Source organism: Burkholderia sp. 9775_39 (assembly GCF_015712225.1).
In the GTDB taxonomy this organism is placed as follows: domain Bacteria; phylum Pseudomonadota; class Gammaproteobacteria; order Burkholderiales; family Burkholderiaceae; genus Burkholderia; species Burkholderia cenocepacia.
This window is the reverse complement of the sequence record NZ_JACCQC010000004.1, coordinates 281,760-328,981: the sequence shown is the minus strand read 5'-3', so window position 1 is coordinate 328,981 and position 47,222 is coordinate 281,760. Positions and strand designations below refer to the sequence as shown.

The following is a 47,222-nucleotide window of genomic DNA, read 5'->3' as shown; positions in this document are numbered from 1 at the left end:
TCATCCCCGGCACGGCGTTCGGCAGCCCCGCCTTGATCAGCGACTGCCGCGCCGGGTTCTGCCCGGAGCCGGCCGTCAGCACCTGGCCCATGATCACTTCGCTGACCTGCTCGGGCTTCACGCCCGCACGCTCCAGCACTGCGCGGATCACCGTCGCGCCCAGTTCGGGCGCCGCAATCTTCGCCAGCGAGCCGCCGAATTTGCCGACCGCGGTCCGCGCGGCCGATACGATCACTACATCCGTCATTTCCCTTTCCTCCAGGCCCGCACGACACGGCGCGTCGTTACCGGCCCTGTTAAAAAAACTGCGGTGCACCGGACAGCGTGCGCCGCTGTCCGGTTTTCGTCAATCGCGCTGCAACACGTAGCGCCCGGGCGCCGGCTCGATCACCGGGAATTGCGCGGAACCCGGCTGGGCCGGCGGCGCGACCTTGCGACCGCCGTACGCGTCGAGCCACTCGACCCACGTCGTCCACCAGCTTCCCGGCTGCTCGGTCGCCGCGGCAAACCAGTCGTCCGCGGATTCGGGCAGGTCGCCCTCGTTGACCCAGTAGCTGCGTTTCTTCTTCGCCGGCGGATTGATCACGCCCGCGATGTGTCCCGACGCGCCGAGCACGAACTTCAGCGGGCCCGACAGGATCGACGTCGATGCGTAGGCCGTCTGCCACGGCACGATGTGATCCTCGCGCGAACCGTAGATGAAGGTCGGCACGTCGATCAGCGACAGGTCGACCGATTCGCCGCACACGGTCAGCGCACCCGGCTCGCGCAGCTTGTTTTCCAGATAGGTATGGCGCAGATACCACGCGTACATCGGGCCCGGCAGGCTCGTCGAATCGCTGTTCCAGTACAGCAGGTCGAACGGCGCGGGCGTGCGGCCCTTCAGGTAGTTGTCGACGACGTAGTTCCACACGAGATCGTTCGGCCGCAGGAACGAGAACGTGTTCGCGAACTCGACGCCGCGCATCAGCCCCGGCTGCGCACCGTTCTTGCCGCCGATGGTCTGCTCGCGCATCTGCACGTGCGCCTCGTCGACGAACACGTCGAGGATGCCCGTATCGGTGAAGTCGAGCATCGCGGTGAGCAGCGTCATCGACGCGGCCGGATGTTCGCCACGCGCGGCGAGCACCGCGAGCGCGGTCGCGAGCATCGTGCCGCCGACGCAGAAGCCGAGCGTGTTGATCTGCTCGCGGCCGCTGATCTGCTGCACCGCGTCGATCGCCGCGAGCAGCCCTTCGTTCATGTAGTCGTCCCACGTCTTGTGCGCGACCGATGCGTCCGCGTTGCGCCACGACACGAGGAATACCTGATGACCGTTCGACAGCGCGTGCGCGACGAGCGAATTCTCCGGCTGCAGGTCGAGGATGTAGAACTTGTTGATGCACGGCGGGACGATCAGCAACGGCCGCTCGAACACCTTGTCCGTCTTCGGCGTGTACTGGATCAGCTGGATCAGGTCGTTCTCGTACACGACCGAGCCTTCGGTACATCCGAGGTTCTTGCCGACCACGAACTGCGATTCGTCGGTCTGCGAAATCTTGCCGCGCTGCAGGTCGCCGAGCAGGTTCATCATCCCCTGCCGCAGGCTTTCGCCCTGCGTCTCGAGGATCGATTTCTGTGCGTCGGGATTGAGTGCGAGGAAGTTGCTCGGCGCGGCGGCGGCCGTCCATTGCTGGACCGTGAAACGGATGCGCTCACGCGTCTTCGGATCGGTCTGAAGCGCGTCGGCCAGCTCCTGCAGATAGCGCGCGTTGAGCAGATACCAGGCGGCCGCGAACGCATGCGCGGGGGACGCCTTCCACGCGTCGCCGCTGAAGCGGCGGTCCTTCAGCTCCGGCGACTCGAGCTTCGCGGCGGCCGCCTGCTGCATCAGCGTCATGCAATCGCGTGCGTAGTCGGCCTGCAATGCCTGGAGCCGTTCGGGCGGAATCGCGGCAACCGGCAGCTTCAGCCCCGCGAACGGCGACGCCATCGCGCCGAAGTCGGGCATCGACGGCATCTGGAACGGAAACGACGTCGGGAACTGGAATGTCGCGAACGGATTGACGGAGGCCGATGCCGTCGCGGCGCGCGCCGGATCTGCAAAACCGCGCCACGCGTTCAACCACGACTCGAACATCTGCTGCATCGGCTGGGCGGCCGGATCGAAACCGGTGCTGCCCGCGGAAGTGCCCGCATGCGCGGACGTCGACGAATTTTTCGATGCTGTCATTACCTGCCTTACCGGTGATTCGTGAGCGTCAATCGTGAAATCCTGCTCGCGCGCGGCGTGCCGGCTGCGAGCCGGGCCGTCATGCTCTGGAGAGGCGTCTCCAGATTCTGCCGCAGTGCGGTATTTTTATCATTATCGTTTTCCCCATGTGAAGCGCCCCGTCAAACCACTGAACATTTCGGCACGGAGATAATCCGCGCACAACAGACGGGACAAGGGTTCCGGCGAAACATAAAACATTTTGTTTAGCTTGACGTCGGGATTTTTCATTCAGTCGCGCATGCAACGCCGTATTGCCGCCTCAATATCGAGATAACTCGATTTCGCGGCGCAACAAAGCCGGCGCGCATGCGCATGCAATCAATCGGCCAGCCAGATTGCCGCGGCCATGCGCCCCGTCACGCGGTCGCGCCGGTACGAATAGAAGCGCGCACGCTCGGCGACCGTGCACGCCGTCCCGCCGCTCACGTGCGCCACACCCGCACGCGCGAGTCGCAGGCGCGCGAGCGCGTAGAGGTCGGCCAGGAACTTGCCGGGCGCGCCGTCGATCGCGACGAACGCATGACGGGTTTCATCATGCTCCGACTGCGGAGCCGTGTCGAGAAACGCGTCGCGCACATCGGCGCCGACCTCGAACGCCTGCGGCCCGATCGCCGGACCGAGATACGCATGCAGCGCGTCCGTCGCGCCGCCCGCAAGCGCCGCGACGCGCGCCGCCGTCTGCTCGACGATGCCGGCCGCGAGCCCGCGCCAGCCCGCATGCGCGGCGCCGACCGCGCGGCCCTGCGCGTCGCACAGCAGCACGGGCAGGCAATCGGCCACCATCACCACGCAGACGGCGCCTGCCTGATCGGTCACGCTTGCGTCGGCCTGCACCGGCGCCGTGGCACCAGGCGCGGCGGCGATCACCGCGTCCGCCTGCACGATCTGCGCGCCGTGAACCTGCTCGAGCCATGCGGCGCCCGACTGGCCAGCGAGGGCCAGCACGCGCGCGCGGTTGGCGGCGACATGGTCGGGATCGTCACCGGTATGCAGGCCGAGATTCATCCCGCCCGGCAGCGCAGCGCCGTCCTGCCAGCGCCCGTACGGGCCTTCGCTCACACCGCCGTCGCGGGTCGTGATCAGCGCGCGCACGCGCGGCGACACCTGCCAGTCGGGCCGCACGCAGTCCTGCCACGTCAACGGCGCCAGGTTCGTCATCGGCACTCACTCCTCCTCATCGTCGTCCAGATACGGCTCGTCGTCGTGATACTCGCCGCCGAAATCGTCATCGTCGTAGACACCGTCGTCGTCGTCGAATTCCTCGTCGCCCTGCCCGAAGCCGAGCGCGGCGACCAGTGCGTTCATGTCGTCCGGCAGCGGGCAGCGCCACTGCATCGCCTTGCCCGTGACCGGATGCACGAGGCCGAGCCGCCACGCATGCAGCGCCTGTCGCGCGAACCCGTCCGGCAGCGGCGTGACCGAGCGCTTGCCGCGCGCGCGCCCGTAGACCGGATCGCCGAGCAGCGGATGTCCGGCGTGCGCGCAATGCACGCGGATCTGGTGCGTACGGCCGGTTTCGAGATCGCACTGAATCGCCGAAACCGGCTGACGTTGCCACAGGCATGTGTCAACCGTGCGGAAATGCGTGCGCGCGGGCTTGCCCGACGCGCCGGTGACGACGGCCATGCGCGTGCGCTCGCGCGGATCGCGGCCGATCGGCGCGTCGATCGTGCCCGCCTCGGGCATCGTGCCCCACACCAGCGCGAAATAGCGGCGCTTCACCGTGCGGGCCTGCAGCTGGCGCACGAGGTCCGTCTGCGCGGCCAGCGTGCGGGCGACCACCATCAGGCCGGAGGTTTCCTTGTCGAGCCGGTGGACGATCCCCGCGCGCGGCAGGCCGGCCGCCGCGTCGCCGTAGCGATGCAGGAGGCCGTTGAGGATCGTGCCGCTCCAGTTGCCGGCGGCCGGATGCACGACGAGGCCGGCCGGCTTGTTGATGACGACGAGCGCGTCGTCCTCGTAAATCACGTCGAGCGGCACGGGCTCCGGCGTGAACGCGAGCTGCTCGGGCAGCAGATCGGGCACGAGCGCGATCTTCGCGCCGAGCGGCACCGGCTGGCGGATCTTCGCCGGCGCGCCGTCGACGAGCACCCGCTGCGCCTCGATCCAGCTCTGCAGGCGGCTGCGCGAGAATTCGGGGAACAGTTGGGCAAGCGCCTTGTCGAGCCGTTCGCCGGCGAGCGACAGCGGCACTTCGACGATACGCGGCGCGTCATCGCCCGCCACGGACGGCACGACGGGCGGCTGCATCGCGTCGCCGGCCAGATCGTCATCGAGGGAATCCCCCGAGGCAGCGTCGGCGGGCCGATCGCTTGGGCTATAATCTTCGCGATTTGGTGTGCCCGGCTGGGCATTCTGCGAACTTGAACGGGTCATTTAGACTGGGTCACCGAGACTTGAAGCTAGGACATGCGAGCATGATGAATTCGACCAAACGCACGGCCAGAACCGTCGCCGCCCGGGCTGCGGCGGTAGCGGCCGCGGCCCTCATCGCCGGCTGCCACGGCTTGCCGCAGAAGCAGGACGAGACGGCTACCTGGTCGAACAACAAATTATACTCAGAGGCCCAGGACGCACTGTCCGGCGGCGACTGGGGCAAGTGCGCGAAATATTTCGAATCGCTGCAAGGCCGCGATCCGTTCGGCCATTTCGCACAGCAGGCGCAGATCAACGTCGCGTACTGCAACTGGAAGGACAACGAACCGGCAGCCGCCGACCAGGCCGTCGACCGCTTCATCCAGCTCCACCCGGATCATCCGGATATCCCGTACGCGTACTACCTGAAGGGGATGATCCACTTCAACGACGATCTCGGCCTGTTCGGGCGCTTCTCCGGCCAGGACATGAGCGAACGCGATCCGCAGGCGCTGCGCGAATCGTACGATGCGTTCAAGGTCGTCGTCGATCGCTTCCCGAAGAGCAAGTACGCGCCCGACGCGGCCGCACGGATGCGCTACATCGTCAACGCGCTCGCGTCGCACGAAGTGCACGCGGCCGACTACTACTACCGTCGTGGCGCGTATGTCGCGGCCATCAACCGCGCCCAGCTCGCGATCAAGGACTACAAGGGCGCGCCGGCGATCGAGGATGCGCTGCACATCATGATCCTGTCGTACGGCAAGCTGAACCAGCCGGAACTCGCCGAGGACACCAAGCGCGTGCTCGCGGGCACGTTCCCCGACAGCCCGTATGTGACGGGCCATTCGCGCCCCGGTGCGAAGAAGTCGTGGTGGCAGTTCTGAAGCACGGCGCGATGTAACATCCGTTGTGCACACAAAAAACCCGGCCATCGAGCCGGGTTTTTTATTGGCGCCGCATGCAAGCGGCACCGGGACAATCAAGCGACAAGCGCCGCGCGCGCGATCAAGCGCGCTTGTCCGAGCGGTGCTCGTCGAAGAAATCCTGCACGACCGCAATCTCTCGCGTGCGCTTGAACGGCGGCAGGCTTTGCCAGATCCGGCGCCCGTACGGCTTGTCGACGAGTCGCGTGTCGCAGATCATCAGCACACCGCGATCCGTCTCCGCACGAATCAGCCGGCCCGCGCCCTGCTTCAGCGTGATCACGGCCTGCGGCAACTGATGCACCGCGAACGGGCTCAGCCCCTTCTTCGTCAACGCATCGAGCCGCGCGGCCAGCACCGGATCGTCCGGCGGCGCGAACGGCAGCTTGTCGATCACGACCAGCGACAACGCATCGCCGCGCACGTCGACGCCCTCCCAGAAACTCTGGCTACCGACCAGGATCGCATTGCCGTACGCGCGGAAGCGGTCGAGCAGCTCGGTACGGCTTGCGTCGCCCTGCACGAGCAGCGGCGTGTTCCAGCCGCGCGCCTCGATCACGTCGCGCAGCTTCGAGGCGATCCGGTCGACCGCGCGCAGCGTCGTGCACAGCATGAACACGCCACCGCCGGACGCCTCGATCGCCGGCAACGCGGCATCGAAGACGGCATCGGTAAACGCCGGCGAAGAGGGCTGCGGCAGGTTGCGCGGCACGTACAGCAACCCCTGCGACTGGTAATCGAACGGGCTGGCGAGCGTCATCGAACGACGCGAGCTGAGGCCCATCTGCGCCGCGTAGTGCGTGAAATCGCCGCGCACCGACAACGTGGCCGACGTGAACACCCACGCACGCGGCACACCCGCACGCTGCTTCGCGAAAATCGGCGCGACCGACAGCGGCGTTTCGTGCAGTTGCACGGTATGCGCGAACACCTCGACCCAGCGCACCTTCTCGTTCGGATCGCCGTCAGTGGCCGCGTTGTCGCCAGCCACGGCCGCATCGGCCCGCGCGGCCGCTTCCGCCGCGCCGGGCGCGACCCAGCCGGCCAGCAGGTCCTGCAGCTCGCGGGCGCGCCGCAGACACGCGCCGAGCGATTCCGCACGCTCGGCCTGGCTCGCGAGTGCCGACGCGAGCGCATCGAGCGCAGCGTCGAGCGCATCGAGCGCACCGAACATCGGGTGATCGTCGCCGAGCTGCGCGAGCGACATGCGCACGATCTGGTCGTTCGCGAACGCGAGACGCAAGTCGCGCGCCGCGCGCTCGAGATCGCCGCCGAGCTTCACCCACTCGACCGCGTCGCGTGCATGGCTCAGGCCTTCGGCCACCGTGTCGCGCGCGAGCTCGAGGATCTGCGTCGTCGACAGCGTCTCGCCGAAGAACAGCGTCGCCGTCTCCGGCAGCTGATGCGCTTCGTCGAAGATGATCGTGTTCGCGTTCGGCAGCAGCTCGGCCATCCCCGTGTCGCGCAGCATGATGTCCGCGAAGAACAGGTGATGGTTGACGACGACGATGTCGGCCTGCTGGGCCTCGCGCCGCGCCTGCATCACGAAGCATTCCTTGTAGTGCGGGCATTCCTGGCCGAGGCAGTTGTCGCGCGTCGACGTGACCATCGACCACACGGGCGCGTTTTCCGGCACGCTTGCGAGTTCGGCCTTGTCGCCGCTCTTCGTGATCTTCGCGAAGCGGACGATTTCCTGCAGATAGGCCGTGTCCTGCCGCGACGGCAGCCGGCCGTTGTCAGCCGTGCGTTGCAGGTAGTAGTGGCACAGATAGTTGGCGCGGCCCTTGAGCATCGCGACCGACACCGGCACCGCGAGCGCGTTGCGCACGGTCGGGATGTCACGCTGGAACAGCTGGTCCTGCAGGTGCTTCGTGCCGGTCGACACGATCACCTTGCCGCCCCACAGCATCGCGGGCACCAGATACGCGTAGGTCTTGCCGGTACCCGTGCCGGCCTCGACGATCAGCGTGTTGTCGCCCGCGTCGTTGTCCGATTCGGCTGCCGCGGCATCGTCCGCCGCCGGCCCGGCCGTCTTGTCGGCATCGCCCAAGCGACGCGCCGGCCGCTTGCGGGTTTCGAAGATCTCGGGTTCGGGCATCCGGCGCGCGGACGCTTCCATCGCGGACGCGACCGCGCGCGCCATCTCGATCTGCGACGTACGCGGCCGATAGCCGTCGAGCGCGCGCGCCAGCAACCCGCCTTCGCCGAAGATCGTGTCGAGCTCGTCGACACGCTTGCGGCTCAGCTCGAAAGTGCCTTCGGGCGCACGAACGCGCCCGGCGGACGTCGTGTCACGCCGGGCATCGGGGGTGGCTTCAAGCGGTGAATTCAAGGCAAGCGTTCCTGTGTCCAGCGCCCGGGCGGCGCCGGCGCTTGCCAGGCCGCGCTCAGGCGCGCTTATCCGGTTCGAGCTGCGATTGCAGCAAAATGATTTTGTCCTTGGCCGCCAGCTTTTCCTTCTTCAGCCGGTGCAGCGTGATGTCGTCGATGTCGGAGTGTCCTTCCTTCAGCTCGATCTCCCGAGCGAGCTGCTGGTGCTGCTCCTGCAATGCAGCCAAACGGTTGTGCAATTCCTGCTGCTGTTCCGTGTGACGGTTTTGCATAGTTGCCTCCTCATCGAAGCAGCGCGACGGCCGGCGTGCCGACGCGCCCGAGACTGATCCCGATCAATTCAACACGTTACTGCCCCTGCTGCTGTTGCTGCTTGGCCTTCTCGGCCGCTTCCTGCTGACGCCGCTCGACATCGGCCTTGTGCTGCGCGGCTTCCTTCTGCTTCTGCTCGTAGCGCGTGGCGTTGTCCGCCCGTTCCTGCGCCTTCTGCGCCGCCTGCTGGTGCGCCTGGTCGAGCTTGCGCTGGAAATCCGCCTGCTTCTGGTCGTATGCCTGCTTGCTCGCAGCGCGTTGCGGTCCTTCCGCGCCGCGCTGCGCCTGTTTCAGTGCATTCTGCTCCTGCTTGTCGCGGAATGCAGCCGCGTTCGCCGCTTCGTTCGCCGCCCGCTGCGGCGCTTCCGCCGCGTTCCGGGCCTGCTTCAGCGCCTGCTGCTGGTCGCGCTGCTGCGCGCGCACCGCACGCTGCTCGTCGTTGAGCGCGAGCTGCTCCTGGCGAATGCTCGCCCGTTCCTCGCGCATCTGGTCGCGCGCCTTGCCGAGACAGTGATTGACGAAGAACTTGCTGTAACAATCGTGCTCCGCCACCGCATAACGATAATCGTTTTCCGCGGAGCGTTGATTGAGCACTTTTTGACGGGCGTCGAAATCCGGGACGGCGGAGGCGGCAACGGGCGCGGACGCGACGGCGTCCGGCGCGCTGGCGTCAGCGGCCTGCGCGAATGCGCCGGAAGGCCCGGCAGACAAAGCCGCGGCGAGCGCTGCGCCGAGCGCGACGAGAGAAATGCGGGAAGTTGGCAACGTCGTAGGAAAGCTGCGGGACATGTGTCAAATTCTATCACCCCCGGCTGGACGCTCCGCCATTTATGGCAAAATGCCCCGCTTCATTCATCCGCGGCCTCTGGCCCGTCGGGCCCGCCGGGCAGCCCGCCGCTCCGGGCCTGCCGGCCCGCGCCGCGATTTCAGCAGGCAGACAGACCATCCACGACATGACGGAAACCGTAGCACTCAAGATCGTACAGCGCATCGCCACCGAACTGTCCGTCCAGCCGCGCCAGGTCGCGGCGGCCGTGCAACTCCTCGACGAAGGCTCGACCGTTCCGTTCATTGCCCGGTACCGCAAGGAAGTGACCGGCAACCTGGACGACACGCAGTTGCGCCAGCTCGAGGAACGCCTCCTGTACCTGCGCGAGCTCGAGGATCGCCGCGCCGCGATCCTGTCGAGCATCGACGAACAAGGCAAGCTGACCGACGAGCTGCGTGCCGCGATCGACGCGGCCGACAGCAAGCAGGTGCTCGAAGACCTTTATCTGCCGTACAAGCCGAAGCGCCGCACGCGTGCGCAGATCGCCCGCGAGGCCGGCCTCGAACCGCTCGCGCAGGCGCTGCTCGCGAACCCGCTGCTCGACCCGCAGGCCGAGGCGGCCGCGTACGTCGACGCCGACAAGGGCGTCGCCGACGTGAAGGCCGCGCTCGACGGCGCACGCGACATCCTGTCCGAACAGTTCGGCGAGACGGCGGAGCTGCTCGGCAAGCTGCGCGACTACCTGCACAACCAGGGCGTCGTGTCGTCGGCCGTCGTCGAGGGCAAGGAAAACGAGGAAGGCGAGAAATTCCGCGACTATTACGACTACGCGGAAACCATCAAGACCGTGCCGTCGCACCGCGCGCTCGCGCTGTTCCGCGGCCGCAACGCCGGCGTGCTGACGATCAAGCTCGGTCTGGGCGAAGAGCTCGACGCGCAAGTGCCGCATCCCGGCGAGGCGATGATCGCGCGCCATTTCGGCATCGCGAACCAGAATCGCCCGGCCGACAAATGGCTGTCCGACGTCTGCCGCTGGTGCTGGCGCGTGAAGGTGCAGCCGCATATCGAGAACGAACTGCTCACGCAGTTGCGCGAAACGGCCGAAACCGAAGCGATCCGCGTGTTCGCGCGCAACCTGAACGACCTGCTGCTGGCCGCGCCGGCCGGCCCGAAGGCCGTGATCGGCCTCGACCCCGGCCTGCGCACCGGCGTGAAGGTCGCGGTCGTCGACCGCACCGGCAAGGTGCTCGCGACCGACACGATCTACCCGCACGAGCCGCGCCGCGACTGGGACGGTTCGATCGCGAAACTCGCGCGCATCGCCGCGCAGACGCAGGCCGAACTGATCAGCATCGGCAACGGCACCGCGTCGCGTGAAACCGACAAGCTCGCGAGCGAACTGATCGCGAAACATCCGGAGCTGCGCCTGCAGAAGATCGTCGTGTCGGAAGCCGGCGCGTCGGTCTACTCGGCGTCCGAGCTCGCCGCGAAGGAATTCCCGGAACTCGACGTATCGCTGCGCGGCGCCGTGTCGATCGCCCGCCGCCTGCAGGACCCGCTTGCCGAACTCGTGAAGATCGAGCCGAAGGCGATCGGCGTCGGTCAGTACCAGCACGACGTGAACCAGCGCGAACTCGCCCGCTCGCTCGACGCGGTCGTCGAGGATTGCGTGAATGCGGTCGGCGTCGACGCGAACACCGCGTCGGCCCCGCTGCTCGCCCGTGTGTCGGGCCTGAACGCGACGCTCGCGCGCAACATCGTCGACTATCGCGATGCGAACGGCCCGTTCCCGTCGCGCGAGCACCTGCGCAAGGTGCCGCGCCTCGGCGACAAGACCTTCGAGCAGGCCGCCGGCTTCCTGCGCATCAACGGCGGCGAGAACCCGCTCGACCGCTCGTCGGTGCACCCGGAAGCGTATCCGGTCGTCGAACGGATACTCGCGAAGATCAACAAGCGCATCGACGACGTGCTCGGCAACCGCGAAGCGCTGTCCGGCCTGTCGCCGACGGAATTTGTTGACGAACGTTTCGGCCTGCCGACCGTGCGCGACATCCTGGCCGAACTGGAAAAGCCGGGTCGCGATCCGCGTCCGGAATTCAAGACGGCCACGTTCCGCGAAGGCGTCGAGAAGGTCTCGGATCTCGTACCGGGCATGACGCTGGAAGGCGTCGTGACGAACGTCGCCGCGTTCGGCGCGTTCGTGGATATCGGCGTGCACCAGGACGGCCTCGTCCACGTGTCCGCGATGTCGACGAAATTCATCAAGGACCCGCACGAGGTCGTGAAGGCCGGCCAGGTCGTCAAGGTGAAGGTGCTCGACGTCGACGTGAAGCGCCAGCGCATTGCGCTGACGATGCGCCTCGACGACGACGCGGCAGCGCCCGGCATGTCGTCGCGCGGCGGCCAGGATCGCGGCAACGCAGGGCGCGGCGCCGCCCGCCCGCAGCGTTCGCGCGAGCCGGAGCCGGCCGGCGCGATGGCCGCGGCGTTCGCGAAGCTCAAGCGCTGAACAAGCGAATAGACCCGCCGTCGCCGTACGAAAAAGCCCGCCGAAAGGCGGGCTTTTTCATTATCCGGGTACCTGCGACGCGCGGCCGGACGGCCCGCGCGCCGGGCCCGTCAGATCTCGATCTTCGTCCCGAGCTCGACGACGCGGTTCGCCGGAATCGCGAAGAAATCGGTCGGCTTCGCGGCGTTCTGGTGCATCCATGCGAATACCCGCTCGCGCCAGATCGACATCCCTGGCAGATGCGTCGGCACGACCGTTTCGCGCGCGAGGAAGAACGACGTGTCCATCAGCTCGAACGTCATGTCGTGCGTGCGGCCGAATTCCTCGAGCACGGCCTTCACGTCCGGCGTCTCGTTGAAGCCGTACTCGGCCTTGACGATGTACAGCCCGCCGCCCGCATCGCGTGCGCTCTGGCGCTTGTCGTCGCGCACGTACGGAATGTCGCGCGTGACGAACGTCAGGAAAATGGTCCGTTCGTGCAGCACCTTGTTGTGCTTCAGGTTGTGCAGCAGGCTGACGGGCACGAGCTTGTCGTTGCCGGTCAGGTAGATCGCGGTGCCCGACACGCGATGCGGCGGATGCGCGAGCAGGCCCTGCAGGAACGGCTCCAGCGGAATACCGTCGGCCGCCGTGCGCTCCTTGACGATGTGACGCCCCTTGTACCAGGTCATCAGCAGGAAGAACAGCAACGCGCCGATACCGAGCGGCAGCCAGCCGCCCTGCGCGACCTTCAGCAGGTTCGCGCCGAAAAAGCCGAGGTCGATCGCGAGGAACACCGCGATGATCGCGCCGACCAGCAGCCGGTTCCAGTTCCACACCTTCACCATCACGACGCACGCGAGCACGGTCGTGATCACCATCGTCGCCGTCACCGCGATGCCGTACGCGGCCGCGAGATTGTCCGAGCTCTTGAAGCCGACGACGATACAGAGGATCACGGCCAGCAGCAGCCAGTTCACGACCGGCACGTAGATCTGGCCGATCGCGAGCTCGGACGTATGCAGCACCTTCATGCGCGGCACGTAGCCGAGCTGGATCGCCTGCGACGTCAGCGAATACGCGCCCGAGATCACGGCCTGGGACGCGATCACGGTCGCGACCGTCGACAGCACGACGAGCGGCAGCAGCCCCCATTCGGGCGCCAGCAGGAAGAACGGGTTTTCGATCGCTTTCGGGTTCTGGATCAGCAGCGCGCCCTGTCCGAAGTAGTTCAGCACGAGCGACGGCATCACGAGCCCGTACGCGGCGTACCGGATCGGCTTGGCACCGAAGTGGCCCATGTCCGCGTAGAGCGCTTCCGCGCCGGTCAGCACCAGCACGACCGAGCCGAGCACGACGTAAGCCTGCAGCAGGTGGTCGGCCATGAACGATGCCGCGTAATACGGATTGATTGCCGCGATGATGCCCGGCACGCGAACGATGTGGTACACGCCGAGCGCCGCGATCACGACGAACCACAGCACCATGATCGGGCCGAACAGCTTGCCGACCAGCGCGGTACCGTGCCGCTGGATCCAGAACAGCGCGATCAGGATCACGATCGTGATCGGCAACACGAGATGGGACAGGTGCGGCGTCGCGATCTCGAGACCTTCGACGGCCGACATCACGGAAATCGCCGGCGTGATCACCGCGTCCCCGTAGAACATGCAGGCGCCGAATATCCCGAGCGCCATCAGCGCGCCCGCGACCCGGGTCTTGGAGTCGAGCGGGCGCAGCGACAGCGCCATCAGCGCGAGCACGCCGCCCTCGCCGTTGTTGTCCGCCCGCATCACGAACAGCAGGTACTTGACGCCGACCACCAGGATGATCGCCCAGAACAGCAGCGAGATCACGCCGAGAATCGAGCCTTCGGTCAGCGGAATGCCGTGCGCGGGGCTGAACGCCTCCTTGAGCGAATACAGCGGGCTGGTGCCGATGTCGCCGAACACGACGCCGATGGCTGCTATCGCTAGCGCCCGCATCGAGTGTTGTTGCGTCGAATGCGGCGCGTGTGCGGCGTCGGTCGCGTGAGTCGTGTCGTTCATATGAAGCGTAATAATCGGGTCCGGGTCGGACAAAACGAGCGCTATTCTACTCGCGCCCCCGTGAAACGCCGTCCTGCCGTGTTGCCGTGGAACCACGTGATCCACGCCGCGCATGCAATCCGGCGCGACCTGTGGCAGGGCTGCCATCATAGCCGGGGCCGCGCCGCCTGCCTATCGGGTCCGCCGCACACGCCGCCCGGCGCCACCCGCGCGCCAATGAAAAACGGCGCCGCAAGCGGCGCCGTACAAGGCTTTCCTTCGATCGGCCGGGCGCTTACGCGCCCGAACCGTCGCGCTGCGCGCGACCGCGCTTGATCCACGCCTCGAGGTTGTGCGGACGAACCGTGTCCCACTCCTCGAACGGCTGATGAATCCACGGATTCGTCGGCAGGAACTGCGTGTGATAGTCGGGCTTGACCTTCGAGCAACCCTTGTACCAGAGCACGGCCGAACGCACGGCCGTCACGGACGGATAGCGTTCCTTCAGGTGCTCCTGCACGCGTGCGAGCGTGACGCCGGAATCGACGAGATCGTCGACCAGCAGCACGTTGCCCGCCAGGTTGCCGCGCGTCATCGTGATGTACTGCGCGATGTCGAGCTCGCCCTGCTCGGTGCCGGCTGCTTCCCGGTACGAGCTCGTCGCGAGGATCGCGAGCGGCACGTCATAGATGCGCGACAGCTGGTCGCCGACGCGCAGGCCACCGCGCGCGAGGCACAGGATCTGGTCGAACTTCCAGCCCGAGGCGTGCACCTGGAGCGCGAGCAGCTCGATCAGCCGGTGATACTCGTCCCAGCCTACCCACAGGTTCTTGTCGTCGTTGCGCGGATCGGTCATCAAGTCTGCCGCCGTCATCGTGATTTGCTGCGTCATCTGGGAATTACACCTTGAACGGATGGCGGAGCAGGATCGTTTCGTCGCGGTCCGGGCCCGTCGACACCATGTCTACCGGCACGCCAGCCACTTCCTGGACACGGGACAGGTATGCCTGTGCATTCACCGGCAGCGCGTCCCACGTCTTGATGCCGACCGTGCTTTCCTTCCAGCCGGAGAACGTTTCGTACACGGGCTCGCAACGCGCGACGTCGACCGCGCCACGCGGCAGGATGTCCACGTCCTTGCCGTCGACCTTGTAGCCGACGCACAGCTTGACTTCGTCGAGGCCGTCGAGCACGTCGAGCTTCGTCATGCACAGGCCCGACACGCCGTTGATCTGGATCGAACGGCGCAGCGCAGCCGCGTCGAGCCAGCCGGTGCGGCGCGGACGGCCCGTGACCGAACCGAATTCCTTGCCGACGTTCGCGAGCGTGACGCCGACCTGGTCCTGGCGCTGCGGGTTGTCCGCATCGTACAGCTCGCTCGGGAACGGGCCCGAGCCGACGCGCGTGCAATACGCCTTCGTGATGCCGAGGATGTAGTTGAGCTTCTGCGGACCGACGCCCGCACCCGCCGACGCCGCACCCGCGACGCAGTTGCTCGACGTGACGAACGGATAGGTGCCGTGGTCGATGTCGAGCAGCGTGCCTTGCGCGCCTTCGAACAGCAGGTTCTGGCCCGCGTTGTTCGCGTCGTACAGGCGGCGCGACACGTCGGCCACCATCGGCTTCAGGCGGTCGGCATAGCCGAGCATCGTGTCGAGTGTGGCCTGGAAGTCGACGGCCGCACCGCCCAGATACTGGGTCAGCACGAAGTTGTGGTAATCGAGATTTTCGCGCAGGCGATCGGCGAAGGTCTTCGCGTCGAACAGGTCCTGCACGCGCAGCGCGCGGCGGCCGACCTTGTCTTCGTACGCGGGGCCGATGCCGCGGCCCGTCGTGCCGATCTTGCCCGCGCCCTTGCGCGCTTCGCGCGCCTGGTCGATCGCGATGTGGTACGGCAGGATCAGCGTCGTGGCTTCGGAGATGAACAGACGGTCGCGTACGTTCACGCCGGCCTCTTCGAGCTCGCCGATTTCCTTGAACAGTGCTTCGGGGGACAGAACGACGCCGTTGCCGATGTAGCAGGCGACGCCTTCACGCATGATGCCCGACGGAATGAGGCGCAAGATCGTTTTCTTGCCGCCGATGATGAGGGTGTGGCCGGCGTTGTGACCGCCCTGGAAACGCACGACGCCTTGAGCGTGGTCCGTCAGCCAGTCGACGATCTTGCCCTTGCCTTCATCACCCCATTGCGTTCCCACGACGACGACATTGCGCCCGGGAGTCACGTTCACTGCGCTGGCAGACATGTTGATTCGTTAGCTGGTTAAAAACGTATTCTACCTATGTTCGCGGGCGATTCCGAATTTTTCCGTTTCGCTTCAACGATATGCACGCCGAAGCGCAGCCCGCGAACGCCTGTTTATCGGGGTTCGACCACCCATGCGCCGTTGCGCTCGACGAGCGAACGATCGCAGGCGAATTCGTCGAGCACGTGGTCGTGGCCCGGCAGCGCCTGGATCACGACCTCGCCCGCATCGCGCAGCGCCGCGACCGCCGCGCCGAGCGCGTCGTCCTGCGCCCACGGCGCGAGAATCGCGGTGCCGCGCGCCTCGACCGGCGAAATCCGCGCGAGCTCGCGCAGGTCGAGCGAAAAGCCGGTTGCCGGGCGGGCCCGGCCATAGGCCTGCCCCACGTGGTCGTAACGACCGCCGCGCGCGATCGCGTTCGGCACGCCGTCGATGTACGCGCTGAACATCGCGCCGCTGTGATACGCGTAACCGCGCAAATCGGCGAGATCGATCGCGACTTCGACGCCCTTCGCCTGCGACGCAAGCTGCGCGAGATCGTCGAGCGCCCGCGTGATTTCGGGCAGCACCGGCAGGCGCGTGCGCGCCTCGGCGAGCACGCTCGCGTCGCCGTAAAGGTTCGGCAGCGCACGCAGCGCGGCGCGCGTATCGGCGCCGAGATCGTCGGTCAGCTCGTTCAGCAGCGGCACGTCCTTGCCCGACAGCGCGTCGTACAGCGACTCGCCGCGCTCCGCGGCCTGCGCGTCGCGCGCCAGCAGCGCCGCGAGCACACCCGCGTGACCGAGGTCGAGGCGGATCCGCGACAGGCCCGCGAGATGCAGCGCGTCGAGCATCAGCTGCTGGATCTCGAGATCGGCTTCCAGGCCGGCGTGGCCGTAGATTTCCGCGCCGATCTGGATCTGTTCGCGCGTCGCGTGCAGCCCGCGCGGACGCGTATGCATCACGTGGCCCGCATAGCAGAGGCGCGTCACGCCCTGACGGTTCAACAGGTGCGCGTCGATCCGCGCGACCTGCGGCGTGATGTCCGCGCGCAGGCCGAGCGTCCGGCCCGACAACTGGTCGACCAGCTTGAAGGTGCGCAGGCGCAGATCGGCGCCCCCGCTCGTCAGCAGTGACTCGAGATACTCGAGCAGCGGCGGCATCACCATTTCGTAGCCGTACGAACGGAAGCGGTCGAGCAGCCTGCGGCGCAGCTCCTCGATCTTGCGCGCTTCCGACGGCAGCACGTCGGCGATATTCTCGGGAAGTAACCAGGTCGACATCGGTACGGTCCTACGACGGGAAACGGCGCGCGACACGCGCGCCGCGAGTTGAATCGGAACTTCGAAATCGGGCGGAACGAACGGCGGATGCGCCGTCCGGATCGGGGCTCCGGTCAGGTCGCGAGCAGCAGCAGCACGAGCCCGAGCACCATCACGATCAGCCCGCCGATCCGGATATGATGCGGCGGCCGCTCGGCTATTCTACGAAACGTGTCGCGCCAGGCGACGGGAAACACGAAGGGGAACGCCCCCTCGATGATCAGCATCAGCGCTACTGCGAGCAACAACGAGCCAGCCAGGTCCATGCGAGCGACGGCGCCGCTCGACGCGGCGCCCCAAGGTCAATGTTTGCGGGGAGCAGGCGCCGCCGGTGCGGCGCCGCCCGTCGGGCTGCGCATGAAGCGGAAGAACTCGCTGTCGGGATCGACGACGATGATGTCGTTGCGCTTGAACGTATTCCGGTAGGCCTGCAGGCTCGCGTAGAACTGATAGAACTGCGGATCGCGGCCGAACGCGTCTGCGGCGATCGTCGCGGCCTTCGCATCGCCCTCGCCCTTGATCGTCTGCGCGGACTTGTACGCGTTCGCGAGCACGGCCTGCTGCTCGCGTTCGGCGTCGGCCTTGATCTGCTCGACGTCGGCCGCGCCTTGCGCGCGCACTTGCGCCGCCTGGTCACGCAACGCACCGATCATCCGTTGATAGACGGCATCCGTCTGCGCGGCCGGCAGGTCGACGCGCGTCAGCTGGACGTCGACCACGTCGACGCCGAAACCGGTCGCATTCGCCTTCGTCGCATCGCGTGCCGCATCGGCGATCGCACGTTGACCGCCGAGGGCATCGTCGAGCGCCCGCTTGCCGAATGCGTCGCCGAGCGCGCTCTTCAGCGCGCCGGACAGCCGTTCGGCCGCCGCCGCCGGGTCGCCGCCCGTCGCCGTGAAATATTTCATCGGATCGCTGATCCGGTACTTCACCGCATACGCGACGAGCAGGTCGTGCTTGTCTTCGGTTGCCAGTTGCAGCGGATCGGACGACTCGAGCGACTGCAGGCGCGTGTCGATCAGCGTGGCCGTCTGCAGCGGCGGCGGCAGCTTGAAGTGGACGCCGGGGCCCGCGAGCTCGGGCTGCGTGCCGTCGCGGCCCGACAACACGGCCGCATGGCGCGGATCGACGGTGAGGACCGTCGACGATGCCGCGAAGGCGACGATCACGATTGCGACGACGAGCGCAATGATTCGGTTCATGTTCTGCGCTCCCCGTTACTTCGTATCGTCTTCACGCGACCGGCTGCGAAACGCTTCGCGCGATCGCAGCACGTCGACGCCCGACGCGGTGGCGGCCGGTGCGGCGCTCGCCGGCGCGGCAGCGGCTGCCGACGGCACGGTTGCCGCCGGTGCGGACGCCGCATCGGCGGCGGATGCGCCGGTCGACGCCGCGGCGTTTTGCCGCCCCTGCTCGACGAGCTTGTCGAGCGGCAGATACACGACGCTGTTGCCGCCCTTGTTGCCGACGAATACCTTCGTCGCATTCGAATAGATTTCCTGCATCGTCTCGAGGTACATCCGCTCGCGGATGACCGCCGGCGCCTTCGAGTACTGCGCGTAGACCTGCTTGAAGCGGTCCGCGTCGCCTTCGGCTTCGGTGACCACGCGGTCGGCATACGCCTTCGCTTCGTCGACGAGCTTCGCCGCATCGCCCTGCGCCTTCGGCAGCAGGTCGCTCGCATACGCCTGCGCGGCGCGCTTCGCGGCCTCGCGCTCGTCGCGCGCCTTCGCGACTTCGGCGTACGCGGCCTGGGTCTGGTCGGGCGCCGCGACGCTCTGCATCGTGACGGCCGTGACCTCGAGCCCCGACTGGTAGCGGTCGAGATCGCGCTGGATCGCGGTGGACAGCTGCTCGCGCAGCGCATCGCGGTCCTGGTTCAGCATGTCGGCCGCGCTGCGCGTGCCGACGATCGCGCGCACCGCGGCCTGCGCGGCCTGCGACACGCTGCGCTCGGGATCGACGCTGCGGAACAGGTAATCGGTGGCGGAACGAATCCGGTACTGGACGATGAAGCGCACGTCGACGATGTCGGCATCGCGCGTCAGCATCGCGGCTTCTTTCACGTTCGCGAGACGCACGACGTTGTTGCGGCCGATCTCGATCGAACGGACCTGCGACGTGTCGACGATCTCGTGCGATGCGAACGGATACGGCGCGCGCCAGTGCACGCCCTGGCCGACCGTGCCCGACAGCTTGCCGAGCTGCAGCACGACGCCCGTCTGGCCTTCCTGCACGACGAACAGCCCGCTGCCCGCATACACCGCGACCAGCACGCCGATCACGATGCCGACGCCGACCCGTGCGGCCCGTCCGTTGTCGGGACGGAAGCCGTTGCCGCCCTTGCCGCCGAACAGGCCGCTCAGGCGCCGGTTGAAGTTGCGCCACATCTCGTCGAGATCGGGCGGACCGTCGCCGTCGCCGCCTTGCGGACGCTTCGATTCGTTCGCGCGGGGGCGGGATCCGTCCTTGCCATTGCCTTCGCCGCGTCCCCAGCGGGGATCGTTGATCGACAGCAAGGCGCGCATCCGCCGCCAGGTACTCCGCTCGTTGTATTCGTTCACCAGAGTTTGTTCACCAGATTAGACGCCGGCGAACCGGCCGGGACCGGTTAGCGCCCGTGTTCGGAAATCGTGTGGTCTTCGTGCGGTTCAGCGGACGTGCCATCGAGCGCGTCGGGTAACGTCGCGCTGGAAAGGTGTTCCGCGGAGGCGATTTCGGCGATGGCGGCACGCAACGTATCGAGACCCTGACCGGTGCGCGCGCTCAAAAAGACGCGCGAAATATTACCATACTCGTCCCGCTCGACCGCGTCGCCGCGGGCCGCCAGCTCGGGCACGGCGTCGATCTTGTTGAAGACCAGCACCTGCCGGATCGTGTCCGCGCCGATCTCGTGCAGCACGCCGTTGACCTGCTCGATCTGCTCGAGCCGGACCGCGCTCGACGCATCGACCACATGCAGCAGCAGATCCGCATGGATCGTTTCCTCGAGGGTCGCGCGAAACGCCGCGACGAGCTGGTGAGGCAGCTCGCGGATGAACCCGACCGTATCGGACACGACGATCTGCCCGACCTCGTCGCCGAGGTACACGCGCCGCGACGTCGTATCGAGCGTCGCGAACAGCTGGTCGGCCGCGTAGGCCTGCGCTTTCGTCAGCGCATTGAACAGCGTCGACTTGCCCGCGTTCGTATAGCCGACGAGCGACACCGACATCGTGCCGCTGCGCGCGCGCTGCCGGCGCTGCGTGCTGTGCTGGCGACGCAGCCGGTCGAGCCGCGACTTCAGCATCTTGATGCGTTCGCCGATCAGCCGGCGGTCGGTTTCGAGCTGGGTTTCACCCGGGCCGCGCAGGCCGATACCGCCCTTTTGCCGCTCCAGGTGGGTCCACGCGCGAATCAGCCGGGTCGACAGGTATTGAAGCTGCGCGAGCTCGACCTGCAGCTTGCCTTCGTGGCTGCGGGCACGCTGCGCGAAGATGTCGAGGATGAGGCTCGTGCGATCGACCACGCGCCTGTTAAGTGCCTGCTCCAGATTGCGTTGCTGGGCGGGCGCCAAGGCGTGGTTGAAGATGACGATTTCGACGTTGTGCGCATCGCAGGCGAGCCGCAATTCTTCGGCTTTGCCGCTGCCGATGAACATCTTGGCATCGGGACTGGCGCGTCGACCCGTGAGGGTGACGGCGGGACGGGCTCCCGCACTGGAGGCGAGAAGACTGAGTTCTTCGAGACTGGCTTCGAAATCGGTCTTGCCGAAATCGATGCCGACGAGCGCTGCGTTGATCAAATTATCGGGTGTCAAGATAAGGCGGCTGGCATCGGTCGCTCGCGGCGACCGGATGCCGGCCGCTGCGATAGGTTAGGACGAGGCTTCCGCGTCCGGGTGGAAATTCACCGGGCGCGCCGGCACGACCGTCGAGATGGCGTGCTTGTAAACCATCTGGGTCACCGTATTACGGAGCAACACGACGTACTGGTCGAACGATTCAATGTTCCCTTGAAGCTTGATGCCGTTGACGAGGTAAATCGAAACGGGAACGTGCTCTTTGCGCAGTGCGTTCAAAAACGGGTCTTGTAACAATTGCCCTTTGTTGCTCATGGCGTACTCCATCTTTTTTTGCAGGTTGATCTGGATTGGCGGCGAAGAAAAAGAGATCCGGCGCCAATCGCTACACTATAGCTGATTTTGCCTGCCCCGCCCGGGCGTAGGCCATGCGGCCTAGCCCTTGCGGGACGTGCTTCAGCCCTTGTCCGCGTACGGGTTGTTCGACGAACGGAACTCTATGCGCAATGGAGTCCCGGTCAGCGAGAAAGTTTCGCGGAACCGGTTTTCGAGGTAGCGCTTGTAGGTTTCCGTCACCGCGTCGAGCGCGTTGCCGTGGATCACGATGATCGGCGGATTCTGGCCGCCCTGGTGTGCGTAGCGCAGCTTCGGACGCACCGGGCCGCGACGGCGCGGCTGCTGGAATTCGACCGCCTCGATCAGCGCGCGCGTGAGCTTCGGTGTCGGCAGCTTCGACATCGCCGCCGCGTAGGCATCGTCGACCGAGCGCATCAGCGCGCCGATACCCGTCTTCTTCGCGGCCGAAATGAAATGCGATTTCGCGAAGTCGAGGAATTTCAGCTTGCGGGTCAAATCCGCTTTCGCGCGGTCGCGCGCGTGGTCGTCGAGGCCGTCCCACTTGTTCACGCCGATCACGAGCGCGCGGCCCTGCTCGACGACGAAGCCGGCGATGTGCGCGTCCTGGTCGGAAATGTCCTGCTGCGCATCCAACAGAAGAATGACGACGTTCGCGTCGGAGATCGACTGCAGCGTCTTCACGACCGAGAACTTCTCGATCGCCTCGAACACCTTGCCGCGGCGCCGCAGGCCGGCCGTGTCGATCAGCGTGTATTTCTTGCCGTTACGCTCGAAGTCGACGTAGATCGAATCGCGCGTCGTGCCCGGCATGTCGAACGCGATCACACGGTCTTCGCCGATCAGCGCGTTGACGAGCGTCGACTTGCCGACGTTCGGACGGCCGACGATCGCGATCTTGATGCCGCGCGACGGATCATCCTCCTCCGCTTCCTCGGGCTGGCCGGCGTACGCGACTTCGAGCGCCTCGTTGATCATGTCGGTCACGCCGTCGCCATGCGCGGCCGAGATCGCGCGCGGATCGCCGAGCCCGAGCTCGTAGAAGTCGGTCGCGACCGCCGTGTACTTCATCCCCTCGGCCTTGTTGACGACCAGGAAGATCGGCCGGCCGGTCTTGCGCAGGTAGTCGGCGATCGACTTGTCCTGCGGCGCGAGTCCGTTACGGCCGTCGACGATGAACACGACGACGTCGGCCTCCTCGACGGCCTGCCGCGTCTGGCGCGCCATTTCGTGCAGGATGCCGTCCTTCGCGACGGGTTCGAAGCCGCCCGTATCGACGACCAGGTAAGGCCGTTCGCCGACGCGCCCTTCGCCGTAATGGCGATCGCGCGTCAGGCCCGGCAAGTCGGCGACCAGCGCATCGCGCGAGCGCGTGAGCCGGTTGAACAGCGTGGATTTCCCCACATTGGGGCGCCCAACGAGGGCAATGACCGGTTTCATCTGTGTTTTCTACGGTGAAGCGCAGCAGCGGGAGGCCCGCTGCTGCGGGCGGCTGCGCTGAATGAAAATATCACGAATTCGCGCCGCGCCGGATGCGCGCGCCCGGCGCGCGTTGCGCGCCGTCGTCTTTCGTCTCGAACTGCCTTTCAAATACCGAGCGGCCGGGAACGCCGGCCGCCTTCAAGTCGCGCGGCCGCGGCGCGCGGGACCTGCCCGCCGCGCCACGGCCACGCCTGTTTCGTGCGCGTCAGCGCGGACGGAATCCGTACAGGCCACCGTCCTTCGTCTGCACGACGAGCGTATTGCCCGCGAGCACCGGCGCCGCCGTGATCGCGCTGCCGTCGGTCTTCATCCGCGCGATGAAGCTGCCATCCTCGCGCGACAGGAAGTGCACGAAGCCCTTGTAATCGCCCATCACGACCGCGTGCCCGAGCAGGTACGGCACGCCGACGTCACGGCTCTTCAGCTTGTCGTTGCGCCAGAGCTGGTTGCCCGTGGCCGCGTCGTACGCGGTGACGACCGACCAGTCGTCGCCGCCGGCGACCACCGAATCGTCCTGCGCGAGGCCGCTGCGGCTCGAGAACGGCTTTTCCCACAGTGGCCGGCCCGAGTTCGCATCGAAGCAACCGAGCTGACCCTGGAACGTCACTGCGCAGGTTTCCGCGCCCACGAGCGTCGGCGGACCGCTGACGTCGTTGATGCGCTCGACCTCGGTCACGCCCTTCGGGAACGACACCGGGGTCTGCCAGAACGGCTCGCCCGTCTGCAGGTTGATCGCGACGAGACCACCGCCCGGGAAGCCCGCGAGCACGGCCGCGTCGCCCGCAAACGTCATGCCCGCCGACACGCGCAGGTTCAGCGGCACCGCACGATTGCGGTAGTTCCACTTCTGCTCGCCCGTCTGCGCGTTGAACGCGATCACCTGGCCGTCGATCGTGCGGACGACCACGAGGCCGTTGCCGACGAGCGGCGGCGAGAAGATCTCGCCCTGCACGCTGGTCTTCCACAGCTGCTTGCCGTCCGGGCCCAGCACGAACACGCCGCCCTTCAACGCACCGACCGCGGTCAGGTTGCCGTCGCTGCCGACCCCGGCCGACAGGTCCGAACCGACCTTCGAGCGCCACAGCGTCTGGCCCGTCTTCGCGTCGATCTTCTCGACCGAACCGTTTTCGCCCGCCGCATAGACGGCGTCGCCCACGGCCACCGGCGAGAACAGGTAGCGCCCGCCCTTGCCGACGCTCGCCTTCCAGACCTGTTGCACGTCCATGACGGGCTTGAACTCGGTGAGCGGCGTCGGCACGCGGCGCGCGTCCTTCGACGACGAGCAAGCCGCCAAAGCGAGGACAGCCGCCGCGCAGGCAACGGGCACAGCGTAACGTTTCAGCAAATTCATCGGTTAGCGAAGCAGAGTTAAGAGGTTGAGGGGACCGGAATTCAGCCGCCGAGCGCGTCCAGCTTGAACTGCACGAGCTGGCGCGCGGACTGGTCGTCCTTCGACAGGCCGTCGAGCGCGAGCTTGTAAGCGGCGCGCGCGTCGTCGGTCTTGCCTTGCGCGGCAAGCAGATCGCCGCGCCGATCGGCCACGAGGCCCTTGAATGCATCGACCGGTGTACCCGACAGCAGCGCGAGGCCCGCGTCGTACGCCTTCTCGTCGAGCAGCAGCGACGCGAGACGCAGCTTCGCGATCTGCTTGTACTCGTCGTCCTTGGCGTGATCGACGGCCCATTGCAGCTGTGCCTTCGCGCCGGCCGCGTCGCCGGCCGCATACAGCGTCTTCGCGGCCGCGAGCGCCGTCATCTGCGCATACGGCGTACTGCCGAACTTGTCTTCCATGTCGGCAGCCGCGCGGGCCATCGTTGCCTTGTCGTTCGCGGCGGCAGCCTTCTGGACCTGCTCGTACAGCCCGGACGCCTCGGCAGCCTGACGGCGCTGCCAGTAGTTCCAGCCGTTGAAACCGGCCGCGACGACGAGCGCCGCGAGCACGATCCACGTGGTGAGGTTGCCCCAGCGGGCCCACCACGCCTTCAGACTTTCAATCGATTCTTGTTCGTCGTGATAACTCATCGGCGAGCGATTCCTTCCTGTTCAGGCTTTTCTTGTCGAGCGGATGCCAGCGCGATCAGTCGTCGCCGTCTTCGGCGGATGCAACCATCGCATTGATTAGGAATTCGGTCAAGCTTTCGACCGGTACGGTCTGCTGAACGTTCTTTTCCCCTTCCGCACCCGCGCCGCGCAACGCTTTCACGCCCACCGTGCCGTTCGCGACCTCTTCTTCGCCGAAGATCACCGCGAACGCGGCGCCGCTTGCGTCGGCCCGCTTCATCTGCGACTTGAAGCTCGCCGGCGCGCCGTCGGCGCTGCAGTGGAAGATCACGTCGAGGCCCGTGTCGCGCAGACGCTCGGCCGCGATGAACGCCTGTTCGCGCGCGGTTTCGCCCTGGTGCACGACGTACACGTCGACGCCTTCCTGCTCGGGCGCGAGATCCTCTTCCTTCAGCAGCTCGAGGATGCGCTCGATGCCCATCGCCCAGCCGCACGCGGCGGTCGGCTTGCCGCCGAGCTGCTCGATCAGCGGATCGTAGCGGCCGCCGGCCGCGACCGTGCCCTGCGCGCCAAGCTTGTCGGTCACCCACTCGAACACGGTCAGGTTGTAGTAATCGAGCCCGCGCACGAGACGCGGGTTGATCTTGAACGGAATGTTGTTCGCGAGCAGCAGGCGCTGCAGCCCTTCGAAGTGCGCGCGCGATTCGTCGCCGAGGAAGTCGATCAGCTTCGGTGCATTCTGCGCGATGTCCTGCAGTGCCGGATTCTTCGTGTCGAGCACGCGCAGCGGGTTCGTATACAGGCGACGCTTCGCGTCCTCGTCGAGCACGTCGGCGAACTGCTCGAGGTACTTGATCAGTTCGACGCGGTGCGCGGCGCGCTCTTCGGCGAGGCCGAGCGAGTTGATCTCGAGCTTGATGCCGGTCAGGCCGAGGTCATCCCACAGGCGCTGGCACATCATGATGATCTCGGCATCCGCATCGGGACCCGCGAAGCCGAGCGCCTCGACGCCGACCTGGTGGAACTGCCGATAGCGGCCGCGCTGCGGACGCTCGTGACGGAACATCGGGCCGATGTACCACAGGCGCTTCGGGCCGTCGTACAGCATGTTGTGCTCGATCGACGCACGCACGACGGCCGCGGTGTTTTCCGGGCGCATCGTCAGGTTCTCGCCGTTCAGCGCGTCGGTGAAGCTGTACATCTCCTTCTCGACGATGTCGGTGACTTCGCCGATGCCGCGCGTGAAGAGCTGCGTATGTTCGACGATCGGCGTGCGGATGTTCTGGTAGCCGTACGCGCGCAGCAGCGATTTCACGGTAGCTTCGAAGAATTCCCACAGGCCGGCATCCTGCGGAAGGATGTCGTTCATGCCCTTGACGCCGGTGAGCTTCTCGATCTTGCGTTTCTGTTCAGTCATCGTTCGTGTGTGTGGACGAATTAGTTCAGGGCCTCGGTGCGGCCGTAATTGCGTGCGACGTAGTCGCTGACGATCTGCTGGAATTCCTCGGCGATCCGCTCGCCGCGCAGCGTCTTGACCTTCTCGCCGTCGATGAAGACGGGTGCGGCCGGGTTCTCGCCCGAACCCGGCAGGCTGATGCCGATGTTCGCGTGCTTCGATTCGCCCGGGCCGTTGACGATGCAGCCCATCACCGCGACGTTCATCTTCTCGACGCCCGGATATTCCTTGCGCCAGACCGGCATCTGCTCGCGCAGGTAGGTCTGGATCTGCATCGCGAGTTCCTGGAACAGCGTGCTCGTCGTACGGCCGCAGCCCGGGCACGCGATCACCATCGGCGCGAACGAGCGCAGGCCCATCGTCTGGAGGATTTCCTGGCCGACGATCACTTCGCCCGTGCGCGACGCGCCCGGTTCCGGCGTCAGCGAGATGCGGATCGTGTCGCCGATCCCTTCCTGCAGCAGCACGCCGAGCGCGGCCGTCGACGCGACGATGCCCTTCGAACCCATGCCGGCCTCGGTCAGTCCGAGGTGCAGCGCGAAGCCGCAGCGGCGGCCGAGTTCGCGGTACACGGCGATCAGGTCCTGCACGCCGCTGACCTTGCACGACAGCACGATGCGGTCGCGACCCAGGCCGAGCTCCACCGCGCGTTCGGCCGAGCCGATCGCCGACTGGATCAGCGCCTCGTACATCACGCTCTGCGCGTCCCACGGCTGCGCCCGCGCGCCGTTCTCGTCCATCATGCGCGCGAGCAGGTCCTGGTCGAGACTGCCCCAGTTCACGCCGATCCGCACCGGCTTGTCGTACTTCGCCGCGGCCTCGATCATCTGCGCGAACTGCGTGTCGCGCTTCGCGCCCTGACCGACGTTGCCGGGGTTGATCCGGTACTTCGACAGCGATTCCGCGCAGCCCGGGTAGTCGCGCAGCAGCAGGTGGCCGTTGTAGTGGAAATCGCCGACGAGCGGCACGGTCACGCCCATCCGGTCGAGCTGCTCGCGAATCGCCGGCACGGCGGCCGCGGCTTCGGGCGTGTTGACCGTGATGCGCACCAGTTCGGAGCCCGCATTCGCGAGTTCCTTGATCTGGATCGCCGTGCCGATCGCGTCGGCCGTGTCGGTATTCGTCATCGACTGCACGCGCACCGGCGCGTCGCCGCCGATCGTCACGAGTTGCCCGCCCCAGCGGACATCCACCGCATGCGATACGCGGCGCGGCTGATGCCCGCCGAACACCGGCTCGGTTGAACAAATCTGACTGCTGCGTGGGGATTGAGCTTCGGATTGCATCGATAGATCCATTTACGCGGAATGCGCCGCGACGCGGCGCATGAATTGAAAAAGCGCCGTGCCCTCACGGCCTGCCGAGATCGACGACAGGCCTTCGCCACGGCGCTTGACGTCAGGGCAACGTGAACCGCGCCACGTTACCCCGCGCTGCCGAATATTTTGCCGGATCGACCGGTTTTCCGTCGAACGCAACCGCGTCGAGGCCGGCCTTGTTGCCGATCGTGACCTTGAACGGCCCGTCACCGGCTACCTGCTTCGTTTCGCCGGCGCGCACCAGCGCCGAGAACAGCTCCTTGCCGTTCTTGTCGCGCACGCTGAACCAGCAATCCTGCTTGACCTTCAGTTCGACCATCGACTGACCGGCCGCCACCACGACGCTGGCCGGCTGGGCCGGCGCGGCCGTGCTTGCCGCCGCCGTGGCCGCCACGGGCTGCGACGCAGCGGCCGTCGCGACCGGCGCCGCGGGCGCCGGAACAGCCGACGCGATCGCCTGCGCCGGGGCAGCCGATGCAGCAGCCGGGGCCGGAACCGCATTCGCCACCGCGCCCGACGCGGCGTTCGTGGCCGCTTCTTCAGCAGCCGACGATGCCGTCGCCGCGCTCGCGGCCGACGCATGCTCGGCGTCGCCGCCCTTGAAGCGTGCAAGCAGGCTCGACGAATCGCCGCCAGTGTGCCACATCAGTACGGCGACCACCGCGACGATGACGATCCCCGTTCCCCACAGCCACGGATGGTGACGCGACGAGCCGCCGAGCGGAATCGACACGCGGCCGCGCGGCAGATCCGTGCCCGACGACGCCGGCATCGACAGGTCGACTTCCGGCACCCCGCGCTCGCGGCGCAGCGCCTGCGCGAACGGTTCCGGATCGACGCCGAGCATCTTCGCATAGCTGCGCACGACCCCGAGCGCGAACGTCACGCCGGGCAAATGGCTGATGTCGCCGGCCTCGAGCGCCCGGAGCTTTTGCGGTGCGACCTTGAGTCGCGCCGACACGTCGTCGACCGACCAGCCCTTCGTCTCCCGAAGCTGCGCCAGCCGGCTGCCGACCGCCGCCAGCGATTCCAGTCCCGCCGGTGCCGGCTTCGCGGCATTCGTCTCTGCGCCGTTAGACGGCTGCGGCTCACTCATCCTTGTCCTCGCGTCGATTCTTCTTCACTGGCGGCCGCCGCCGACTCCCGCCGGCCGGCACCCGCAACTGTTCATACCCTGCGCGGCGCCGAGGCGCCGCGACCGATCGCTATTCGCGTGTTGCACCGCCAAAGGGTTCGGGCACCCCGGCCAGGTGCCCCCGTCAAACTGCCCGAACTTCGATGATTTTTCCTGCTGCGCCCGTTCGTTCCGCGAGGCGCGTGCGATCCTTCACCGCGCCGGCCAGCTGCCCGCACGCGGCGTCGATGTCGTCGCCGCGCGTCTTGCGCACGGTCGTGACGACACCCGCGTCGATGAGAACCTGCGCGAAGCGCTTGATCTGCTCCGGCTTCGAGCGGATGAGGCCCGATTCCGGAAACGGATTGAACGGGATCAGGTTGAACTTGCACGGCACGTCGCGCGTGACGGCCAGCAGTTCGCGCGCATGCGCTTCGGTGTCGTTGACGCCGTCGAGCATGCAGTATTCGAAAGTGATGAAGTCGCGCGGCGCGACCTTCAGATAACGCTGACACGCGGCCATCAGCTCGCGAAGCGGATACTTCTTGTTGAGCGGCACCAGCTCGTCGCGCAGCGCATCGTTCGGCGCATGCAGCGAAACGGCCAGCGCGACCGGCAACTCGGCGCCGAGGCGGTCCATCATCGGCACCACGCCGGACGTCGACAGCGTGACGCGGCGGCGCGACAGGCCGTACGCGTTGTCGTCGAGCATCAGTCGCATCGCGGGGACGACCGCGCTGTAATTCAGGAGCGGCTCGCCCATGCCCATCATCACCACGTTGGTGACGACCCGTTCGGCCTTGCCGTTCGGGCCGGGCGCGCGGCCCAGCGACGCGCGCAATGCAAATTCGGCCATCCGGAGCTGGCCGATGATTTCGGCTGTCGACAGGTTGCGGGAGAAACCCTGCTTGCCCGTCGAACAGAAGCGGCAGTTCACCGCGCACCCGGCCTGCGACGACACGCACAGCGTGCCGCGCGTCTCTTCCGGGATGAACACGGTTTCGACCGCATTGCCGTTTCCGACGTCGATCAGCCACTTGCGCGTGCCGTCGGTGGAAACGTGATCGCTGGCGATCTCCGGCATCACGATCGACGCGCGGCCCTTGAGTTTTTCCCTCAGGGACTTCGCGAGATCGGTCATGCCGTCGAAATCGCCGGCGTTGTACTGGTGGATCCAGCGCTGCAATTGCTTGGCGCGGAACGGCTTCTCGCCCAGGCTGCCGCAGTACGCGACAAGACCCTCGGCATCGAAGTCGAGAAGATTGACGGAAGTTTCGCTCGTCATGATGTGCTGCCTTGCCGCGTGCGCTGAATCCTGCCTACTTGCTGTCAGCCAGGGCTTAACGCGAGTAAACGTTCATTTCCGGGAAGAAGAACGCGATTTCGACCGCTGCCGTTTCCGCAGCGTCCGAGCCGTGGACGGCGTTCGCGTCGATGCTGTCGGCGAAGTCGGCGCGGATCGTGCCCTTTTCCGCCTTCTTCGGATCCGTTGCGCCCATCAGGTCGCGGTTCTTCAGGATCGCGCCTTCACCTTCCAGAACCTGGATCATCACCGGGCCCGAGATCATGAAGTCGACGAGGTCCTTGAAGAACGGACGCGCTGCGTGAACTGCATAGAACTTCTCTGCGTCAGCACGCGACAGGTGTGCCATGCGCGATGCGACGATCTTCAGGCCGGCGCCTTCGAAACGGCTGTAGATCTGGCCGATCACGTTCTTTGCCACCGCATCCGGCTTGATGATCGACAGGGTGCGCTCGATTGCCATAAAAACTCCAAAAAATTAAGAAGTTACAGGTTCAAATGAATCCGCTATTGTAGCACGATCCCGTGTATCATTGCGATTGAACCCTTACACGAATGAAAGGTTCAGAATCCATATGTTTTGTGCCGCCGGGCCATTGAAACCTCCCGGCACGGAACGTATCTTAGCCATAGCTGCCCCGGTTTGCTGCGCCGCACATCGCGCGCGCCGAACCGGCCCCGGACGCCCACGCGTTCAATGTTAGGAGAAACCATGAACGACTATCCGTACAATTTCGGCCGCGGCGGTTCCGTCAGCACCGCCGAGGTTCGCAACCGCGTGCTGCGGAACACGTACTGGCTGCTCGCGCTGTCGATGGTGCCGACCGTGCTGGGCGCCTGGGTCGGCGTCGCGACGGGCTTCTCGCTGTTCGCGGCCACGAGCCCGATGATGAGCCTGCTCGCGTTCTTCGCGATCGCGTTCGGCTTCATGTTCGCGATCGAGCGGACGAAAAACAGCGCGGCCGGCGTGTTCGTGCTGCTGGGCTTCACGTTCTTCATGGGCCTGATGCTGTCGCGGCTGCTGAGCTTCATCCTCGGCTTCTCGAACGGCCCGTCGCTGATCATGCTCGCGTTCGGTGGCACCGGCATCATCTTCGCCGCGATGGCGACGATCGCCACCGTCAGCAAGCGCGACTTCTCCGGGCTCGGCAAGTGGCTGTTCATGGGCGTGATCGTGATCCTGCTCGCGTCGGTCGCGAACATCTTCCTGCAACTGCCGGCGCTGATGCTCACCGTATCGGTGCTCGCGATCGCGATTTTCTCGGCGTACATGCTGTTCGACGTCCAGCGCGTCGTGAACGGCGGCGAGACGAACTACATCTCGGCCACGCTCGCGATCTACCTCGACCTGTACAACGTGTTCACGAACCTGCTCGCGCTGCTCGGCATCTTCGGCGGCAACCGCAACTGACGTTCGCTGCGCACCACGAAAAAACCGGCCCGCGGGCCGGTTTTTTTACGTCCGCCGCCCGGCTCAATCGCGCTCGAACAGCGCGATCGATTCGACGTGCGACGTATTCGGGAACATGTTCACGACACCGGCGCCCTTCAGCCGGTAGCCGGCCTCGTGCACGAGCAGGCCTGCATCGCGCGCGAGCGTCGACGGGTTGCACGACACGTACACGATGCGCTTCGGCAGCGGACCTTCGCCGCTCTGCGCGATCTCGGCCAGCGCCTTCGACACCGCGAGCGCGCCTTCGCGCGGCGGGTCGATCAGGAACTTGTCGAATGCGCCGAGCGCGCGGAGGTCGTCGCCGGTCACTTCGAACAGGTTCCGGCACGCGAACGTCGTATGGCCGTCGACCCCGTTCTCGCGTGCGTTCGCCAGCGCGCGCGTGGTCAGCGTGTCGCTGCCCTCGATGCCCATCACTTCGCGCGACAGCCGCGCGAGCGGCAGCGTGAAGTTGCCGATCCCGCAGAACAGGTCGAGCACGCGATCGTCGCGCGACGGCGCGAGCAGGCGCAGCGCGCGGCCCACCAGCACGCGGTTGATCTGGTGATTGACCTGCGTGAAGTCGGTCGGCTTGAACGGCATGCGGATGCCGAATTCCGGCAGCGTGTAGTCGAGCGACACGTCGAGCGGATAGAACGGCGTCACCGTGTCCGGCCCCTTCGGCTGCAACCAGAACTGCACGTTGTGCTCGTCCGCGAACGCGCGCAACAGCGCTTCGTCGTCCGCATTGATCGGCTCCAGCACGCGCAGCACGAGCGCGGTGACGGTCGAGCCGACCGCGAGTTCGATCTGCGGCATCCGGTCACGAATCGACAGTCCCTCGACGAGCCGGCGCAGCGGCACGAGCATCGCCGACACGTGCGGCGGCAGCACTTCGCAGCTCGTCATGTCGGCGACGTAGCTGCTCTTCTTCTCGTGGAACCCGACCAGCACGCCGCCCTTCTTCGCGACGTTGCGCACGGTCAGGCGCGCCCGGTAGCGGTAGCCCCACGACGGGCCGTGGATCGGCGCAAACATCGTTTCCGCGCGCAGCTTCGCCAGATGCCACAGGTTGTCTTCGAGCACGCGTTGCTTGACCGCCACCTGCGCGCGCATGTCGAGATGCTGCATCGAGCAGCCGCCGCAGGTGCCGAAGAATTTGCACTTCGGCTGCGTGCGCAATACGCTCGGGCGCAGAATGTCGACGACCGTCGCCTGCTCGTAGCTCGGCTTGCGGCGGTAGCTCGAATAAGTCACGCGCTCGCCCGGCAGCGCGCCTTCGACGAAGATCACCTTGCCCGGCCCGCCGTCCTCGGTCACCGTGCGGCCAACACCGCGCGCTTCCATGTCGAGCGATTCGATCTCGAGAACCGGGGCGGGCCCGGGCGCGACGGGCGCATTTTTCGATTTGCGCGCAGAAGTGGGGACGGCTTCGGACACCAGCTTTTCCTGACAAACGTTGAAGAAGGCGAGATTGTAGACGACGAAAGCCTCCGTCGCGCGCTTTGGATGAGGCAGGCGTCGAACTTGCGCACGGACAGCCCGTGGCGCGACCGGGCGGCCATGCAATGCGGCTGCGGGATGCGCCTGCGGCAATGCCCGGCCGCAAATCAGCCGGGGCAACGCCCGAGGCCCAAGGCCCGACATTTCGCCCGACAGGAGATTCGACCATGCGATTGATCGACTGGAACATCCAATGGGGTCGGGACGCGGACGGCGTCGTCGATCTTCCCCGCACCGTCGCGGCCATTCGCGAGCTCGGCGATTTCGACGTGCTGTGCCTGCAGGAAGTCACGCGCGGCTTCGACGCACTGCCCGGCCGGCCGGGCCCCGACCAGTTCGCCGAACTCGCCGCGCTGCTGCCCGGCTATGCGGTCGTCGACGCGATCGGCGCCGACCTGCCGGCCATCCGGCCGGGCGCACCGCGCCGCCAGTTCGGCAACGCCATCGCGACAAGGCTGCCGGTCGGGCGCGTGCTGCGCCAGTCGCTGCCGTGGCCGGCCGACGCCGGCGCGCCGTCGATGCCGCGCGTCGCGCTCGACATCGAGTTGCAGGCGCCGTTCGGGCCGTTGCGCGTGGTCACCACGCATCTGGAGTATTACTCGGCGCGCCAGCGGCTCGCGCAGGTCGACGCGCTGCGCGACCGGCATCGCGAGGCCTGTGCGCACGCGACCCATCCGGCCCGCGCCGAAACCGCCGAGGGGCCGTTCAGCGCGACCGGACAGCCACGCGATGCGATCGTCTGCGGCGATTTCAACAGTGCATTCGGCAGCGACGCATACCGGCGCTTCCTGGCGCCGCTTGCCGACGCGCCGGATTTCATCGACGCGTGGGTTGCGCGGCACCCCGGCCGCACGCCGCCGCCGACGGCCGGCGTCTACGATACGGTGCAATGGTCGGACGGGCCGCTCGCGTGCGATTTCGTGTTCGTGACCGACACGCTGTTGCCGCGCGTCACCCGCTGCGAGATCGACGATTACGTGCGCGCGTCCGATCACCAGCCGGTGCTGCTCGACCTCGGCTGATCGGGCCGGCCGCGGCGCGGCCTGTCCGCGCTACGCGTCGAAGCCGGCCAGGTATTCGACCCAGTGTGGCGCCGGTTCCAGCGCAAGCGCGTTCTTCACGAGCAGGATCTCGTCCGCGTACTCGCTCGGCGTCAGGCCGCCGCGCATCAACTGGAACCGGCAATACAGCAGGTAGGTATTGACGACGTCGGTTTCGCAGTAGTTGCGGATTTCCTCGATTCGCCCGTCCTGGAACGCCGGCCATACCTGGCTGCCGTCCATCCCGAGCTTGCCCGGAAAGCCGCACAGCTTCGCGAGCGCGTCGAGCGGCGCATTGGCGCGCGCCTGATACATCGCGAGCACGTCCATCAGGTCGGTATGCCGCGAGTGATAGCGCGAGATGTAGTTGTTCCACTTGAACTCGCGGTCGTCCTCGCCGAGATCCCAGTAGCGGGTGGCGGGAATGCCGTGCACGAGCGCGCGGTAATGGAGCACCGGCAGATCGAAGCCACCGCCGTTCCACGACACGAGCTGCGGCGTGTATTTCTCGATTACACGGTAGAACGACTGGATCAGCGTGGCTTCGTTGTCCTGCGGCGTGCCGAGCGAGCGCACGCGAAAACCGTTGTTGTCGCGGAACACGCACGAAATCGCCGCGATCCGCTGCAGGTGATGCGGCAGGAAATCACTGCCGGTCTTCTCGCGGCGTGCGGCGAATGCATGCTCGGCCACCGCGGCATCGTCGAGCGTCGCGGGCAGGTCTTCCAGACGGCGAATGCCGTCGACATCGGGAATCGTCTCGATGTCAAAAACGAGAATCGGAGTCATCAGTTACAGAACGGCGTCCTTGCGCACGCCGTTGGAGGCAAAGAACCGCTTGAGGCGCACCAGCGCTTCCTGCTGGATCTGCCGCACGCGCTCGCGCGTGAGCCCCATCTCGTCGGCGAGCTCCTCGAGCGTCGCCGGTTCGATGTGGTTCAGGCCGAAGCGGCGCTCGATCACGTGCCGGTGCTTGTCGGACAGCCGCGACAGCCACGCGCGCGTCAGCGTTTCGAGCTCGCGGTGCTGCACCTCGGCGTCGGGCGACTGGCTCTGGTCGTCGGGCAGCAGGTCGAGCAGGCTGCTCGCGGGATCGAGGTCGAGCGGCGCGTCGAGCGACGCCGTGTGTTCGTTGAGCGCGAGGATATCGGTGACTTCCTCGGCGGTCTTGCCGGTGAGATAGGCGATGTCGTCGATGCTGGCTTCACGGCGTTCGGCCGCCTCGCCCGTCGACATCGAATTCTTTTCGAGGTGGCGCTTCGCGCGCAGCACCTGGTTCAGTTCGCGGATCACGTGCACGGGCAGGCGCACCGTGCGGGCCTGGTTCATGATCGCCCGCTCGATGCTCTGCCGGATCCACCACGTCGCGTAGGTCGAGAAGCGAAAACCGCGCGTCGGGTCGAATTTCTCGATCGCGTGCATCAGGCCGAGGTTGCCTTCCTCGATCAGGTCGAGCAGCGGCACGCCGCGGTTCAGGTACCCCTTCGCGATACTGACGACGAGACGCAGGTTGCGCTCGATCATCACCTGCCGCGCCTCGAATTCGCCGGCCTTCGCAAGACGCGAATAGCGCTGCTCTTCCTCGACGGTCAGCAGCGGCTTCACGCTGATGCGGTTCAGGTAATGCTGGATCGTGTCGGCCGTGAGTTCGGCCTGCAGCAGCGTGCGGAAATCGTCGACGTCGGGCGCGGCTTCCTGACGGCCTTCGCGCTCGTCGTCGCCACCTTCGGCCTCGGCGTCGCGTGCCTCGAGATCACGTTCGTTTTCCGCGACGTCGTCTTCGTCGTCCGTCGAAGCACCCACTCGCCCCACCGATGCTTGCGTGGCACGACTGATCTTCTCAGACTCGGCTTGCGGCTCGTGGCGCTTCGATTTCGGCATGGTCGTCTCGGTTATTGAGGCGGCAAATACTTCAGCGGATCGACAGGCTTACCCTGCCGGCGAACCTCGAAATGCAGCATCACGCGGTCGGCATCGCTGTTACCCATCTCGGCGATCTTCTGCCCCTTCGTTACCGCGTCCCCCTCTTTTACCATCAAAGCGCGATTGTGTGCATACGCCGTGAGGTAAGTTGCATCGTGCTTGATGATAATGAGGTTGCCGTAACCACGCAGACCGTTGCCGGAGTAAACGACGCGGCCGTCCGCCGCCGCCTTCACGGCCTCGCCGGCCGTCCCGCCGATATTGACACCCTTGTTCTTCGCGTCGTCGAACCCGTTCAGCACGGGGCCGCGCGCGGGCCACGCGAACGTCACGGGGCCGCTCGGCGCCGCGGCCGTATCGCTCGACCCGGTTGCCGCAGCCGGCGGCGTGGCGGCCAGCGCCGACGACGTGCCGGCAGCCGGCGCGGCCGGACCGCTGCTCAGCGGTGCCGTCGCGACCGCGCCACCGACGATCGGCGCGGCGGCCGGCGCACCCGCGACCGCGGCGCCGCCCGGCGGCGCCACGCGCAGCAGCTGGTCGACTTCGATCTGGTTCGGGTTCGCCAGGTTGTTCCACGACGCGATGTCGCGATAGTTCTGCCCGTTCTCGAGCGCAATCCGGTACAGCGTGTCGCCCGGCTTCACACGATAGAAGCCAGGCGGCGGCGGGCCGAGCGGCACCGCGGGCTGCGCGGTGGCGGTCGTGCCGAGCGACCCGGAGCGGTCGACGACGGGCGCGTTGTCGAGCCGCGTCGCACAGGCGGCCAGTAGCGTGGAGAACGCAGCCACACAGATCGCGCGCTGGGCGAGCGTGAGCGGTTCCCGGGATCGGTTGTTTTGCATCGCGCGCAACATACTCATCGGTTTCAAATCACTCCGGATTTTAAAGGGACAAAGAAAACGCGATCAAGCCGGGACTCTCGCCATTGCGCGTGCGCGACGCGCTCGACGAGCGTGAGCACCTGGTGCTGCCCGCTCTGCGCGCCGACCGGCGCGACGAGCCGCCCGCCGATCGCGAGCTGCTCGAGCAGCGCCTGCGGCACGTCGAGCCCCGCCGCCGCGATCACGATCGCGTCGAACGGGGCCGCGGACGGCAGGCCGACACGCCCGTCGCCATAGTGCAGACGGATGTTCGGCACGCGCAGCGGCCGCAGGTTCAGCTTCGCGCGCTCATACAGCGGCTTGATGCGTTCAATCGAATACACGTCGCGTGCCACGTGGCTCAGCACGGCGGCTTGATAGCCGCAGCCCGTGCCGATCTCGAGCACGCGCTCGAGTGTGCGGCCGGCCATCGCGAGCTCGATCATGCGCGCGACGACCGACGGCTTTGAAATGGTTTGCTGATGGCCGATCGGCAGCGCCGAATCCTCGTAGGCCTGCGTCGCGAGCCCCGGATCCACGAACAGGTGGCGCGGCACCGCGGCCATCGCGTCCAGCACGCGCGTATCGGTCACGCCGTTCGCGCGCAGGCGTTCGACCATCCGCTCGCGCACACGTTCCGACGTGAGGGCGAACGCGCCGGCCGGCGCGATCGTGGGCGCAGCCGGCTTCGGCAGCGCTGGCTTGAGCACGGTCGGCTTCGGTGCGGTCGCCGGTTTCGCGGCGCCGATACCCGGCAGCGGCGCCCGCACGGCGGCCGGCTTCACCGCAACCGGTTTCAGCACGGCTGCGGGTTTGTCGGCGGCCTTCGGCACCGCGCCCGCCGCCTGGCGTTCACCGGCCCGACCGTCCGACTTGCGTGGCGCTCGCTTGAGATCTTCGAGCGCGAGCGGGAACCGCTTCGCGCGCTCGCCGCTCATGAAGCCCGCCCTCCGGCGCGCACCCATTCGCGCGTCGCGGGCAGCATCTGCGTATGCGTGAGATCGAGCTGCAGCGGCGTGATCGACACGAAACCGTTTGCGACGGCGTGAAAATCGGTGCCCTCGCTGGCGTCCAGCGCGTCGCCCGCGGCACCGATCCAGTAGATCGGCTCGCCGCGCGGGTCGGTCTGGCGGATCACCGGCTGCGACGGATGACGCTTGCCGAGGCGCGTAACCTTCCAGCCCTTCAGCTCGTCGTACGGCAGGTTCGGAATATTGACGTTCAGCAGCGGGTTGCCCGGCAGCGGGTGCGCGAGGTAATGCGCGACGATTTCCGCGGCGACGCGCGCGGCGTCCGGCAGCTGGGCCCAGCCCTTGTCGACCAGCGAGAACGCAATCGCCGGCACACCGAACATGATGCCCTCGGTGGCGGCTGCAACTGTCCCCGAATAGAGCGTGTCTTCGCCCATGTTCTGGCCGTTGTTGATGCCGGATACGACGATGTCGGGCCTCTCATCGGCCATCCCCGTCAGCGCGACGTGCACCGAATCGGTCGGCGTGCCGTTCACGTAGAAGAAACCCGTACCCGCTGCGCGCTGCACCGACAGCGGCCGCGACAACGTGAGGGAGTTCGACGCGCCGCTGCAGTTCTGCTCGGGCGCGATCACCGTGAGCTCGGCCAGCGGCTGCAGCGCTTCGCTGAGCGCGGCGAGACCGGGGGCGAGATAGCCGTCGTCGTTGCTGAGTAGGATTCGCATCCGGCGATTGTAACCGAGGAAAGATGGCGCGAGAGCGACAGTCCGGCGGCGCGGACGGGTGGGTATACGCATGGGCGCACGATGCGCCGCCGCATCGTGCGGCGGCATTCCATGCGCCGGGGAAAACACCGGGTCGCCGGGGTTTTTCGCCCCGACGAACGACTCGTCGGAAAAGGCGTCCGTCGGGCGGCCCGGCGCAAGGCGCCAGGCCGCGGGGCACTCAGATCGCGCCCGCCTCGCGCAGCGCGGCAATCGCCTGCGCGTCGTAGCCGAGGCCGCGCAGCACCTCGTCGGTGTGCTCGCCGAGCTCGGGCCCGAGCCAGCGCGTTTCGCCCGGCGTGTCCGACAGCTTCGGCGTGATGTTCGGCAGCGGAATGTCGGTGCCGTCGGCCAGCTTGAAACGCTGGATCATCTGGCGCGCGACGAATTGCGGATCGGTAAACATGTCGGCGGCGCTGTAGATGCGCCCGGCCGGCACGTCGGCCGCATTCAGCACGGCGAGCGCCTCTTCGATCGTGCGCGGCGCGAGCCACGCGGCGATCGCGTCGTCGATTTCCTGCGTGCGCGGCACGCGCCCGTCGTTTTGCGCGAGCGCGGGATCGTCGGCGAGGTCGTCGCGCTCGATCGCCTTCATCAGCCGCTTGAAGATCGGATCGCTGTTGCCGCCGATCACGATGCTGCCGTCGCGGCATGCATACGTATTCGACGGCACGATACCCGGCAGCGACGCGCCGGTGCGCTCGCGCACCATCCCGTACACGCCGTACTCGGGCACCACGCTTTCCATCATGTTGAAGACGGCTTCATACAGTGCAACGTCGACCACCTGCCCCGCGCCGCCGTTGACCTTGCGGTGATGGAGCGCCATCAGCGCGCCGATCACGCCGTGCAGCGCGGCGATCGAGTCGCCGATCGAGATGCCGATGCGCGGCGGCGGCAGATCCGGATAGCCGGTGATGTGGCGCAGCCCGCCCATCGATTCGGCGATCGCGCCGAAGCCGGGCCGGTCGCGGTACGGGCCCGTCTGCCCGTAGCCGGACAGGCGCACCATCACGAGGCCCGGATTGTCGGCCGACAGCACGTCGTAGCCGAGCCCGAGCTTTTCGAGCAGGCCCGGGCGGAAGTTCTCGATCACGATGTCGGCCTCGCTTGCGAGCTGCCGCGCGATCGCCTTGCCGGCGTCGGCCTTCAGGTTCAGCGTGACCGATTTCTTGTTGCGCGCCTGCACGGACCACCACAGCGACGTGCCGCCCTGCTCCGGATGGAGCTTGCGCCACTTGCGCAGCGGGTCACCGCCGTTCGGATCCTCGATCTTGATCACTTCCGCGCCGAATTCGGCGAACAGCCGCGACGCGAACGGCCCCGCGATCAGCGTTCCGAATTCGAGCACTTTGACGCCCGCGAGCGGGCCCTGGCTGGTGCTCATGTGTCTCCCTGGCATGAGGAACGGCGCCGCCCGCAGGCGGCGCCCGGCTTACATCGTGCGGCGGTCGAGCATCGCGCGGGCGATGGTGCCCGCGTCGACGTACTCGAGCTCGCCGCCCACCGGCACGCCGCGCGCGAGGCGCGTGACCGCCAGCCCGCGCGCCTTGAGCGTCTGGCCGAGGTAGTGGGCGGTGGCTTCGCCTTCGTTCGTGAAGTTGGTCGCGAGCACGACTTCCTTGACGACGCCGTCAGACGCGCGCCGCACGAGGCGGTCGAAATGAATTTCCTTCGGGCCGATCCCGTCGAGCGGGCTCAATCGCCCCATCAGCACGAAATACAACCCGCGGTAGGTCATCGTCTGCTCGAGCATGATCTGGTCGGCAGGCGTCTCGACGACGCACAGCAGCGTCGGATCACGCTCCTCGTCGCTGCAGACCTCGCAGATCTGCGCTTCGGTGAACGTGTTGCACTTCTCACAGTGCTGCAGGTGCTCGGTCGCGAACAGCAGCGACCGGCCGAGCCGCTCCGCGCCCTCGCGGTCGTGCTGCATCAGGTGAACCGCCATGCGCTGCGCGGATTTCGGCCCGACGCCGGGCAGCACGCGCAACGCTTCGACGAGGGCGGACAGGGCGGACGGCTGTTTCATACGGCGGCAAACAGTGGCAAGGACGCCGCGCTCAGAACGGCAGCTTGAAGCCCGGGGGCAGCGGCAGGCCCGAGGTCATGCCGCTCATCTTTTCCTGCGACGTGGCTTCGGCCTTGCGCACCGCGTCGTTGAACGCAGCGGCGACGAGATCCTCGAGCATGTCCTTGTCGTCCGCGAGCAGGCTCGGGTCGATCGACACGCGGCGCACTTCGTTGCGGCACGTCATCGTCACCTTGACGAGGCCGGCGCCCGACTGCCCTTCGACTTCGATGAGCGCAAGCTGCTCCTGCATCTTCTTCATGTTTTCCTGCATTTGCTGCGCTTGCTTCATCAGTCCGGCGAGGTTGCCTTTCAACATGGGAATACTCCTTCTTGATCGTGTGAAAACCGGCACGCGGCGCGTGCCGGCCAATGTGTGCGGGGCGTGATTGTGCCTGTCGCGGGGCGCTCAGTTCAATGCAGCGTCGGCGGCGCGCCGTCCGGCGCCGAATCGGCGAGCGGGCGCACCGACCCTTCGACGATGCGTGCACCGAACTCGCGCACGAGCTGCTGGACGAACGGATCGCCGTGAATCTCCTGTTCGGCTTCGCGCTGGCGCGCCGCGCGCGCGGCCGCATCGAGCGCCGCCGCAGTGCGCCGCGCGGGCCCGACCTCGACGGTCACCTCGACCGGCTTGCCGAGCGCATCGGCCAGTGCGGCCTTCAGCTTCGCCACCTGTGCGGCGTCCGCATACTGCGGCACCGGCACGGACAATTTCAATGCGGTTGCATCGACGGCCGTCAGCTCGCTGTTGAACGCGAGCTGGTACGCGACACCCTTCAGCGGCAACCGCGCGGCCAGCGCCGGCCATTCGCCGTCGAAACCGATCGGATCGAGCGCGATCGCGGGCGGCAGCGGGCGCGTGTCGATCGGCGCGGCCGGACGCGCGTCCGCCGGCTTCGGCGTCACGCGCACGTCGTCGGGACCGCTGTCGAACACCGGCACGAAGCCGTCGTCGGACCCGCCGAACATTTCGTCGGCGCTGAGCGGCACGTAGTCGTCGGGCGGGATGTCTTCCCACGGCGGCGACGGCTGGCGCGAATCGGCTGCTTGCGGCGCACGGGCGGCAGCACGCGGCGTCGGCACCTGGACGGCCGGACGCGGCGCGACCGGCTTTTCAGCAGCCGGCTGGGCCGCAGCCGGCTTGGCGGCAGCGCCTGCGCGTCCGCGGTCCGACGACACGCGCATCCCCGCATTGCGCAGCACGTCGAGTGCGGCGGCGGCACCGCCCGCGCGCGCCGCCGGCCGTGCGGCGGCCAGCTCGGGCGATGCGACGCGCGGCGCCGGTTCCGCCTGCGGAGCCGGTTCGTCGTTTCGCTGCACGACGGCAACGGCGGGCGGCTCGGGTTCCTTGCGCGCGGGAGGCGGCGTGTCGCCGGCGGGCGCTGCCTTCGTTTCCGGCTGAGGAGGCTCGACAGCTTGCACGTCAGCCGCGACCGGTTCCGGCGCTGCTTCTGCCGGTGACTGAACGGCAGCCGGCTTGGCGGCCGGCCGTTCGGCTTCATCGCTCGATTGCACCGGCGCCGAACGGGCGACCGGCGCAGCCGGCGTCGCGGCTGGCGGGCGCGCTGCGCTTGCCGGCGCGGCCGATACCGGCTTCGCCGCGGCGGCGGCCGGTGCCGCCGTAGCACGCGGGGCCGGCACCGCACGCGGCGGCACGGACGGCTGACCGCCCGGTGCGCTGCCGGCGCCGACGGCCGGCTCGAACGCGAGCATCCGCAGCAGCGTCATCGTGAAACCGGCGTATTCGTCCGGCGCCAGGCCGAGTTCGGCGCGCCCGACCGTCGCGATCTGATAGAACAACTGCACCTGCTCGGGGCTCAGCGTCTCAGCAAACCGGCGCAGGTCGGCCGCTTCCGGCCATTCGTCGAGCACCGAGCCCGGCGCGAACTGCGCCCACGCGATCCGGTGCAGCAGGCTCGCGAGATCCTGCAGCGCGGTCGAGAACGACAGGCTGCGCAGCGACATCTCGTCGGCAATCGCGAGGATTTCCGGGCCGTTGCCGGCGGCGAGCGCGTCGAGCAGGCGCACCATGTAGGTCTGGTCGAGCGCGCCGAGCATGCCCGACACCGCCGACTCGGTCACCTCGTTCGCCGAATAGGCGATCGCCTGGTCGGTCAGCGACAGCGCGTCGCGCATGCTGCCCTGCGCGGCCCGCGCGAGCAGGCGCAGCGCCTGCGGCTCGAACGTGATCCGTTCTTCGCCGAGGATCCGCTCGAGATGCGACACGATGTGCCCGGCCGGCATCTGCTTCAGGTTGAACTGCAGACAGCGCGACAGCACGGTGACGGGGATTTTCTGCGGATCGGTCGTCGCGAGGATGAACTTGACGTGCGGCGGCGGCTCTTCCAGCGTCTTCAGCATCGCGTTGAACGCGTGATTCGTCAGCATGTGCACTTCGTCGATCATGTAGACCTTGAAGCGCGCGTCGACGGGCGCGTACACCGCGCGCTCGAGCAGCGCGGCCATTTCGTCGACGCCGCGGTTGCTCGCCGCGTCCATCTCGACGTAATCGACGAAACGGCCCTCGTCGATCTCGCGACACGCGCGACACACGCCGCACGGCTGCGACGTGACGCCGGTTTCACAGTTGAGCGCCTTCGCGAAGATCCGCGACAGCGTCGTCTTGCCGACACCGCGGGTTCCGGTAAACAGATAGGCGTGATGGAGACGCCCGCCGTCGAGCGCGTGCGTGAGCGCCCTGACGACGTGCTCCTGGCCGACGAGCGAAGCGAAATCCTTCGGACGCCACTTCCGTGCGAGAACTTGATAGGTCATCGGGAAATTGTATCAGTAACGCTGCGTCGCGCCGACACGCGAAGCGGTGCGGAACACGGGCAAGGTGGAGGTCGAACGGAGTGTGACGCAGAAATAAAAAACGCCCTGCGAACGGGGCGAGAAGGAAGGTGACGAGCCCAACCCTCGGCACTGGCGGAAAACGATTGTGGCTGCTTCGTTCCCGACCTGACCAGGTTCACCGCCCCACCATGCGAGGAGGCCCGTCACGGCATATTCTATCACCGCTTCCGGACGAATGCGACCGTTTGTTCGCATCAAAGCGAATATCGCCGGGCAAACCCGCGCATCGCCCGTTCGCGCGCACCGCATGCGGCCCACCCCCTTGTAATTTGCGGACCGGCCTCCACCTGCGTGGCACGACGGTCGAACGTCGCGTCGTACCCCTACTCGCGTAGCGGCTACTATCGCCGCCCGCAGCAGATAGCAATTTAGGCTAATATGACGCCCGAACGACCCGCGAGCCGCGGCATGCAGCGCTTACGCCCCCTCCCTTTCGGAAGGCGGAGTGACCTGCCGCAGCGGCCGGCAGCCTACGGCGGCCGGTACGCCGCAACGCGCAAGCAGGCAGTCCCCGAACCGTAAGAGGTATTGACCCAATGAGCGAACAGATCAAACACATCAGCGACGCATCGTTCGAACAGGACGTCGTCAAGTCCGACAAGCCCGTACTCGTCGATTTCTGGGCCGAATGGTGCGGCCCGTGCAAGATGATCGCCCCGATCCTCGACGAAGTCGCGAAGGACTACGGCGACAAGCTGCAGATCGCGAAGATCAACGTCGACGACAACCAGGCCACGCCCGCGAAGTTCGGCGTGCGCGGCATCCCGACGCTGATTCTGTTCAAGAACGGCGCGGCCGCCGCGCAGAAGGTCGGCGCGCTGTCGAAGTCGCAGCTCACCGCCTTCCTGGACAGCCACCTGTAATACCGGCAGTTCCACGGACGTGTTGTCAGTCGGCAACACGTCCGTCGTCAAGCCGCCGATCGCTCGCTCAAGCGCGAATCGGCCTATGCTAGAATTAAAAAACGTCGACAAGACGCATTTAAGTCTCTGAGCGCCTCCGCTCGCCCTCCTCCCTTATTTTCTTTCGTCGCTTCTCCTCCCTGGCGGGTTCTCCGTATGCATTTATCCGAGCTCAAGTCTCTGCACGTGTCCGAACTGATCGAAATGGCCAACGGCCTGGAGATCGAAAACGCGAACCGCCTGCGCAAGCAGGAGTTGATGTTTGCCATTCTCAAAAAGCGCGCCAAGACGGGAGAGACGATCTTCGGCGACGGTACGCTCGAAGTGCTGCCGGACGGCTTCGGCTTCCTGCGCTCGCCGGAAATGTCGTACCTCGCGAGCACCGACGACATCTACATCAGCCCGTCGCAGATCCGCCGCTTCAACCTGCACACCGGCGACACCATCGAAGGTGAAGTCCGCACGCCGAAGGACGGCGAGCGCTACTTCGCGCTGGTGAAGGTCGACAAAGTCAACGGGCAGCCGCCCGAGGCCTCGAAACACAAGATCATGTTCGAGAACCTCACGCCGCTGCACCCGAACAAGCCGCTGTCGCTCGAACGCGAAATGCGCGGCGAGGAAAACGTCACGGGCCGCATCATCGACATGATCGCGCCGATCGGCAAGGGCCAGCGCGGCCTGCTCGTCGCGTCGCCGAAGTCCGGCAAGACCGTGATGCTCCAGCACATCGCGCATGCGATCAAGCAGAACCACCCGGACGTGATCCTGTTCGTGCTGCTGATCGACGAGCGCCCGGAAGAAGTGACCGAAATGCAGCGCTCGGTCGCCGGCGAAGTGATCGCGTCGACGTTCGACGAACCGGCCACGCGCCACGTGCAGGTCGCCGAAATGGTGATCGAGAAGGCCAAGCGCCTCGTCGAAATGAAGCACGACGTCGTGATTCTGCTCGACTCGATCACGCGTCTCGCGCGTGCGTACAACACCGTGATCCCGGCATCGGGCAAGGTGCTGACGGGCGGTGTCGACGCGAACGCGCTGCAGCGTCCGAAGCGCTTCTTCGGCGCGGCGCGCAACATCGAGGAAGGCGGTTCGCTGACGATCATCGGCACCGCGCTGATCGAAACCGGCAGCCGCATGGACGACGTGATCTACGAAGAGTTCAAGGGCACCGGCAACATGGAAGTGCACCTCGAGCGCCGTCTCGCGGAAAAGCGCGTGTATCCGTCGATCAACCTGAACAAGTCGGGCACGCGTCGCGAGGAAATGCTGATCAAGCCCGAGATCCTTCAGAAGATCTGGGTGCTGCGCAAGTTCATCCACGACATGGACGAAGTCGAGGCAATGGAATTCCTGCTGGACAAGATCCGCCAGACGAAGAGTAACTCCGAGTTCTTCGACCTGATGCGCCGCGGCGGCTGATCGCCCCCGCCCCGCGACACGGCCGCCCGCGCATCCTGCCCGGCGGCCGTTTTTTCGGCCCCAACCTGAACGTGAACGTACAGGTTGATCTATAATCGCGTCATTGCCCCGCCGAATCCCCGATACCCGATGCCGACCGACGCCTCCACCCCGCTATTGACCGTCAGCGACGCCGCGTCGCGGCTCGGCGTCACGCCGCGCACGCTCAAATATTACGAAGAGCGCGGCCTCGTCACGCCGTCGCGCAGCGAAGGCCGCTACCGTCTCTACGACGAAGCCGACCTCGAGCGTTTCGCGCGCATCCTGCGGCTGCGCGCGCTGGGCTTCTCGCTGCACGGCATCACCGAAATGCTGAAGCGTCCGCTGGAAGAAACGGGCGACGGCCGGCGCCGCTATTCGGATGCGTCGCTGCGCGACATCCGCGCCGGCCTCGCCGAGCAGATCGACACGCTCGACCGGCGGATCGCGGCCGTCCAGCGCGAACTGAAGGAAGCCGTCGCGCTGCGCAAGGAGTTGCAGCACGACATCGACTACGTCGAGCGGCGCCTCGCCGGTGAAAACGCCGATGAACTGATCGCGCAGCGGCGGGCCGAAATCGGCGCGCGGCGCGCCCGCAAGGACCGCGAATGAACGCCGTGCCGGGCCGGCCGCCGCTATGGAGCCGCGCGAACCTGCGCGCGGACCTGTTTCCATGGGCGCTCGCGCTCGTCACCGGCATCGACTACTTCGACAACGCCGTCTTCTCGTTCTTCGCGAGCTACATCGCGGGCGGCATCAACGCGTCGCCCGACGAACTCGTGTGGTCGTCGAGCGCCTACGCGGTCACGGCCGTGCTCGGCATCCTGCAGCAGCAATGGTGGGTCGACCGGCTCGGCCATCGCCGCTACGTCGCGGGCTGCATGCTGATGTTCTCGCTCGGCGCGATCGCGGCGGCGCTGGCCGACACGTCGCTGGAGCTCGCGTTCGCGCGCGGCTTCCAGGGCTATTTCATCGGCCCGATGATGGGCGCGTGCCGGATCCTGATCCAGATCAGCTTCAAGCCGCAGGAGCGGCCGCCCGCGACACGCGCGTTCCTGATCATGATCCTGCTCGGCAGCGCGCTCGCGCCGATCGTCGGCGGGCTGCTGGTCGCGCATTCGACGTGGCGCGCCCTGTTCGCGTGCACGGCGCCGGCCGGCATCGCGTTCGCCATCCTCGCGTTGCTCACGCTGCCCGATTCGGGCCGCACGCCGGACGACGAGCGCGGCTCCGGACACTTCTGGCCGTACGTCGTGTTCGCGCTCGCGCAAGGGGCGCTGCAGATCGTGCTGCAGCAGGTGCATTACCAGCTCTACAGCGGCTCGCCGATGCTGATCATGCTGACGCTTGCCGGGCTCGGCGCGCTCGCGTGGTTCGCGTATCACCAGTGGAACCATCCGACGCCGCTCGTGCGGCTGCATGCGTTCCGCGAGCGCACTTTTCAGGTCGGGCTGCTGCTCTACATGTTCTATTACTACGAGACGACGGGCTTCAGTTACCTGACGTCGCGATTTCTCGAGGGCGGGCTCGGCTATCCGGTCGAGAATGCCGGGCGCCTGGTCGGCACGATGTCGCTGATCTCCGCCACCGCGCTGTTCGCGTACCTGCGCTACGCGAAATTCGTCACGCACAAGAAGTGGT

Annotated in this window: 41 protein-coding genes, 1 other RNA gene and 1 pseudogene (1 of these 43 only partly in view); 8 read left to right on the top strand and 35 right to left on the bottom strand. The window is 66.8% G+C overall.

The genetic code is table 11. The features are described 5' to 3' along the window. The 4 genes and pseudogenes from H0X90_RS08325 to H0X90_RS08310 form a co-directional block, all read right to left on the bottom strand. Positions 1-247 (bottom strand): annotated as a pseudogene (locus H0X90_RS08325) (acetyl-CoA C-acetyltransferase); the annotation flags it as partial. Between the two features lie 99 nt (positions 248-346). Then, positions 347-2,212 (bottom strand): class I poly(R)-hydroxyalkanoic acid synthase, encoded by a 1,866-nt coding sequence (gene phaC / locus H0X90_RS08320; RefSeq protein ID WP_006485252.1) that lies wholly within the window; start codon positions 2,210-2,212, stop codon positions 347-349. A 360-nt stretch (positions 2,213-2,572) separates the two neighbouring features. Continuing rightward, entirely contained in the window at positions 2,573-3,412 is an 840-nt protein-coding gene (pgeF, locus tag H0X90_RS08315) for a peptidoglycan editing factor PgeF (RefSeq protein ID WP_077190693.1), read from the bottom strand. A 6-nt stretch (positions 3,413-3,418) separates the two neighbouring features. After that, positions 3,419-4,630, bottom strand: coding sequence for an RluA family pseudouridine synthase (locus tag H0X90_RS08310; protein ID WP_034178468.1), 1,212 nt, complete (start codon positions 4,628-4,630; stop codon positions 3,419-3,421). A gap of 41 nt (positions 4,631-4,671) precedes the next feature. Between H0X90_RS08310 and H0X90_RS08305 the strand changes: the two genes are divergently transcribed. After that, on the top strand, positions 4,672-5,496 hold the full coding sequence (locus H0X90_RS08305) for an outer membrane protein assembly factor BamD (RefSeq protein ID WP_006484415.1): 825 nt from the start codon (positions 4,672-4,674) through the stop codon (positions 5,494-5,496). Positions 5,497-5,617: 121 nt separating this feature from the next. Here H0X90_RS08305 and H0X90_RS08300 read toward each other — a convergent pair whose 3' ends face one another. The 3 genes from H0X90_RS08300 to H0X90_RS08290 form a co-directional block, all read right to left on the bottom strand. Continuing rightward, a complete protein-coding gene (locus H0X90_RS08300) occupies positions 5,618-7,867 on the bottom strand; it encodes an ATP-dependent DNA helicase (protein WP_077190645.1) in 2,250 nt (749 codons plus the stop codon). A 55-nt stretch (positions 7,868-7,922) separates the two neighbouring features. Further along, positions 7,923-8,138 (bottom strand): YdcH family protein, encoded by a 216-nt coding sequence (locus tag H0X90_RS08295; RefSeq protein WP_006478692.1) that lies wholly within the window; start codon positions 8,136-8,138, stop codon positions 7,923-7,925. A gap of 76 nt (positions 8,139-8,214) precedes the next feature. Then, the gene (locus H0X90_RS08290; RefSeq protein WP_006485898.1) at positions 8,215-8,967 is read right to left on the bottom strand and encodes a hypothetical protein; all 753 of its coding nucleotides are present in this window, start codon (positions 8,965-8,967) and stop codon (positions 8,215-8,217) included. A 164-nt stretch (positions 8,968-9,131) separates the two neighbouring features. Here H0X90_RS08290 and H0X90_RS08285 point away from each other — a divergent pair, with 164 nt between their 5' ends. Continuing rightward, complete coding sequence (locus tag H0X90_RS08285) at positions 9,132-11,456, top strand: Tex family protein (protein ID WP_006496418.1); 2,325 nt, start codon at positions 9,132-9,134, stop codon at positions 11,454-11,456. A gap of 110 nt (positions 11,457-11,566) precedes the next feature. Here the strand turns inward: H0X90_RS08285 and H0X90_RS08280 are convergent, their stop codons facing one another. The 17 genes from H0X90_RS08280 to ndk form a co-directional block, all read right to left on the bottom strand. Then, a complete protein-coding gene (locus H0X90_RS08280) occupies positions 11,567-13,483 on the bottom strand; it encodes a potassium transporter Kup (protein WP_006485906.1) in 1,917 nt (638 codons plus the stop codon). A 274-nt stretch (positions 13,484-13,757) separates the two neighbouring features. After that, on the bottom strand, positions 13,758-14,354 hold the full coding sequence (locus H0X90_RS08275; RefSeq protein ID WP_006485899.1) for a phosphoribosyltransferase: 597 nt from the start codon (positions 14,352-14,354) through the stop codon (positions 13,758-13,760). A 7-nt stretch (positions 14,355-14,361) separates the two neighbouring features. Then, positions 14,362-15,708, bottom strand: coding sequence for an adenylosuccinate synthase (locus H0X90_RS08270; RefSeq protein ID WP_006496417.1), 1,347 nt, complete (start codon positions 15,706-15,708; stop codon positions 14,362-14,364). A 113-nt stretch (positions 15,709-15,821) separates the two neighbouring features. Further along, positions 15,822-16,970 (bottom strand): ATP phosphoribosyltransferase regulatory subunit, encoded by a 1,149-nt coding sequence (locus H0X90_RS08265; protein ID WP_006496416.1) that lies wholly within the window; start codon positions 16,968-16,970, stop codon positions 15,822-15,824. Positions 16,971-17,083: 113 nt separating this feature from the next. Next, positions 17,084-17,275, bottom strand: coding sequence for a DUF2065 domain-containing protein (locus tag H0X90_RS08260; RefSeq protein ID WP_006478685.1), 192 nt, complete (start codon positions 17,273-17,275; stop codon positions 17,084-17,086). Between the two features lie 36 nt (positions 17,276-17,311). After that, on the bottom strand, positions 17,312-18,211 hold the full coding sequence (hflC, locus tag H0X90_RS08255) for a protease modulator HflC (protein WP_006485903.1): 900 nt from the start codon (positions 18,209-18,211) through the stop codon (positions 17,312-17,314). A gap of 15 nt (positions 18,212-18,226) precedes the next feature. After that, positions 18,227-19,573, bottom strand: a complete 1,347-nt coding sequence (hflK, locus tag H0X90_RS08250; RefSeq protein WP_006493684.1) for an FtsH protease activity modulator HflK — start codon at positions 19,571-19,573, stop codon at positions 18,227-18,229. Between the two features lie 47 nt (positions 19,574-19,620). Beyond that, on the bottom strand, positions 19,621-20,793 hold the full coding sequence (gene hflX, locus H0X90_RS08245) for a GTPase HflX (RefSeq protein WP_006483315.1): 1,173 nt from the start codon (positions 20,791-20,793) through the stop codon (positions 19,621-19,623). A 72-nt stretch (positions 20,794-20,865) separates the two neighbouring features. Continuing rightward, positions 20,866-21,105, bottom strand: a complete 240-nt coding sequence (gene hfq / locus H0X90_RS08240; RefSeq protein ID WP_006399927.1) for an RNA chaperone Hfq — start codon at positions 21,103-21,105, stop codon at positions 20,866-20,868. Positions 21,106-21,246: 141 nt separating this feature from the next. Further along, a complete protein-coding gene (gene der / locus H0X90_RS08235; RefSeq protein ID WP_006493685.1) occupies positions 21,247-22,584 on the bottom strand; it encodes a ribosome biogenesis GTPase Der in 1,338 nt (445 codons plus the stop codon). A 247-nt stretch (positions 22,585-22,831) separates the two neighbouring features. After that, positions 22,832-23,977: an outer membrane protein assembly factor BamB gene (bamB, locus tag H0X90_RS08230; protein ID WP_006483316.1), complete on the bottom strand. Its 1,146-nt coding sequence runs from the start codon at positions 23,975-23,977 to the stop codon at positions 22,832-22,834. Positions 23,978-24,018: 41 nt separating this feature from the next. Next, the gene (locus tag H0X90_RS08225; protein WP_006478678.1) at positions 24,019-24,648 is read right to left on the bottom strand and encodes a tetratricopeptide repeat protein; all 630 of its coding nucleotides are present in this window, start codon (positions 24,646-24,648) and stop codon (positions 24,019-24,021) included. 55 nt (positions 24,649-24,703) lie between these two features. Further along, positions 24,704-26,044, bottom strand: coding sequence for a histidine--tRNA ligase (gene hisS, locus H0X90_RS08220; protein WP_006483311.1), 1,341 nt, complete (start codon positions 26,042-26,044; stop codon positions 24,704-24,706). Between the two features lie 20 nt (positions 26,045-26,064). Beyond that, positions 26,065-27,369 (bottom strand): flavodoxin-dependent (E)-4-hydroxy-3-methylbut-2-enyl-diphosphate synthase, encoded by a 1,305-nt coding sequence (gene ispG, locus H0X90_RS08215; protein WP_006483314.1) that lies wholly within the window; start codon positions 27,367-27,369, stop codon positions 26,065-26,067. A gap of 112 nt (positions 27,370-27,481) precedes the next feature. Then, positions 27,482-28,498 carry a helix-turn-helix domain-containing protein gene (locus H0X90_RS08210; RefSeq protein ID WP_034201647.1) on the bottom strand — a complete coding sequence of 339 codons (1,017 nt, stop codon included), beginning with the start codon at positions 28,496-28,498 and terminating at the stop codon, positions 27,482-27,484. 163 nt (positions 28,499-28,661) lie between these two features. Next, positions 28,662-29,801, bottom strand: coding sequence for a 23S rRNA (adenine(2503)-C(2))-methyltransferase RlmN (gene rlmN / locus H0X90_RS08205; protein WP_006484457.1), 1,140 nt, complete (start codon positions 29,799-29,801; stop codon positions 28,662-28,664). Positions 29,802-29,856: 55 nt separating this feature from the next. Next, positions 29,857-30,282 carry a nucleoside-diphosphate kinase gene (gene ndk, locus H0X90_RS08200; RefSeq protein ID WP_006478674.1) on the bottom strand — a complete coding sequence of 142 codons (426 nt, stop codon included), beginning with the start codon at positions 30,280-30,282 and terminating at the stop codon, positions 29,857-29,859. A gap of 249 nt (positions 30,283-30,531) precedes the next feature. Here ndk and H0X90_RS08195 point away from each other — a divergent pair, with 249 nt between their 5' ends. Then, on the top strand, positions 30,532-31,230 hold the full coding sequence (locus tag H0X90_RS08195) for a Bax inhibitor-1/YccA family protein (protein WP_006761414.1): 699 nt from the start codon (positions 30,532-30,534) through the stop codon (positions 31,228-31,230). A 63-nt stretch (positions 31,231-31,293) separates the two neighbouring features. Here the strand turns inward: H0X90_RS08195 and rlmD are convergent, their stop codons facing one another. Next, on the bottom strand, positions 31,294-32,598 hold the full coding sequence (gene rlmD / locus H0X90_RS08190; protein ID WP_230877682.1) for a 23S rRNA (uracil(1939)-C(5))-methyltransferase RlmD: 1,305 nt from the start codon (positions 32,596-32,598) through the stop codon (positions 31,294-31,296). Between the two features lie 323 nt (positions 32,599-32,921). On the opposite strand from rlmD, the gene H0X90_RS08185 reads away from it, so the two are divergent. Beyond that, positions 32,922-33,776 carry an endonuclease/exonuclease/phosphatase family protein gene (locus H0X90_RS08185; RefSeq protein ID WP_006496409.1) on the top strand — a complete coding sequence of 285 codons (855 nt, stop codon included), beginning with the start codon at positions 32,922-32,924 and terminating at the stop codon, positions 33,774-33,776. A 30-nt stretch (positions 33,777-33,806) separates the two neighbouring features. On the opposite strand, the gene H0X90_RS08180 is transcribed toward H0X90_RS08185, so the two are convergent. From H0X90_RS08180 to ffs, 10 genes are all read right to left on the bottom strand, one after another. Further along, positions 33,807-34,583, bottom strand: coding sequence for a 3'-5' exonuclease (locus H0X90_RS08180; protein ID WP_006484453.1), 777 nt, complete (start codon positions 34,581-34,583; stop codon positions 33,807-33,809). Between the two features lie 3 nt (positions 34,584-34,586). Further along, positions 34,587-35,675 carry an RNA polymerase sigma factor RpoS gene (gene rpoS, locus H0X90_RS08175; RefSeq protein ID WP_006484452.1) on the bottom strand — a complete coding sequence of 363 codons (1,089 nt, stop codon included), beginning with the start codon at positions 35,673-35,675 and terminating at the stop codon, positions 34,587-34,589. Positions 35,676-35,686: 11 nt separating this feature from the next. Beyond that, positions 35,687-36,577 carry a peptidoglycan DD-metalloendopeptidase family protein gene (locus H0X90_RS08170; RefSeq protein WP_034195698.1) on the bottom strand — a complete coding sequence of 297 codons (891 nt, stop codon included), beginning with the start codon at positions 36,575-36,577 and terminating at the stop codon, positions 35,687-35,689. Positions 36,578-36,582: 5 nt separating this feature from the next. Further along, the gene (locus H0X90_RS08165; RefSeq protein WP_006482129.1) at positions 36,583-37,515 is read right to left on the bottom strand and encodes a protein-L-isoaspartate(D-aspartate) O-methyltransferase; all 933 of its coding nucleotides are present in this window, start codon (positions 37,513-37,515) and stop codon (positions 36,583-36,585) included. Beyond that, entirely contained in the window at positions 37,512-38,273 is a 762-nt protein-coding gene (gene surE / locus H0X90_RS08160) for a 5'/3'-nucleotidase SurE (protein WP_006482126.1), read from the bottom strand. The genes H0X90_RS08165 and surE overlap by 4 nt, the downstream gene beginning before the upstream one ends. Before the next feature lie 220 nt (positions 38,274-38,493). Then, positions 38,494-39,699, bottom strand: coding sequence for a CaiB/BaiF CoA-transferase family protein (locus H0X90_RS08155; RefSeq protein WP_006482127.1), 1,206 nt, complete (start codon positions 39,697-39,699; stop codon positions 38,494-38,496). 48 nt (positions 39,700-39,747) lie between these two features. Beyond that, positions 39,748-40,344 (bottom strand): recombination mediator RecR, encoded by a 597-nt coding sequence (recR, locus tag H0X90_RS08150; RefSeq protein ID WP_006478665.1) that lies wholly within the window; start codon positions 40,342-40,344, stop codon positions 39,748-39,750. A gap of 31 nt (positions 40,345-40,375) precedes the next feature. Further along, complete coding sequence (locus tag H0X90_RS08145; RefSeq protein ID WP_006482124.1) at positions 40,376-40,702, bottom strand: YbaB/EbfC family nucleoid-associated protein; 327 nt, start codon at positions 40,700-40,702, stop codon at positions 40,376-40,378. A gap of 95 nt (positions 40,703-40,797) precedes the next feature. After that, complete coding sequence (locus H0X90_RS08140; RefSeq protein ID WP_077190646.1) at positions 40,798-43,161, bottom strand: DNA polymerase III subunit gamma/tau; 2,364 nt, start codon at positions 43,159-43,161, stop codon at positions 40,798-40,800. Positions 43,162-43,288: 127 nt separating this feature from the next. Continuing rightward, an RNA gene (gene ffs, locus H0X90_RS08135) (signal recognition particle sRNA small type) lies at positions 43,289-43,387 on the bottom strand. Between the two features lie 391 nt (positions 43,388-43,778). Between ffs and trxA the strand changes: the two genes are divergently transcribed. From trxA to H0X90_RS08115, 4 genes are all read left to right on the top strand, one after another. Further along, on the top strand, positions 43,779-44,105 hold the full coding sequence (trxA, locus tag H0X90_RS08130; protein ID WP_006402348.1) for a thioredoxin TrxA: 327 nt from the start codon (positions 43,779-43,781) through the stop codon (positions 44,103-44,105). A 195-nt stretch (positions 44,106-44,300) separates the two neighbouring features. Further along, positions 44,301-45,563, top strand: a complete 1,263-nt coding sequence (gene rho / locus H0X90_RS08125) for a transcription termination factor Rho (RefSeq protein WP_006478662.1) — start codon at positions 44,301-44,303, stop codon at positions 45,561-45,563. Between the two features lie 129 nt (positions 45,564-45,692). Then, positions 45,693-46,193, top strand: coding sequence for a MerR family transcriptional regulator (locus tag H0X90_RS08120; protein WP_006485074.1), 501 nt, complete (start codon positions 45,693-45,695; stop codon positions 46,191-46,193). Beyond that, positions 46,190-47,222: the 5' portion of an MFS transporter gene (locus H0X90_RS08115; protein WP_077190647.1), read on the top strand. It continues 524 nt past the right edge of the window; only the first 1,033 of its 1,557 coding nucleotides appear in the window; its start codon is at positions 46,190-46,192; the stop codon falls past the right edge of the window. Before H0X90_RS08120 ends, H0X90_RS08115 begins: the two co-directional genes overlap by 4 nt.

Bases quoted from the DNA above. Each gene is read 5' to 3' on its own strand.
- H0X90_RS08285 (WP_006496418.1), top strand. From the start codon at position 9,132: ATGACGGAAACCGTAGCACTCAAGATCGTACAGCGCATCGCCACCGAA.
- H0X90_RS08210 (WP_034201647.1), bottom strand. From the start codon at position 28,498: ATGAGTGAGCCGCAGCCGTCTAACGGCGCAGAGACGAATGCCGCGAAG.
- H0X90_RS08185 (WP_006496409.1), top strand. From the start codon at position 32,922: ATGCGATTGATCGACTGGAACATCCAATGGGGTCGGGACGCGGACGGC.
- hflC (WP_006485903.1), bottom strand. From the start codon at position 18,211: ATGAACCGAATCATTGCGCTCGTCGTCGCAATCGTGATCGTCGCCTTC.
- H0X90_RS08305 (WP_006484415.1), top strand. From the start codon at position 4,672: ATGATGAATTCGACCAAACGCACGGCCAGAACCGTCGCCGCCCGGGCT.
- H0X90_RS08295 (WP_006478692.1), bottom strand. From the start codon at position 8,138: ATGCAAAACCGTCACACGGAACAGCAGCAGGAATTGCACAACCGTTTG.
- H0X90_RS08155 (WP_006482127.1), bottom strand. From the start codon at position 39,699: ATGAGCACCAGCCAGGGCCCGCTCGCGGGCGTCAAAGTGCTCGAATTC.
- rlmN (WP_006484457.1), bottom strand. From the start codon at position 29,801: ATGACGAGCGAAACTTCCGTCAATCTTCTCGACTTCGATGCCGAGGGT.
- hisS (WP_006483311.1), bottom strand. From the start codon at position 26,044: ATGACTGAACAGAAACGCAAGATCGAGAAGCTCACCGGCGTCAAGGGC.
- H0X90_RS08265 (WP_006496416.1), bottom strand. From the start codon at position 16,970: ATGTCGACCTGGTTACTTCCCGAGAATATCGCCGACGTGCTGCCGTCG.
- hfq (WP_006399927.1), bottom strand. From the start codon at position 21,105: ATGAGCAACAAAGGGCAATTGTTACAAGACCCGTTTTTGAACGCACTG.
- bamB (WP_006483316.1), bottom strand. From the start codon at position 23,977: ATGAATTTGCTGAAACGTTACGCTGTGCCCGTTGCCTGCGCGGCGGCT.
- H0X90_RS08260 (WP_006478685.1), bottom strand. From the start codon at position 17,275: ATGGACCTGGCTGGCTCGTTGTTGCTCGCAGTAGCGCTGATGCTGATC.
- rlmD (WP_230877682.1), bottom strand. From the start codon at position 32,598: ATGGAAGCGCGCGGTGTTGGCCGCACGGTGACCGAGGACGGCGGGCCG.
- H0X90_RS08290 (WP_006485898.1), bottom strand. From the start codon at position 8,967: ATGTCCCGCAGCTTTCCTACGACGTTGCCAACTTCCCGCATTTCTCTC.
- der (WP_006493685.1), bottom strand. From the start codon at position 22,584: ATGAAACCGGTCATTGCCCTCGTTGGGCGCCCCAATGTGGGGAAATCC.
- H0X90_RS08310 (WP_034178468.1), bottom strand. From the start codon at position 4,630: ATGACCCGTTCAAGTTCGCAGAATGCCCAGCCGGGCACACCAAATCGC.
- pgeF (WP_077190693.1), bottom strand. From the start codon at position 3,412: ATGACGAACCTGGCGCCGTTGACGTGGCAGGACTGCGTGCGGCCCGAC.
- H0X90_RS08120 (WP_006485074.1), top strand. From the start codon at position 45,693: ATGCCGACCGACGCCTCCACCCCGCTATTGACCGTCAGCGACGCCGCG.
- recR (WP_006478665.1), bottom strand. From the start codon at position 40,344: ATGAAACAGCCGTCCGCCCTGTCCGCCCTCGTCGAAGCGTTGCGCGTG.
- H0X90_RS08280 (WP_006485906.1), bottom strand. From the start codon at position 13,483: ATGAACGACACGACTCACGCGACCGACGCCGCACACGCGCCGCATTCG.
- H0X90_RS08195 (WP_006761414.1), top strand. From the start codon at position 30,532: ATGAACGACTATCCGTACAATTTCGGCCGCGGCGGTTCCGTCAGCACC.
- H0X90_RS08145 (WP_006482124.1), bottom strand. From the start codon at position 40,702: ATGTTGAAAGGCAACCTCGCCGGACTGATGAAGCAAGCGCAGCAAATG.
- H0X90_RS08270 (WP_006496417.1), bottom strand. From the start codon at position 15,708: ATGTCTGCCAGCGCAGTGAACGTGACTCCCGGGCGCAATGTCGTCGTC.
- H0X90_RS08140 (WP_077190646.1), bottom strand. From the start codon at position 43,161: ATGACCTATCAAGTTCTCGCACGGAAGTGGCGTCCGAAGGATTTCGCT.
- ndk (WP_006478674.1), bottom strand. From the start codon at position 30,282: ATGGCAATCGAGCGCACCCTGTCGATCATCAAGCCGGATGCGGTGGCA.
- H0X90_RS08170 (WP_034195698.1), bottom strand. From the start codon at position 36,577: ATGAGTATGTTGCGCGCGATGCAAAACAACCGATCCCGGGAACCGCTC.
- surE (WP_006482126.1), bottom strand. From the start codon at position 38,273: ATGCGAATCCTACTCAGCAACGACGACGGCTATCTCGCCCCCGGTCTC.
- H0X90_RS08180 (WP_006484453.1), bottom strand. From the start codon at position 34,583: ATGACTCCGATTCTCGTTTTTGACATCGAGACGATTCCCGATGTCGAC.
- ispG (WP_006483314.1), bottom strand. From the start codon at position 27,369: ATGCAATCCGAAGCTCAATCCCCACGCAGCAGTCAGATTTGTTCAACC.
- trxA (WP_006402348.1), top strand. From the start codon at position 43,779: ATGAGCGAACAGATCAAACACATCAGCGACGCATCGTTCGAACAGGAC.
- rpoS (WP_006484452.1), bottom strand. From the start codon at position 35,675: ATGCCGAAATCGAAGCGCCACGAGCCGCAAGCCGAGTCTGAGAAGATC.
- H0X90_RS08165 (WP_006482129.1), bottom strand. From the start codon at position 37,515: ATGAGCGGCGAGCGCGCGAAGCGGTTCCCGCTCGCGCTCGAAGATCTC.
- phaC (WP_006485252.1), bottom strand. From the start codon at position 2,212: ATGACAGCATCGAAAAATTCGTCGACGTCCGCGCATGCGGGCACTTCC.
- rho (WP_006478662.1), top strand. From the start codon at position 44,301: ATGCATTTATCCGAGCTCAAGTCTCTGCACGTGTCCGAACTGATCGAA.
- H0X90_RS08225 (WP_006478678.1), bottom strand. From the start codon at position 24,648: ATGAGTTATCACGACGAACAAGAATCGATTGAAAGTCTGAAGGCGTGG.
- H0X90_RS08275 (WP_006485899.1), bottom strand. From the start codon at position 14,354: ATGACGCAGCAAATCACGATGACGGCGGCAGACTTGATGACCGATCCG.